At 57.6% G+C, this 57,671-nt stretch carries 42 protein-coding genes, 1 pseudogene and 1 CRISPR repeat array (1 of these 44 running past the window's edge); of the genes and pseudogenes, 25 read left to right on the top strand and 18 right to left on the bottom strand.

The window, feature by feature from the left end; genetic code table 11:
- Nucleotides 1–205: 205 nt before the first annotated feature.
- Nucleotides 206–1,834 carry a UDP-glucose--hexose-1-phosphate uridylyltransferase gene (locus tag ACKUUJ_RS02950; protein ID WP_409064609.1) on the bottom strand — a complete coding sequence of 543 codons (1,629 nt, stop codon included), beginning with the start codon at nt 1,832–1,834 and terminating at the stop codon, nt 206–208.
- Nucleotides 1,825–3,030 (bottom strand): galactokinase, encoded by a 1,206-nt coding sequence (locus ACKUUJ_RS02955; protein WP_409064610.1) that lies wholly within the window; start codon nt 3,028–3,030, stop codon nt 1,825–1,827. The genes ACKUUJ_RS02950 and ACKUUJ_RS02955 overlap by 10 nt, the downstream gene beginning before the upstream one ends.
- Nucleotides 3,031–3,413: 383 nt before the next feature.
- Between ACKUUJ_RS02955 and ACKUUJ_RS02960 the strand changes: the two genes are divergently transcribed.
- The gene (locus ACKUUJ_RS02960) at nt 3,414–4,400 is read left to right on the top strand and encodes a LacI family DNA-binding transcriptional regulator (protein WP_409064745.1); all 987 of its coding nucleotides are present in this window, start codon (nt 3,414–3,416) and stop codon (nt 4,398–4,400) included.
- A 129-nt stretch (nt 4,401–4,529) separates the two neighbouring features.
- A complete protein-coding gene (locus ACKUUJ_RS02965; protein ID WP_409064611.1) occupies nt 4,530–5,690 on the top strand; it encodes an FprA family A-type flavoprotein in 1,161 nt (386 codons plus the stop codon).
- A gap of 64 nt (nt 5,691–5,754) precedes the next feature.
- On the opposite strand, the gene ACKUUJ_RS02970 is transcribed toward ACKUUJ_RS02965, so the two are convergent.
- Nucleotides 5,755–6,558, bottom strand: a complete 804-nt coding sequence (locus ACKUUJ_RS02970) for a DeoR/GlpR family DNA-binding transcription regulator (protein ID WP_195444998.1) — start codon at nt 6,556–6,558, stop codon at nt 5,755–5,757.
- 334 nt (nt 6,559–6,892) lie between these two features.
- Between ACKUUJ_RS02970 and ACKUUJ_RS02975 the strand changes: the two genes are divergently transcribed.
- Nucleotides 6,893–7,750: a class II fructose-bisphosphate aldolase gene (locus ACKUUJ_RS02975; protein ID WP_022095149.1), complete on the top strand. Its 858-nt coding sequence runs from the start codon at nt 6,893–6,895 to the stop codon at nt 7,748–7,750.
- Nucleotides 7,751–8,071: 321 nt separating this feature from the next.
- Here ACKUUJ_RS02975 and ACKUUJ_RS02980 read toward each other — a convergent pair whose 3' ends face one another.
- The 3 genes from ACKUUJ_RS02980 to vsr form a co-directional block, all read right to left on the bottom strand.
- Nucleotides 8,072–8,695: an HAD family hydrolase gene (locus ACKUUJ_RS02980; RefSeq protein WP_409064612.1), complete on the bottom strand. Its 624-nt coding sequence runs from the start codon at nt 8,693–8,695 to the stop codon at nt 8,072–8,074.
- 56 nt (nt 8,696–8,751) lie between these two features.
- Complete coding sequence (locus ACKUUJ_RS02985; protein ID WP_409064613.1) at nt 8,752–9,681, bottom strand: helix-turn-helix domain-containing protein; 930 nt, start codon at nt 9,679–9,681, stop codon at nt 8,752–8,754.
- A 497-nt stretch (nt 9,682–10,178) separates the two neighbouring features.
- Nucleotides 10,179–11,165: a DNA mismatch endonuclease Vsr gene (gene vsr / locus ACKUUJ_RS02990; RefSeq protein WP_409064614.1), complete on the bottom strand. Its 987-nt coding sequence runs from the start codon at nt 11,163–11,165 to the stop codon at nt 10,179–10,181.
- 148 nt (nt 11,166–11,313) lie between these two features.
- Between vsr and ACKUUJ_RS02995 the strand changes: the two genes are divergently transcribed.
- Complete coding sequence (locus ACKUUJ_RS02995; RefSeq protein ID WP_006234847.1) at nt 11,314–12,099, top strand: ABC transporter ATP-binding protein; 786 nt, start codon at nt 11,314–11,316, stop codon at nt 12,097–12,099.
- Entirely contained in the window at nt 12,089–14,311 is a 2,223-nt protein-coding gene (locus ACKUUJ_RS03000) for an FtsX-like permease family protein (RefSeq protein ID WP_409064615.1), read from the top strand. The genes ACKUUJ_RS02995 and ACKUUJ_RS03000 overlap by 11 nt, the downstream gene beginning before the upstream one ends.
- Nucleotides 14,312–14,873: 562 nt before the next feature.
- On the opposite strand, the gene ACKUUJ_RS03005 is transcribed toward ACKUUJ_RS03000, so the two are convergent.
- The 4 genes from ACKUUJ_RS03005 to ACKUUJ_RS03020 form a co-directional block, all read right to left on the bottom strand.
- On the bottom strand, nt 14,874–15,905 hold the full coding sequence (locus ACKUUJ_RS03005) for a 3-deoxy-7-phosphoheptulonate synthase (RefSeq protein WP_117797480.1): 1,032 nt from the start codon (nt 15,903–15,905) through the stop codon (nt 14,874–14,876).
- Between the two features lie 579 nt (nt 15,906–16,484).
- A complete protein-coding gene (locus ACKUUJ_RS03010; RefSeq protein WP_409064616.1) occupies nt 16,485–18,341 on the bottom strand; it encodes an ABC transporter ATP-binding protein in 1,857 nt (618 codons plus the stop codon).
- Nucleotides 18,341–20,707, bottom strand: coding sequence for an ABC transporter ATP-binding protein (locus ACKUUJ_RS03015; RefSeq protein WP_409064617.1), 2,367 nt, complete (start codon nt 20,705–20,707; stop codon nt 18,341–18,343). The genes ACKUUJ_RS03010 and ACKUUJ_RS03015 overlap by 1 nt, the downstream gene beginning before the upstream one ends.
- Nucleotides 20,704–21,153, bottom strand: a complete 450-nt coding sequence (locus tag ACKUUJ_RS03020) for a MarR family winged helix-turn-helix transcriptional regulator (protein ID WP_409064618.1) — start codon at nt 21,151–21,153, stop codon at nt 20,704–20,706. Before ACKUUJ_RS03020 ends, ACKUUJ_RS03015 begins: the two co-directional genes overlap by 4 nt.
- A 549-nt stretch (nt 21,154–21,702) precedes the next feature.
- Here ACKUUJ_RS03020 and pflB point away from each other — a divergent pair.
- From pflB to ACKUUJ_RS03085, 13 genes are all read left to right on the top strand, one after another.
- Nucleotides 21,703–23,754, top strand: a complete 2,052-nt coding sequence (gene pflB / locus ACKUUJ_RS03025; protein WP_035137643.1) for a formate C-acetyltransferase — start codon at nt 21,703–21,705, stop codon at nt 23,752–23,754.
- Between the two features lie 85 nt (nt 23,755–23,839).
- Nucleotides 23,840–24,091, top strand: coding sequence for an autonomous glycyl radical cofactor GrcA3 (grcA3, locus tag ACKUUJ_RS03030; RefSeq protein ID WP_006234861.1), 252 nt, complete (start codon nt 23,840–23,842; stop codon nt 24,089–24,091).
- A 301-nt stretch (nt 24,092–24,392) separates the two neighbouring features.
- Nucleotides 24,393–25,403 carry a LacI family DNA-binding transcriptional regulator gene (locus ACKUUJ_RS03035; protein ID WP_229090598.1) on the top strand — a complete coding sequence of 337 codons (1,011 nt, stop codon included), beginning with the start codon at nt 24,393–24,395 and terminating at the stop codon, nt 25,401–25,403.
- Between the two features lie 183 nt (nt 25,404–25,586).
- Nucleotides 25,587–26,969: a family 43 glycosylhydrolase gene (locus ACKUUJ_RS03040; protein ID WP_409064619.1), complete on the top strand. Its 1,383-nt coding sequence runs from the start codon at nt 25,587–25,589 to the stop codon at nt 26,967–26,969.
- Nucleotides 26,970–27,014: 45 nt separating this feature from the next.
- A complete protein-coding gene (locus tag ACKUUJ_RS03045) occupies nt 27,015–28,466 on the top strand; it encodes a PTS transporter subunit EIIC (RefSeq protein WP_409064620.1) in 1,452 nt (483 codons plus the stop codon).
- A gap of 101 nt (nt 28,467–28,567) precedes the next feature.
- The gene (locus tag ACKUUJ_RS03050) at nt 28,568–30,010 is read left to right on the top strand and encodes a glycoside hydrolase family 32 protein (RefSeq protein ID WP_409064621.1); all 1,443 of its coding nucleotides are present in this window, start codon (nt 28,568–28,570) and stop codon (nt 30,008–30,010) included.
- 276 nt (nt 30,011–30,286) lie between these two features.
- Nucleotides 30,287–31,141 carry a DegV family protein gene (locus ACKUUJ_RS03055; RefSeq protein WP_409064622.1) on the top strand — a complete coding sequence of 285 codons (855 nt, stop codon included), beginning with the start codon at nt 30,287–30,289 and terminating at the stop codon, nt 31,139–31,141.
- Nucleotides 31,142–31,328: 187 nt separating this feature from the next.
- Nucleotides 31,329–32,147, top strand: a complete 819-nt coding sequence (gene pflA / locus ACKUUJ_RS03060; RefSeq protein WP_409064623.1) for a pyruvate formate-lyase-activating protein — start codon at nt 31,329–31,331, stop codon at nt 32,145–32,147.
- A gap of 264 nt (nt 32,148–32,411) precedes the next feature.
- Nucleotides 32,412–33,509 (top strand): serine hydrolase, encoded by a 1,098-nt coding sequence (locus ACKUUJ_RS03065; RefSeq protein ID WP_409064624.1) that lies wholly within the window; start codon nt 32,412–32,414, stop codon nt 33,507–33,509.
- Between the two features lie 78 nt (nt 33,510–33,587).
- Nucleotides 33,588–34,328, top strand: a complete 741-nt coding sequence (gene mtnN, locus ACKUUJ_RS03070) for a 5'-methylthioadenosine/S-adenosylhomocysteine nucleosidase (protein ID WP_409064625.1) — start codon at nt 33,588–33,590, stop codon at nt 34,326–34,328.
- A gap of 40 nt (nt 34,329–34,368) precedes the next feature.
- Entirely contained in the window at nt 34,369–34,959 is a 591-nt protein-coding gene (gene yihA, locus ACKUUJ_RS03075; protein ID WP_006234871.1) for a ribosome biogenesis GTP-binding protein YihA/YsxC, read from the top strand.
- Between the two features lie 96 nt (nt 34,960–35,055).
- Nucleotides 35,056–35,739: a DUF3990 domain-containing protein gene (locus ACKUUJ_RS03080; protein WP_250787811.1), complete on the top strand. Its 684-nt coding sequence runs from the start codon at nt 35,056–35,058 to the stop codon at nt 35,737–35,739.
- Between the two features lie 31 nt (nt 35,740–35,770).
- A complete protein-coding gene (locus ACKUUJ_RS03085) occupies nt 35,771–36,403 on the top strand; it encodes a helix-turn-helix transcriptional regulator (protein ID WP_409064626.1) in 633 nt (210 codons plus the stop codon).
- Nucleotides 36,404–36,734: 331 nt separating this feature from the next.
- On the opposite strand, the gene ACKUUJ_RS03090 is transcribed toward ACKUUJ_RS03085, so the two are convergent.
- The 3 genes from ACKUUJ_RS03090 to thrC form a co-directional block, all read right to left on the bottom strand.
- The gene (locus ACKUUJ_RS03090) at nt 36,735–37,265 is read right to left on the bottom strand and encodes a DUF5626 family protein (protein WP_195233986.1); all 531 of its coding nucleotides are present in this window, start codon (nt 37,263–37,265) and stop codon (nt 36,735–36,737) included.
- A gap of 382 nt (nt 37,266–37,647) precedes the next feature.
- The gene (thrB, locus tag ACKUUJ_RS03095; protein WP_118081148.1) at nt 37,648–38,529 is read right to left on the bottom strand and encodes a homoserine kinase; all 882 of its coding nucleotides are present in this window, start codon (nt 38,527–38,529) and stop codon (nt 37,648–37,650) included.
- 200 nt (nt 38,530–38,729) lie between these two features.
- Nucleotides 38,730–40,247, bottom strand: a complete 1,518-nt coding sequence (gene thrC, locus ACKUUJ_RS03100) for a threonine synthase (protein WP_409064627.1) — start codon at nt 40,245–40,247, stop codon at nt 38,730–38,732.
- Between the two features lie 103 nt (nt 40,248–40,350).
- On the opposite strand from thrC, the gene ACKUUJ_RS03105 reads away from it, so the two are divergent.
- From ACKUUJ_RS03105 to ACKUUJ_RS03115, 3 genes are all read left to right on the top strand, one after another.
- Nucleotides 40,351–41,739 carry an aspartate kinase gene (locus tag ACKUUJ_RS03105; RefSeq protein WP_409064628.1) on the top strand — a complete coding sequence of 463 codons (1,389 nt, stop codon included), beginning with the start codon at nt 40,351–40,353 and terminating at the stop codon, nt 41,737–41,739.
- 173 nt (nt 41,740–41,912) lie between these two features.
- A complete protein-coding gene (locus tag ACKUUJ_RS03110; RefSeq protein ID WP_409064629.1) occupies nt 41,913–42,938 on the top strand; it encodes an aspartate-semialdehyde dehydrogenase in 1,026 nt (341 codons plus the stop codon).
- A 403-nt stretch (nt 42,939–43,341) separates the two neighbouring features.
- Nucleotides 43,342–43,920, top strand: coding sequence for a methylated-DNA--[protein]-cysteine S-methyltransferase (locus ACKUUJ_RS03115; protein WP_238057754.1), 579 nt, complete (start codon nt 43,342–43,344; stop codon nt 43,918–43,920).
- Between the two features lie 144 nt (nt 43,921–44,064).
- Here ACKUUJ_RS03115 and ACKUUJ_RS03120 read toward each other — a convergent pair whose 3' ends face one another.
- From ACKUUJ_RS03120 to cas9, 4 genes are all read right to left on the bottom strand, one after another.
- On the bottom strand, nt 44,065–44,310 hold the full coding sequence (locus tag ACKUUJ_RS03120) for a hypothetical protein (RefSeq protein WP_409064630.1): 246 nt from the start codon (nt 44,308–44,310) through the stop codon (nt 44,065–44,067).
- Between the two features lie 69 nt (nt 44,311–44,379).
- A complete protein-coding gene (gene cas2 / locus ACKUUJ_RS03125; RefSeq protein ID WP_195445652.1) occupies nt 44,380–44,697 on the bottom strand; it encodes a CRISPR-associated endonuclease Cas2 in 318 nt (105 codons plus the stop codon).
- A gap of 9 nt (nt 44,698–44,706) precedes the next feature.
- Complete coding sequence (cas1, locus tag ACKUUJ_RS03130; RefSeq protein ID WP_409064631.1) at nt 44,707–45,597, bottom strand: type II CRISPR-associated endonuclease Cas1; 891 nt, start codon at nt 45,595–45,597, stop codon at nt 44,707–44,709.
- 440 nt (nt 45,598–46,037) lie between these two features.
- A CRISPR array of direct repeats spans nt 46,038–47,592; the repeat unit is 36 nt; unit sequence AGCGTATCACCTTGGGGAAGGGCGCGTGCTCAAGAC.
- A 181-nt stretch (nt 47,593–47,773) separates the two neighbouring features.
- A complete protein-coding gene (cas9, locus tag ACKUUJ_RS03135; protein WP_409064632.1) occupies nt 47,774–50,788 on the bottom strand; it encodes a type II CRISPR RNA-guided endonuclease Cas9 in 3,015 nt (1,004 codons plus the stop codon).
- A 535-nt stretch (nt 50,789–51,323) separates the two neighbouring features.
- Between cas9 and ACKUUJ_RS03140 the strand changes: the two genes are divergently transcribed.
- The 4 genes and pseudogenes from ACKUUJ_RS03140 (at nt 51,324) to ACKUUJ_RS03155 (ending at nt 57,133) form a co-directional block, all read left to right on the top strand.
- The gene (locus tag ACKUUJ_RS03140; protein WP_117635686.1) at nt 51,324–52,025 is read left to right on the top strand and encodes an ABC transporter ATP-binding protein; all 702 of its coding nucleotides are present in this window, start codon (nt 51,324–51,326) and stop codon (nt 52,023–52,025) included.
- A gap of 5 nt (nt 52,026–52,030) precedes the next feature.
- Nucleotides 52,031–54,796, top strand: a complete 2,766-nt coding sequence (locus ACKUUJ_RS03145) for an FtsX-like permease family protein (protein ID WP_409064633.1) — start codon at nt 52,031–52,033, stop codon at nt 54,794–54,796.
- Between the two features lie 681 nt (nt 54,797–55,477).
- Nucleotides 55,478–56,302 (top strand): annotated as a pseudogene (locus ACKUUJ_RS03150) (helix-turn-helix domain-containing protein); the annotation flags it as partial.
- 501 nt (nt 56,303–56,803) lie between these two features.
- The gene (locus tag ACKUUJ_RS03155; protein ID WP_118227329.1) at nt 56,804–57,133 is read left to right on the top strand and encodes a multidrug transporter; all 330 of its coding nucleotides are present in this window, start codon (nt 56,804–56,806) and stop codon (nt 57,131–57,133) included.
- Nucleotides 57,134–57,647: 514 nt separating this feature from the next.
- Here ACKUUJ_RS03155 and ACKUUJ_RS03160 read toward each other — a convergent pair.
- Nucleotides 57,648–57,671: the final stretch of a 6-phosphofructokinase gene (locus ACKUUJ_RS03160; RefSeq protein WP_409064634.1), read on the bottom strand. The gene runs 1,056 nt beyond the window's last position; 24 of the gene's 1,080 nt are visible here — the last part of the coding sequence; its start codon lies beyond the right edge, outside the window; the stop codon is at nt 57,648–57,650.

Raw genomic sequence — 57,671 nt, forward strand, 5'->3', positions numbered from 1 at the left:
TCGGATTGGGTCATAGTGTCTGTCGTTGCCAAAACATCGGCGTTGCCTTGTCGCAAGTAGTCATCGGGGACGTTCTTTAATGACCAGTCGTTTAAGAACATCCCCAATGACTACACTCAAAAACGGCGCCCGCTGGCGATGTTGCCGGCGGGCGCCGTTGTCTTGAAGACGAAGTGATCCGTTTTCCTCCGTCCCCAAGGGATCATTACAGTGAGTCGATAAAGCGCTGTTGGGCGGCGCGGCCGGCTTCGTCCCACTTAAAGACGCCGGCGTTGTCGAGCACGTGGCCAAACACCACGCCGACCTCCTCGTGCAGGATGTCGATGGCGTTGTCCGCCGTAAGCTCGTCGGCGCGGCGGGCAAAGATATCCTCGGCCCATGCGGCGTGGCTGCGGCAAAGGTCGTCGCCCTCGAGCGCGCTGGCAAGGTCGTAGCTGGTATCGGCTTTGGCTGCCAGCAGGTGCTCGCGGACAGCGCCGAGCTCGGGAACCAAGCGCGGCGGCAAAATGGCCAGGCCCATGACTTCGATCAGGCCGATGTTCTCCTTTTTAATATGGTGATACTCGGCATGCGGGTGGAATACGCCCAGCGGATGCTCGTCGGTCGTGATATTGCAGCGAAGCGCCAGGTAAGCCTCGTAGATCTCGCCGCCGGCATTGCCGCGGGAGTCGACGCGGCGGATGACGGGCGTCACGGTGTTGTGCGCCATGCCGTCGATTGTGTGCGCGATGACGCCAACCGAATCATCGGTCCACTCGCGCCAGGCGAGAATAATCTTCTCGGCGGCATCGAGCAGCTGAGCGCGGTCGTGCGAGCGCAGGCGCAGCACCGAAAGCGGCCACTGCAGCACGGTACCGCTGACCTGGTCAAATCCGGGCACGCTAAACTGTGAGACCTCGGCGGCATGCATCATGGGGAACTCGTGCGCGCCACCCTGGAAGTGGTCGTGCGACAGAATCGAGCCGCCCACGATGGGCAGGTCGGCATTGGAGCCGATGAAGTAGTGCGGGAACAGGTCCACAAAGTCGAGCAGGCACGTCAGCCCCTTGCGATCCACGTGCATCGGACGATGCTCGGAGCTCATGGCAATGCAGTGCTCGTTAAAGTACGCATACGGGCTGTACTGGAAGCCCCAGCGCTCGCCGTCGAGCTGGATGGGGATAACGCGCAGGTTCTGACGGGCGGGGTGGGCGCCGCCGTCGGCTGTTGCGGAACGTCCTGGATAGCCCTCGTTTTCGATACAGAGCTGGCAGGCGGGATACTTCTCGCCCGTGTTCTTGGCCGCACCGGCCGCGGCGATATCGCGCGGGTCCTTTTCGGGCTTGGACAGGTTGATGGTGATCTCAAGATCGCCCCAGTTGGTAGGGGTGCTCCATTTGATGTTGCGCGCGATGGCGGCACGGCGCACGTAGCCGGCGTCGCAGCACAGGCCGTAGAACCAGTCGGTCGCGGCGCGGGGCTCATTGACGCCCATACGTCCGTTGAACTCCTCGTTTACAACCGAAGGCCTCGGCATGAGCGCGCCCATGATGCGCATGGCGATGCGGTCGCGGCCCGACGCCGTGTCCTCGGCAGCACCGTTGGCAACGGCGGCCTCGGAAAGCACGGCAAGCGTGCCTTCAAGGTCAAAGTCGGGCAGGGTATCGGGGTGCAAAAGTGAGAGTTTCTCAACCTGGAGCGCCCAGGCCATGTCAAGCGCCGGGCCCGTAGCACCGATGCACTCGAGAATGGTGTTGTAGGCCCAGATGCGGTCATCCTGTCCGATCATCGATCGGTGGATGGCATATTCGATGAGGCCCTGCGCAGCCTCGCGCACGTCGGTCATTACAGCCATGCCGCATAAGCCCCCTTGTCAGAAATTGCGTAGTGGCGGGCAGAACCCTCGCCCAGCCAGCTGTTCATCTTGGTAATAAAGGTGTCTACCAGATCGAGCGGCACAAAGGCCTGGATGGTGCCGCCAAAGCCGCCGCCGTGGATGCGGACGGCGCCGCGGCCGTCGAGTACATGCTCGGCCAGTGCCAGGGCATACATCGAGGGCTGTTCGGAGCCCAGCTTGGCAACGACGTTTTGCAGGTACATGGCAGAGCTGGCGCCCGACTCGCGCGTCAGGACCAGGAACTGATCGATATCGCCGGCGTTAAGGGCTGCCCAGCGCTTATCGACCAGGCCGTTTTCGTACCAGTAGTGAACGGCGCGCAGGCAGGCGCGGTCGCCCAGCTTGGCGCGCAGCTCGGGGAGCTTGGCGTCAAAGTCCGCCACGTTTACCTCGCACAGGCGTGCCTTGCCAAACTCGGCAGCGACGTCCTGCATCTCGCGCGGAACGGCGGCGTAGTCGTCGGTAGCTGCCACATGGTCGGCGCCAACCTTAACGAGCACGAGCGCATAACCGTGATCCTCAAAATTGAGCTCGAGCTTCTGGGTTTTAGGCTGAGCCTGGTCCTCAAAGTCCATGTAGGCAAGGCCGCCCAGGCACACAGCGGCCTGGTCCATCAGACCGCAGGGCTTGCCGTAATAGTTGTTCTCGGTGCGCTGGCTCATCTGCGCGAGCGCGACGGGCTCAATAGCGGGCGCGCCCCAGAGCGTTTCCATGGCGCGGCCGTATGCCGCCTCGACAGCAGCAGAACTCGAAAGACCGCCGCCCGAAGGGACGGAGCAGGTAAAGGCAAAGTCGAAGCCCTTGGGCTCAACACCAAGCGCTGCGACCTCGTGGGCCATACCACGCACGAGGCTTGCGGACGTGCCCTTCTCGGACTCCTGAACATCCAGCGTGTCGAGCGTGATCTCAAACGTAGGATAGCCCTCGTCGGCGACACGGACCTTGTTGGAGTCGGTTGCCACGGCGATGCCGTCGACGGCGACATCGAGCGAGCCGGCGATAACGTGACCGCCCTCGTGATCGGTGTGATTGCCGCTGATCTCGGAACGCCCGGGCGCGTGTACGTAGAGCACCTGGCGGTCGCCGATGGGGCCAAACTCCTCCTCGAACAGCCTGGTGAGCGTGGTGAGTGTCTTTTCGTCGGGGGCGGTCATATGGGTCCTTTCCTTGACGCGGGAGAGATTGGTCCGTGTCATTATGAGTACGTTAACAATTTTGAGCACCACAAACCAGACGGTCGCAGCGCTGCACGTTAATAGGTATGTTAACGTACTCATAACACAACGCATATCTATTTCTGAGAATCTGGTAATCGGTAGATTTTCGGCCGTGAACGGTGTAGCCGTATGGACATATGGAGCAAAAGAACCGCTGATAGAAAAAGTAGAGTACGTTAACATGCGTCCGACGATAGCGGGCCTCGGCGCGGGGCGTGCTTCCGCTCGGGCCGACATTCACGCTATTCAGATCTTGCGAGAGCGAAGGTGATTTTGTGGCAAGGCGCCCTTCCAACGATACAGGTACGCGCCCGGTTTCCATGGCCGACGTTGCCCGCGCTGCCGGTGTTTCGCAGCAGACGGTTTCGCGCGTTGCCAACGGCCTTCCTAACGTCAACGAGCAGACGCGCCAGCGCGTGCAGGCCGCTATGCAAGAGCTCGGATTTCGTCCGAGTTATGCCGGTCGCTCGCTGCGCGACGGTCGCTACCATTCGGTCGGCCTGTGCGTCAACGATGTCACCAAGTTTGGCAACCTCTCAATGATCGACGGCATCGCCAGCGCTGCTCGCGAGCATAATTGCGCCATCACGCTGGTCGAGATGTCCAAGACCGAGGAGTTTTCGCTTGCCGAGGCCACGCGTCGTATGGCCGCATTGCCGGTGGACGGCATCATCATCGGCATGAGTCGCATGGCGCCCGATTTTGAGACGTTTAATCCACTGCCGGGCATTGGCACGGTCATCGTTACCATGTACGCGCATCCGCGCGTGACCACGGTCGATTCCGACCATTACGGCTGCTCGCTGCTGCTCATGGATCACCTGTTTGAGCTGGGGCACGAGCAGATTCGCTATATTGGCGGCCCGTCGTTCTCGGTCGACGAACAATTTCGCCGCGCCGGTTGGCAGGATGCGCTCGAGCGTAAGCACATCGAGCCGGTAGAACCGCTTGAGGGCGACTGGTCTGCCAACAGCGGTTACGAGGCCGGTAGGTACCTGGCCGAACACGATCGCACCATGACGGCGATCTATGCGGCAAACGATCAGATGGCAAATGGCGTCATTGCAGCGCTGCGCGATAGCGGCTTGCGCGTGCCCGAGGACGTGAGCGTGGTGGGCGTCGATGACTCGCTCGACGACTTTGTCGCGCATAACGAGCTCACGACCGTTCGATTCGATTTGCATCAGCGTGGGCGCGAGGTATTCGAGCACGCGGTTCCCAAGGCGGGGGCAACGGACAAAACCGTCGCCATTCGCATCCCCGGTCAGCTCATCGTTCGACATAGCACGGCAGAGCCTCGCGCATAGTTTGTGCAGGTAAACGGAGCTTTATCGCATTTCAATAACAATCGGTAAGGATGCCGGTAGATAGCTGTGGCTCTAAAGGCGAGTGTTATGATAGACGGGTTCTTTTGTCTATCTAGGAGGCTTTGCCTGATGGAGATCACCAAGGATATCCGCTACATCGGTGTCGACGATCACGACATTGACCTGTTCGAGGGCCAGTACGACGTGTCCGAGAACGGCATGGCATACAACAGCTATGTTATCTTGGGCGATAAAATCGCTGTCGCCGATTCGGTTGACGCTGGCTTTGTCGACGAATGGCTCGGCAACCTCGAGGCCGTGCTCGATGGACGTACGCCCGACTACCTGGTCGTCCATCACATGGAGCCCGATCACTCCGCCGGTATCGCCGCCTTTATGGAGCGCTATCCCCAGGCACAGATTGTGGCCAGCATGGGCGCCTTTCGCATGATGGTCAACTACTTTGGCACCGACTACCCCGAGCGCAAGATGGTCGTCAAAGAGGGCGACGTGCTCGATCTGGGCGGTCACAGCCTAACGTTTGTCGGCGCTCCCAACGTTCACTGGCCCGAGGTGATCTTCTCCTACGAGTCTACCGACAAGGTGCTCTTTAGTGCCGACGGCTTTGGCAAGTTCGGCGCCAACGACATCGAGGACCCGGAAGGCTGGGCTTGCGAAGCGCGCCGCTACTACTTTGGCATCGTCGGTAAGTTCGGCAAATTCGTGCAGACCGTGCTCAAGAAGGCCGCCGACCTGGACATCCAGATCATCTGTCCGCTCCACGGCCCTGTACTGACCGAGAACCTGGGCTATTACCTCGACACCTACAACACCTGGTCGAGCTATCAGCCCGAGGACGAGGGCGTCACGATTGCCTATGCGAGCGTGTACGGCCATCTGAAGGCCGCCGTTGAGGAGCTTGCATCTGCGCTCGAGGCCCGCGGCCAGAAGGTTTCCGTCTTTGACTTGGCTCGCGACGACATGGCCGAGGCCGTTGAGGATGCGTTCCGCTATGACCGTCTGGTGCTCGCCTCCATCACCTATCAGGGCGAGATCTTCCCGTTCATGAGCACCTTTATCCACACGCTTGCCGAGCACGCCTATCAGAACCGTACGGTGGCGCTCGTTGAGGCCGGCTCCTGGGCGCCCACCGCTGCCAAGGTTATGACCAAGGAGCTCGAGGGCATGAAGGACATCACCCTGGCGCAGAACAAGGTGACCGTGCTGGGCTCGCTCAACGACGCCTCGCGCGCTCAGATCGAGGCCCTCGCCGACGAGCTTTCCAAGTAGCGATATTTCGCTTTTAACGCTCAACCACCACAAAGGGGACAGGCACCTTTGTGGTGGTTTTTGTTTAAGCGCCAGCGATGAGGAGATTTGGGCGGGCGTCGTCGACGATCTCGGCGATTGAGGTGGCAACGGCATGATCGGGGTCACGGTCCATCACGATGGTGTCGACATCTGCCAGCTCGGCAAAGCGGTACATGCCGCGTCCGTTAACCTTGCTGGCGTCCATGAGGGCGACGCTTTGATGGGCTGCGGCGATCATAGCCGTTTTGGTCTCGGCCATTTGGGGAAAGTCGGTCGTAAAGCCGCAGCGGGGGACAAAAGCGCCGGGGCACATGACGGCAAGGTCGGCGTGGACCATTTGGAGCGCCTGCATGGTAAGTGGACCGTACAGATAGCGATGACCTTTGCGCAGTGCCCCACCCAGCATGACGACATCGACCGAGGGCATGCTCTCGTCGATGTAATCGGCGATGGTAATGTCGGCCGTGATGACGGTGATGCCGTCGCGCTGATCGAGGAGCCGGACGAACTCGAGCGCCGTGGTGCCCGAGTCGACAAGCAGCGTGTCGCCATTGCCGACGAGCTCGATGGCGCTTTGCGCGATGGCCTGCTTGGCGGCGACATTGACGTTGATGCGGCGATCCTGGGTGGATACGGTCAGTCGCTTCTGGAGAGACACAGCGCCACCATGCGTGCGGCGCAACTTGCCGGACTCGGCGAGCGCGTCCAGGTCGGCGCGGGCGGTAACGGAGGACACGCCAAAGGTCTGGGCGATTTCTGCCACTTGCACCGAGGCGTTATGCTCGAGCATCTCCATGATGGCGGAACGACGCTCATCGGCGAAAGCTCGGGTTGTTGCGTGGGCCATGTTTGCTCCATTCTCGGCTAAATTTGTAGGAATTGTGTTGAGCCTATTTTCGTTCATTTTCTTTTTGAGTAAGAAAACGCCTTTCGATTACTTATCTTTTCTATAAAAGAAAGACGCTGAACGCCCAAAATTCAATATCGAATACGCCCACTCGGCTCCAATTCCTTCCGTTTACTTTTCAAAAACGACTGTATTGACCTGCATGGGCTCAATATCTCGCACATGCAAAGCCGCTGAATTTCATACAATGGACGCAGCAAAACGCAAGGTAAAACGCCTTGCGGACACGTACGCCCGATGTCCAGATGCGGGCGAGGGAGAGGAGCAAACGCTCATGGCACTTGTTACCACCGAAAAGATGCTCAAGGACGCTCAGGCCGGCCATTACGCCGTTGGCGCGTTCAACGTCGAGAACCTCGAGTTTGTTATGGCCGTTCTGGCCGCTGCCGAGGAGACCAAGTCCCCCGTCATCATGCAGACCACCCCGGGCACCATCAAGACCGCTGGTCTGGACTACTTCTACGGCATGGTCAAGGCTGCCGCCGAGCGCGCTTCCGTGCCCGTCGCTCTGCACCTCGATCACGGCGATGGCTATGACCGCTGCATGCAGGCTTTCCGCACTGGCTACACCTCTGTCATGATCGACGGTTCGCACGAGTCCTTCGAGGACAACATCGCCCTGACCAAGTCCGTCGCCGACGCTGGCCGCGCCATGGGTGTGCCCGTCGAGGCCGAGCTTGGCAAGGTTGGCGGCAAGGAGGACGACGGTCCCGCGGTTGAGGGCGAGAGCCCCTACACCGATCCGGCCGAGGCCAAGGAGTTCGTCGAGCGCACCGGCTGCACCTCGCTGGCCATTGGCGTTGGCACCAGCCACGGCGTGTACACGAGCGATCCTCACATCGAGCAGTCCGTGGTCAAGGCCATCCGCGACGCCGTCGACGTGCCGCTGGTTCTGCACGGCACTTCCGGTGTGCCCGATGAGCAGGTCGCCGAGGCCGTGAAGAACGGCATCTGCAAGGTCAACTACGCCACTGAGCTGCGTCAGGCCTACACCAAGGGCTTCATGGCCTACATGGCCGAGAACCCCGCCTGCTTCGACCCCAAGAAGCCGGCCAAGGAGGGCATGCGTGAGATTACCGAGCTGGTTAAGATCCGCATGACCAACCTCAACTCTGTGGGCAAAGCAGAGTAACAGCAAGGGTACTCCGACTCGCTACATATCCCGGGGAGGGACGAGGGCTTAGTTCCCCATTCGTCCTCGGGCATGCAAAAAGCCTCGCTGCGCACTTCGTGCGGCGAGGCTTTTTGCCCCCTGCGGAAAGATTGGGGAACTAAGCCCTCGTCCCTCCCGGGTTGACCTACTCGAGGTCGTCGCCCTTGTGGCGTTGGGGCGGAAAATAATAAGAAGCCTTCGCGCTGCGGAATGATTTTGGAAACTATGTACGGGACCCGCCCAAACCGTCCTGCTCAATCGCCCTTGTGGTGTTGGGGCTGAAAGGGTGGGACGCGTGGGTTATTTGGTTGTTAGGGTTAACAGGTCGTTGGGGGTTTCGAGGTTGTAGGTGGCATTTGGGATGTCTTGGTGTGATCCCCATGCCGCTCTGGCAAAACTGACCCCTGCCGAAGTTGCGCATTGTTCGTCGTAGACGGTGTCGCCAACGTAGACGACGTTGCCAGGATTCGCGCCCGTACGCCGGAGATATTCGAGCATGGGAGCGGGTGCGGGTTTATGTTCGGTTGTGTCTTCGACAAGGATGATGTGCTCAAAATACTTATCGAAGCCAAGGGGTGCAATTTCTTCTGCGTATTCGTCGCGCGCACGTGAGGAGACGATGCCAAGTTTGCAGCCGTTGTCGGCGAGTGTTGCGATGACTTCAAGCAAACCTGGAAACACGCTGATGGTGCTTTTAAAGCTGGCGGCAACTTGGCACCAGCGATCCAACGTTGCCTGCGAGTAGATCCCAAGTTTCTCAAGGGCATCCTTGCCGGGTATGCCGAGGGCAAAATCAAGCTCGTGTCGGGGGAGCGTTTTGCCGGTCTCTTCTTGGACAATCTGGACAAGCGATGACAGAACGCTTTCTTCTGTATCTGCCAATGTCCCATCAACGTCAAATACGATATGGTCAAAGTGCTTCATATGATTGCTCCTCTCTGTTGTTTGCCTGCAAGTTTGATGCAGTGACAGAAGAAGGGCTAGCGGGATTTCTGCCTGGTGCTATCGAGATTCTGCCTCGCTGCTCGATAGCTCGAAGGAGTGCATCCCATTTGTTCTTTAAATACCTGGCCAAGATGGCTTGCTGTCGCAAAGCCGCATTGGCGCGCGACTGTCTGGACCGTTCGCGTGGTGTGTGCCAAAAGTTCGCAAGCACGGTTTACGCGGTATGCGCGTAGATATGCCGCCGGGGTCGTTCCTGCGCAAGCTTCGATAATGCGGTAACACTCTCTTTCGCTTACGCCGGCTGCAGATGCCATCTGGGGCACATCTATAGCGGCTGCATAGTTTGCGCGGATATAGTCCAGGATTGCCTTGAACTGTACGTCGCGGTTGGTCATCCAAGAGGCGTTGTCGGAGGAAAAGAGCGGTTCGGCCTTGGCGTTAATCTGAATCCAGAGCTCTGACAAACTATTTCGAAGCGCCATCTCGTTCTGCGGCCGTTGAAGGTCGTGGCTAAAGGAGCTCTTCAGCAAATCGATAAAGGGCATATCGTCGGGATTGGTGGGCGACCATTTGAGCACATCGACGCCTCGACATTGAAGCAATGGGTTGATGTAGCGCTTTTGGAGACGTCCCGCGGGATCGCCGAGCATCGACGGCTGAAAGATATGCAGCATTTGAATGGCTGGCGCCGAATTGGGTGATTGCAGCGTGCTGTGCAAAACGCCGCCGTTGATAAAGCCGGCGGACCCTTCCTCAAAGCGTACGTGCTCATGAGCCGCGCGCGTTCGATAGTCAATCGCTCCCTGCTTCATGTAGAAAAGCTCAACTTCGGAATGCCAGTGCCAGGGGACGGAATTGCCCGGATAGCGAGCGAATTCTGCGCGTTCGGCAATATAGGGCCAGTCTTCGGCGGTCTCGGGAAACGCTTCCTCGCGTCCTCCGCGGTGCAATTCTATGTGATCCATGTTTCGCATGGCATCAGTATAAAGCGCGATGGGCTTAGATTGCTCTTGCCTGTTCGGGGAACGCCTTGTCTAGGGATGCTTGGAGCTTTTCGAACGATGCTCGCAAGTTGTGGCTCTGGTTGGTTGAGCGTTTGGCTTTTGTGGTGGGGGAGTCGAGGAGGCCGTCTCTCTGTGTCGGGGGGAAGGAGAAAAGGTCTGCATGTTTTGGGGATGGCTGCCGTGCTACGGCATTGGAAGAATGCATGCTCATACGGCCTCCTCGATGTCCACCAAAAGATTGCGCTCGGGGTATGCTGCTAGGTCCCGTGCGTTGGCAGTATTATGCCGCGGCTGTTGCAAAGAATCGCTAAAGAAAAGCTTAATGAGGTTTGACGTTGCGATGAAACTGCAGGTCAAAGCTATCGAGTAACACTCTTGAAAGGTTTTGGACTTAAGGGCTTTCTAAGGTTTGTGACGTGGATGTGGCGCGGACGTGCGGAGCGTGTGAATGCTCGCTGTTAGCGCTGCGGCTCTGCGGCGCGCACCTGCTCGATGACCTTATCCATCGTGGCGTCGATGCGGTCTTTTTTGAGCTCGCATTCCCAGATGGTTATGGGTGTCCAGCCCATTTGAGTGAGTGCTGCCACGGCAGCGCGGTCACGCTCGACGTTGCGGCGAAACTTTGCCTCCCAAAATTCAACATTGCGCTTGGGCTGGCTCGGATTGCATTTGGGGCAGCGGTGCCAAAAGCAGCCGTTGACGAAGATGGCGATTTTGCGTCCGGGGAAGGCGATATCGGGTTTGCCGGGAACCTTCCATTCCAAGCGATAGCCCGTAAGGCCCGCGGCGCGCAGGCGCTGGCGAACGAGCAACTCGGGCTTGGTGTTGGCGCGCTTGTTGCCCTTCATGGACTTTTTGATGGCGGCGCGACGGCGTACCAGTTCACGCTCGTCGGCGGAAAGGTCCGAGGTATCGATGCCGTCCAGCAGGCCGGGCTTGGGGCGCTTTTTGCTGCGGCGCTTAGGTGCGCGCTTGGGTTTGGTGGCGGGGTGTTCGGTCGTGGTGACCTCGGCGTCATCGGCGGAGCTTGCCTCAAGCCGATCTTCCTTCAGCTCAATCAGGGCATCGATAAGCCCCTTGTCGGCGGGCATCCATTCCACCGTGGCAAGCGAGGCGCGCGGAATCCAGCGGATATCGAGCTGTCGGTCATGTTTCTGAGGCTCATCGGATTCATCGGCGAGCGAGCAGTAGTAGCACTCCATGGAGAGATGAAAATCGGGGTAGTCATACTCAACGGTATAGAAATCGCGCAGGTTGGTAACTTTTACCTGCAGCTCTTCCATGAGCTCGCGGCGCACGGCGTCTTCGGGTGTCTCGCCGCGCATGAGCTTGCCGCCCGGGAATTCCCAAAGTCCTTGCATGTCGCCGTAGCCGCGCTGCACGGCAAGCAGCTCATCGGATCCTTCTTTGCGAATGATCCCAGCGGCAACATGAACAGTCTTCAACAGGAGTCCTCTCTCAATATCATCACGTGGCAGGCTAGCTACCCCTACCTTACACAACGGTAAGGCAAGCGTAAGCCATATCGATGGTAGCTGACTCGTCTTCTTGCGACTATAGATGCCGTAGACTAATCGCAAGAAAGGACTCGGTATGCAAACCACGCACATGGCGACCCCGGTACTGGAGGTCGCGCATCTCGAAAAGGTATATGGAGCGCTGGGCAACGTGACCCGCGCGCTCAACGACGTCAGCTTTACGGTCAACCGCGGCGAATTTGTTGGCATCATGGGCGCTTCGGGCTCGGGCAAGTCGACGTTGCTCAACTGCGTGTCGACCATTGATAGCGCCACGAGCGGCACGATCCGCATCAACGGCCAGGACGTGACGCGCATGAAGCAGGCTAAGCTTTCGCAGTTCCGCCGCGAAGAGCTCGGCTTTATCTTCCAGGACTCCAACCTGCTCGATACGCTCACGGCACGCGAGAACATCGCCCTGCCGCTCACCATTGCCCGCACAAACTCGGCAGAGATCTCGACCCGCGTGCAGGATGTGGCCGCGCGTCTGTCTATCAGTCAGGTGCTCGACAAGTATCCCTACCAGATGTCCGGCGGTCAGCAGCAGCGCGTTGCCGCGGCCCGCGCGCTCGTCACTGACCCCACCATGATCATGGCCGACGAGCCCACCGGCGCCCTCGATTCCAAGAGTGCCCGCCTGCTGCTCGAGAGCCTGGAGGCACTGAATCGCCGCCTGCGCGCCACGGTGCTCATGGTCACGCACGACAGCTTTGCCGCCAGCTACACGAGCCGTGTGCTGTTTATCCGCGACGGCAAGATCTTCACCGAGCTGCGCCGCGGCGACACCGACCGCCGAGAGTTCTTCGACCGCATTATGGAGGTCGTTGCCATGATGGGCGGTGAGGGCTCCGATGCTCTGTAAACTCGCTTGGGGCAACGTCCGCCGTGCCGGCCGCGACTACCTCGTCTACCTTTTGACGCTCACCCTGGGCGTCACGGTCTTCTATGCCTTTAACACCATCTCGATGCAGGTCGACATCGCCGGAATTGATGAAGAGGGCTTGGCGCAGGTTATGGGCAGCATGCTCGGCGACCTGACGTACTTTTTGGCCGGTGTCATGGCCTTTTTGATGGTGTACGCCAATAACTTCATCATGAAACGCCGCAAGAAGGAGTTTGGCCTGTACCAGGTGCTCGGCATGGGGCGCGGGCGCGTCGCCACGATCATGGCGCTCGAGACCGTGATAGTGTCGGTCGTGGCCTTTGTCGCCGGCATTGTGCTGGGTGTGGGACTCTCCCAGCTCATGACGTTCTTTACGGCCTCGCTCTTTAAGACACAGATCGCCAATTTCCACTTCTTTTTCTCGATGCATGCGTTCAATCTGACCCTTGTCTGCATGCTCGTAATGTTTGTGCTCACGCTACTGCTGAACCTTCGCGCCGTGCGTCGTACCAAACTCATCGAGCTTATGGGTGCCGAGCGTCGCAACGAGAGCATCAAGACACGCAACCCCTGGATTGCGATTGCCATCTTTGCCGTGGGCGCGGTGCTTGTGGGCGTGGCCTATTACCGTCTGCTACGTGATGGGTTCCCGCTAACCGCGACGGACAGCAAGCTGCAAGATGCCATGAACCAGTTTGGCATTACGACCGCTATGGTTACCGTGGGCACCTTTGCCCTGTTCTGGGGACTCTCGGGCATGCTCATTAAGCTGCTGCAGAGCCTGCGCAGTGTGTATTGGCGCGGCCTCAACATGTTTACCGTGCGCCAGCTTGCGGCCAAGGTCAACACGGTGTGCTTTTCGATGGGCGTCATCGCGATGCTCCTGTTTTTGGCCATCACCTCGGTGACGTGCGGTATGTCGATTGCCAACGTGATGAACGAGAATCTGGAGCGCTATAATCCGGCCGACATGTCGCAGACGTATGTCTATTACACGCCCGATACGCTCGACTTCTACAAAGAGTCTTTCAATCCGTCTGAGGCCGATCGAATGGTGCTGGCCGATAGTACGGTCGATTTGTACTCCGCATGGCACGGCGATCCATGGCACGGCGATCGTAAGGGCAAGTCGGCGGACAACAACGACGAGACCGGCAAGAAGGTCGATATCGCCGATGTTGCCGGTGAGCATGTGCAGATCGATTCGTATCTGAGTTACCCATTTGGCGGCTCGAATCCTTCGGTGACCCCAAGTGAGATGTGCAAGATCATGGGCGAAAAGCTTCCCAAGGCGTTCGGGGGTAGCAATGCCGATACGATGGGTCTGTTTGTGACGCCGGCAAGCCAGTACAACAAACTGCGTCAGATGATGGGCGAGGAGCCGGTGCACATCGGTCACGACCAGTATCTGCTCACGTGTGATATGGGCGGCGAGCTGGTCGACCTGTACACCAAGTATATGGCTGGCGGCCATGCCCTTACCTTGGGCGGGCATACGCTCAAGCCCGCAACCGATAAGTCGGACGAAGATACGGCGGCCATCGCCAACTCGGCGATGGGCAGTAATCCGGGTACCGTCGTCGTTGCCGACGAGCTGTTGTCCCAACTTAATCTGCAGCCGTATTCCAGTAGCCTGCTCGTTAACTACAAACAGGGGATGGATACGACCGAGGCAGACGAGAGTATTAAATACACTGTGCTCGACAATCTGCTCGTTGACGGCAAGGAGCCGGGGTCGTGGGGAATCTTCATCACACGCTCCGAGATGTACACGCAAGCAGCGCAAATGAACGGTCTTATTAGCTACCTAGCCATCTACATCGGCTTTGTATTGGTCGTTGCATGCGCGGCAATTCTGTCGATCCAGCAACTCTCCAACGTGGCCGACGGCAGCCGCAGCTATCGCGTGCTGGCGCAGATCGGCTGCGACGACCGCCAGATTCGCCATTCGGTGATGGCGCAGCAAGCGGTGTTCTTCCTGTTCCCGCTGGCGGTGGGCTTGGCGCACTCCTTTGTGGCACTTAAGGTGATCATCGAGCTGGTGAGCATATTCGGAAATATGAGCATCGGCGGCACCGTGGGCCTCACCTGTGCAATCTTCCTGGCAGCATACGGTGGCTACTTCCTGGTGACCTACCTCATGAGCGCCGGCATGGTACGAGCCGCCATCGCTACCCGCTACAGCGAGTAACAAGCGGGCAAAACCGTCGCAAAATTAGAGGCGTATGACCGTCGCGAAGGGAGCCGGGTGCCTTTCGCGGCGGTTTTTTGCCTATCTGGTGTGTCTCGGATGCAAGTGAGTAGACTTTTTTGAACTTGCCGAGCACATCGCGACAAATGATCTATAAAACTGCAGGTCAGAGCTGTGGCGTTTTGGGGCGTGCTTGGCCTCCTGCAAAAAGCTTACTCACTTGGTTTTTCTGCTAAAAGACCGCCACGAGGGAAGGCAGCTCCCCCCGGGTGGTCGTTGGGGACGTTCTTAAACGACTAGTCAAACAAGAACGTCCCCAACGACTACCCCAAGGAATGTCCCTGACTGCCGGCAGAAAAGGAACGTCCCTAACTGCCGCATCCGGAGCAAGACAACGCCGCAGGTAGAGGACGGATAGCGAGCGGGTCGCATTTGAGACAAGGTGACGTGAAACGAAAGGGCGCTGACCTTCTGGTCGCGCCCTTGAGGTTGAACGTCAGATTGTACAGGTGCGGCCCGCGCAGCGTCGGCCGGTTACGGCGTTTGGTAAAACGCCGTAACTCTAAATACGTTCCGCGATCTCGTGGATGAGGTAGTCGGTCTTTTCCCAGCCCAGACACGGGTCGGTGATCGACTTGCCAAAGACGCCGCCGTCGACCGGCTGGTTGCCGTCCTCCAGGTAGGACTCGATCATAAAGCCCTTGACCAGCTTGGAGATGGACTCGTTGCGGCGGCAGCTGTCGAGCACCTCCTTGCAAATGCGATACTGCTCCAGCGGACGCTTGCCCGAGTTGTCGTGGTTGCAGTCGATGACCGCTGCGGGATTGGCATAGCCGGCGTGCTCGGTATAGCGCTCGGCCAGGCGCTCCAGATGCTCGTAGTGGTAATTGGGGTAGGTGCGCCCATCGAGGCCGATGTAGCCACGCATAACGGCGTGCGCGAGCGGATTGCCGTCGCACTCGACCTCCCAGTTGCGGAAGATGAAGCTCTGGTGCGCCTGCGCGGCGTAAATGGAGTTGAGCATAACGGTGGTAGAGCCGGCGGTGGGGTTCTTCATACCCACGGGTACCGAAATGCCGCTCGACACCAGGCGATGCTCCTGGTTCTCGACCGAGCGTGCGCCCACGGCAACATAGCTCAGCAAGTCGACGAGGTACTGGTAGTTGGACGGATAGAGCATCTCGTCGGCGGTGAAGAAGCCCGTTTCCTTAATAACGCGCAGGTGCATATGGCGGATGGCCTTGACGCCCTCGAGCAAGTCGTCGGGGGCCTCGGGGTTGGGGTTGTGCAGCAGGCCCTTGTAACCGGTGCCCTTGGTACGCGGCTTATTGGTGTAGACGCGCGGAATGATGATGAGCTTGTCCTTGACCTCCTCGGCGGTCTTGGCCAGTCGGTTCATGTATTCAAGTACCGAGTCCTCGCGGTCGGCAGAGCACGGGCCGATGATGAGCACCTTGCGTGCGTCCTCGCCGGTAAAGACTTTGGCGACCTCGGCGTCAAATGCCTGCTTTTTGGCGGTAAGCTCGGCAGAAAGCGGCATTTCCTCGCGGATCTCCATGGGGATCGGCAGCTTGCGTTTAAATTCCATGGCCATAGGGGCCTCCTCAATCTATAGAAAGAGCAATAAGCGTATTGTTGAGTGTTCGGCATTATCCGCTGTCGCACGCTAAAGTGCAAGTCCTTGTCACCCCGAAACCTGCCAAAAAGGGACAGGTTTATTTTGGCAGGTTTTATCTGGGCAAACGTCGGAGAATGTCGGGAGGGAGTGGCGCCACACGGGACCCTAAGGCTGTTGTCGGTTCCCCAGGAAACACTCCGTGGGCAAAAAATGCCAAATATGAGTACTGTTGCTCACCTAGTAACATATCCGTCTAGCGAGATAATAGACAAAGTGATAAATATGTTCATTAACGTTGGCAGACAGAAGCCTGCTAACGGGCGTTTTGATTAATTCAAAGGCGTATAGGGGCCGCAAAGAGGTCGTTTGAGGTGGTTTTGGCTGTTACTAAAAAGGTGACAGTACTCATATTTGCCCTTTTTTGCCCACGGGGTCTGGAAAGCGCCGTCAATGAGGTCTCAGGAAAAGCGTTTCGAGGCTCGAAGGACACAAAACGGGGGCGCAGGTTGTCCTGCGTCCCCGTTCGCGGGCGTTATTTGTTCCCTGAGGCAGAATTTACGCCGCCTCGTCGAACTGCGAGTTGTACAGGTCGGCGTAGAAGCCGCCTTGGGCGAGCAGCTCGTCGTGCGTGCCCTTCTCGACGATGTCGCCGTCGCGAATCACCAGGATCACGTCGGCGTTTCGGATCGTGGACAGGCGATGCGCGATAACAAAGCTCGTGCGGCCCTGCATCAGCGCATCCATGGCGCGCTGAATAAGCTCCTCGGTACGGGTATCGACGTTGGAAGTCGCCTCGTCCAAAATCAGCGCCGGACGGTCGGCCAAAATGGCGCGGGCGATGGTCACGAGCTGGCGCTGACCCTGCGACAGATTGGTGCCCTCTTCGTTGATCATAAAGTCGTAGCCGCCGGCGAGCGTATGAATAAAGTGGTCGCAGCGTGCGGCGCGCGCAGCGGCTTCGACCTCGGCATCGCTCGCGTCGGGGCGTCCGTAGCGGATGTTCTCGCGGATGGTGCCGTTAAACAGCCAGGTATCCTGCAGCACCATGGCAAACTCGCCGCGCAGCGCCGCGCGGTCCCAGTCGCGCACATCGACGCCCTCGACACGCAGCGAGCCGCCGTCCACGTCGTAGAAGCGCTGCAGCAGCTTAACGAGCGTGGTCTTGCCGGCGCCGGTGGGGCCGACGATGGCGATGGTCTGGCCGGGCTGCGCCTCGCAGCTAAAGTCGTGGATGATGGTCTTGTCGGGCGTATAGCCAAACTTGACATGGTCAAACACCACGTGGCCGGGGCGCTTCTCGGGAATCTGCGCGTCGGCCTTCTGCTCTTCCTCGGGCGCGGCCAGGAACTCAAAGACGCGCTCGGTGGCGGCAGCCATCGACTGCATCGTGTTGCTCACGTTGCCCAGCTGCTGCACGGGTTGCGTAAAGTTGCGCACATACTGGATAAAGCTCTGAATATCGCCAGGTGTGGCATTGCCGGTCAGCGCGAGCTGCGCACCCACCACGACGACGCCCACGTAGCCCATGTTACCCACCAAGCTCATAAGCGGCATCATCAGGCCCGACAGGAACTGCGAGCGCCAGCCACTAATAAAGAGGCGGTCGTTTTGGCGGTCGAACTCTTCGATTGAGGCCTCGGCGCGGTCGAACACCTGAATGACGTTCTGGCCGGCAAAGTCCTCCTCGATAATGCCGTTGACGGCACCCAGGACCTGCTGCTGCTCGCGGAAGTACGGCTGCGAGAAGTGAATCATTACGGTCAGGATAATCGCGGCGGCCGGCAGCGTGAGCACGGTGACGCCGGTAAGCGGCAGGCTGATCGACAGCATCATGACGAGCACGCCGATAATCTGCGTCACCGACGTGATGAGCTGCGTCACGCTCTGGTTGAGCGACTGGCCGAGCGTATCGACGTCGTTGGTGATGCGGCTGAGCACGTCGCCCTTGCTGTGGCCGTTGAAGTAGCTCATCGGCACGACAGCGATCTTGGCGGCGATCTCCTTGCGCATGCGGTAGCAGATCTTTTGCGTGACGCCGGTCATAAGCCAGCCTTGGATAAGGCTGCAAATAGAGCTTGCCAGATACAGGCAGAGCAAAAAGCCGAGCGTCTTGGCGATCCAGGCAAAGTCGACGTCGCCGGTGCCGTTGACCTTGGCAACCAGGCCTTCGAACAGTTTGGTGGTAACCTGGCCGAGCACCTTGGGCCCCACAATGTTAAAGATGACCGAGCACACGGCAAAGGCGACGGCAGCAAACACGGCAATCTTGTGCTGGCCGATATAGCCGAGCAGCTGCCTCATGGTGCCTTTAAAGTCCTTGGCCTTTTCGCCGCGGCCCATGCCACCCATACGGCCCATAGGACCGCGCCGGCGGGTGGGCTTGGGAATCTGAGTCTTGGTCTCGTCTGCCATTAGCGCTCGCCTCCTTCCATGACGGCTGCAATTTCTTCTTGGGTGAGCCCCAGCTCCTCGGCGGAAAGCTGCGATTGTGCGATCTCCAGGTATGCCGGGCAGTTGTGCAGCAGCTCCTCGTGCGTACCGGTGCCCACCACGTGGCCGTCATCGAGCACGATGATCTGGTCGGCGTGCATGATGGTCGCGATGCGCTGGGCCACGACCACGAGTGCGGCGTCGGTAACGTTTTTGGCCAGCTCTTCGCGCAGGCGAGCGTCGGTCTTGTAGTCGAGGGCGCTAAACGAGTCATCGAACACCACGACCTCGGGCTTTTTGGCCAACGCGCGGGCGATGGCCAGGCGCTGGCGCTGGCCGCCCGAGACATTGGATCCGCCCTGGCTGATGGGGGAGTCGTAGCCGCCCTCGCGCTCGGCGATAAAGTCCTCCGCCTGGGCGACGCGTGCCGCCTGGCGCATATCCTCGTCACTCACCATATCGCCGGCAAACTTGAGGTTGCTCTCGACGGTGCCCGAGAACAGGCGACCCTGCTGCGGGATATAACCAATACGGCGGCGTAGCTCGGAAAGGGTCATGTCACGCACGTCGATGCCGTCGAGCGAAATGCTGCCGCCTGTGACGTCGTACAGGCGCGGAATCAGCTGCACGAGCGTGGACTTGCCCGAGCCCGTGGAGCCAATGATGCCGAGCATCTGACCGGCATGCGTGGTGAAGTTCACGCCGCTGATGACATCGGCGCGGGCATCGGGATATTGGAAGCTCACGTCGCGGAAGGTGAGTTCACCGCGTGACGCGCTGGTCGCGGGCAGTTTGGGCGAGGAGGGGTCGTTGATGCTCGTGGGGCAGGTGATGACCTCTTCCACGCGCTCGGCTGCGACCTCGGCGCGGGGCAGGATGACCGAAACCATGGTGAGGATCATAAACGCCATGACGATCTGCATGGTGTAGGAGATAAACGCCATCATGTTGCCGACCTGCATCACGCCGTCGGACACGCCCTGCGCGCCAAACCAGACGATAAGCACGGTGATGCAATTCATGACCAGCATCATGAGCGGCATCATAAAGCTCATGGCGCGGTTGGTGTAGAGCTGCGTGGTCATCAGGTCGAGCGAAGCCTTGTCAAAACGCTCGAGCTCATGCTCCTCGCGGTTGAACGAGCGGATGGGCATAAGGCCGTCGAGCAGCTCGCGGGCGGTAAGGTTCACGCGGTCCACGAAGCTCTGCATCTTTTTGAACTTGGGCATGGTGAGGCCCATAAGCACGCCGACGACAGCCGAAACCGCGATGATGGCCACGGCGATGGTCCACTCCAGGCCGGTGTGGTTGGCCAGGACGCGCATGATGGCGACGATGCCCATGACGGGGGCCATAAGACACATGCGGATAAACAGGGTTGCGGCCATCTGAATCTGCTGAATGTCGTTGGTGCAGCGGGTGATGAGCGAGGCTTGGCTAAACTTGCCCACCTCGGCCGGCGAGAAGTGCATAACCTTGTTGAAGGTCTCGCGGCGCAGGTCGCGGGCGATGGAGCAGGCGGTGCGCGAAGCCACGGCGCCGGTCAGGATGGTGGCGACGAGCGACACCAGACACAGACCAAACATCGTGGTCGCCATGCGGCCCAGGTAGGCGTTCTGCACGTCGGCGGGGTCGATGCCCTGCGCCTTGTACTCGTCCTGTGCATAGCTCACGGCGCGCTGAGTGACGATGGAGCCCGACATGGAGCCCATTTTATCCGCCATTTCGTTGGCGCCCTCGACGAGCTTGCTTTGGTCTACCAGACCGCCCTCGACACCCAGGCGCAGGCTCTTCATGGTGATCTTACCGCCGTCGGCATCAATCTGCTTTTGCATGTTCTGCGCCGCTGCGGCCTTCTGCTGCATCTCGGCGAGCTGCTCGGGCGTCATCGCTGCCATTTGCTCGGGCGTGGGCATGGCCTGAGCGGCGTCGCTGTCTTTCTCGCTGGACGTGCCGGTCATGTCGCCCATGGAGTCGGCGTCGATCCCTTGGTTGAGCGAAAGGACGACGGTCTCGGGCAGGCTCATAATGTCGGCGAGCTTGCTGCCGTCGGCGCGCTCATCCTCGGTTCCCTTGTACGTGCGAATCCCGTTTTTGTCTGCCTTGCCAAACGCAGCTTCTACCGTCTTGGCGTCCTTGGTGCTCATAAAGAGTTCGAGGTCGTCGAGCGATTCGGCGCGAATGGTGTCGGGCACGGGCGAGGCGATGCCGCCTTGCTGCACGCCCACGTCGACGATGTCGCTCATATAGGTAGGCAGCGCCAGATCGGCGTTGCAGCTGATTACGATAAGTACGATAGCTGTGAACAGTGCCAGGACGTGCTTTTTAAAGAGCTTGAGAATCCTCACTCGGCATCTCTCCTTTCTTGATTGCGGTCGATAATTTCGTTGGCACGTCTTAGAAGGCGCACCATCTCTTGGGTATCTGTTTCGCCGAGCTGCTCGAGGAAGGCCGCGCTGCGCTCCTCGAATTCCCGTCGTTTGATTTCGAGATCCTGGAATCCCTTGTCGGTCACCGTGACGTGTACGCGACGACGGTCGGTCTTTGAGTGCTCGCGCTCGACCCAGCCCTTGGCTTCGAGAGCGCGTAGGATATTGGCGATGCGGGCGCTCGAGACCCAGGCGCGATCGGCGAGTTCGCTCGGCGTGAGCGAACCGCCAGCGAGCATGAGGGCGCGCATGACGGCCATCTCGCCGCCGAGGGCTTTGTCCGCAAAGCGCGAAATGCGCTGATGCATGCTGCCGAACTCGGTAAGGAGCTGACGCCCAAGTTCACGGAAATCGGTATCTTCCACCGAAAACCCCTAACACTAGAAACTATTTTCGGTGAAAGATGATACCCCCGCACGCGCACCCTATACGGTAGATTTTGGGACATGCCTAGAAAACAACCTTTAGGCGACCTCCGTACACCGTCGGTATCAGCAAAGTTAGGGGTAGATCTCTGAGCACGTCCTAAAGCCCACTCAGAGGCACTTTACCCTGCTAAAGCTGGCATAACAGCTAGAGTGAACGTCGTACAAAGGCAAGGAAAAAACTAAACAAATCGGTGAACGGTAGTTGTTCACGCTCGCATTTCCTGCGGGTTTGTAAAAAACGCCCTTATGATATAAAAAAAGAAACATATAACAGCCCAGATGGAGAGGGTCGCTATGTTATCCTTCTCAAACGGGTGAAATCTTGGGTTTTGGGTTGCAGTTCCAAGGTGGACAAACGTTTTTCCCTGCACCAACATGTGGTGAAGAACGGAAGAAGCCGGTAGTGCAAGCCGAAAATTCAAGAATTCAATAAGCAGCGGTGTGAGAGAGCGCCGCATTACACGTAACTAGGAGCGTGGTTACACAATGCAGGAGGCATGGGAAGGCTTCAAGGAAGGCATTTGGACGGGAGAGGTTGACGTCCGAGACTTCATCCAGAAGAACTACACCCCTTACGAGGGCGACGAGTCGTTCCTCGTAGGTCCGACCGAGCGTACCAAGGAGCTGTGGGGCGAGGTTCTCGACCTGCTGCTTAAGGAGCGCGAGCAGGGTGGTGTCCTCGATATGGACACCAAGACCGTCACGGGTATCGTGAGCCACCCCGCTGGCTACATCGATAACGCCCACCGCGAGAAGGAGACCATCGTCGGCCTCCAGACCGACAAGCCGCTCAAGCGCGCGCTGCACGTCAACGGCGGTATCCGCATCGCTTGCCAGGCCGCCAGCCAGCACGGCTACAAGGTCGACGAGAACGTTGTCGAGCGCTACACCTTCGAGCGCAAGACCCACAACGCCGGCGTCTTCGATGTTTACACCCCCGAGATGCGTGCTTGCCGCTCGGCTCACATCATCACCGGTCTGCCCGATGGCTATGGCCGCGGCCGCATCATCGGCGACTACCGTCGTGTCGCCCTGTACGGTGTCGACTACCTGATTAAGGACAAGGAGGCCCAGAAGGCTTCCACCCCGACGGTCATGACCGCCGACAACATCCGCGATCGTGAGGAGCTGCAGGAGCAGATCCGCGCCCTCGGCGAGCTCAAGATGATGGCCGAGACCTATGGTTTCGACATTTCCAACCCTGCTACCAACACGCAGGAGGCCATCCAGTGGATGTACTTCGCCTACCTTGCTGCCGTCAAGGAGCAGAACGGCGCCGCTATGTCCATCGGCCGTACCTCTACGTTCATCGACATCTATGCTGAGCGCGACCTTGCCAACGGTACCTTCACCGAGGAGCAGATCCAGGAGTTCGTGGATCACTTCATCATGAAGCTCCGCATGGTCAAGTTTGCCCGTACCCCCGAGTATCAGGCCCTGTTTACGGGCGATCCGCAGTGGGTCACCGAGTCCATCGGCGGCATGGGCGTTGACGGCCGTACGCTCGTTACCAAGATGAGCTACCGCTACCTGCACACGCTCGAGAACATGGGTACCAGCCCCGAGCCCAACATGACCGTTCTGTGGTCGACCCGTCTGCCCGAGAACTTCAAGAAGTTCTGCGCCAAGACTTCTGTCGCCAGCTCCTCGATCCAGTACGAGAACGACGACCTTATGCGCGTTTACCACGGCGACGACTACGGTATCGCCTGCTGCGTGTCCTCCATGCGCATTGGCAAGGAGATGCAGTTCTTCGGCGCTCGCGCCAACCTTGCCAAGTGCCTGCTGTATGCACTCAACGGCGGTGTTGACGAGGTCTCCAAGAAGCAGGTCGGCCCCAAGTATCGCGCCGTCGAGGGCGATACGCTCGATTACGACGACGTTGTGGCCAAGTACAACGACATGATGAAGTGGCTCGCTGGCGTGTACGTCAACTCGCTGAACATCATTCACTACATGCACGACAAGTATTGCTACGAGCGCATCCAGATGGCTCTGCACGACAAGCACGTGCACCGCTGGTTCGCTACGGGCATCGCTGGCCTTTCCGTCGTGGCTGACTCCCTGTCCGCCATCAAGTACGCCAAGGTCCACCCCGTCCGTGATGAGAACGGCATCATCGTCGACTTCGAGACCGAGGGCGAGTTCCCCAAGTACGGTAACGACGACGACCGCGTCGACCAGATCGCTCACGACGTTGTGCACCAGTTCATGGAGTACATCCGCATGAACGACACCTACCGCAACTCCGTGCCCACGACCTCGGTTCTGACCATTACCTCCAACGTCGTGTACGGTAAGAAGACCGGCTCCACGCCCGACGGCCGCAAGGCTGGCCAGCCGTTCGCCCCGGGTGCTAACCCCATGCACAAGCGCGATAGCCACGGCGCCATCGCTTCGCTGTCTTCGGTTTCCAAGCTCCCGTTCCGCGATGCTCAGGACGGCATCTCCAACACCTTCTCCATCATCCCGAGTGCGCTCGGCAAGGAGGACCAGGTGTTCTTTGGCGATATCGACCTTGATCAGCTGGGCGAGTAACTATTGTTAGTGCTATACTAACAATAACGATTACTGATTAGTGCGCCGGTTTCGGCCGGCGCCTATCGATCGAAGGAGACACATTATGAAGGTTTCTGAAGTTTCCGAGACTCAGGCCGATAACCTGGTCCACATGCTCGACGCTTACGCCGAGAAGGGTGGCCACCACCTGAACATCAACGTCTTCAACCGTGAGACGCTGCTCGACGCTCAGGCTCACCCCGAGAAGTACCCGCAGCTGACCATCCGCGTTTCCGGCTATGCCGTGAACTTCCACACGCTCACCAAGGAGCAGCAGGACGAGGTCATTGCGCGTACCTTCCACGACAAGTTCTAAAGGGACTCAACTCCCGCAGGATCGCCGGGCCGCTTTGGGTTACTTTCCAAAACGTCCTCGGACATGCAAAGGGCTCCGCTGCGCGCTTCGCGCGGCGGAGCCCTTTGCGTCCTGCGGAAATGTTTTGGAAAGTAACCCAAAGCGGCCCGGCGGAGGTCCTGTGAAGTCACCCTTTAGGCGGAACTCTCCTAATTATTTGGATGAGTCGTTTACTTACTTGTGCTGTTACCGTCTTCCCGCTGTTGTTGGGGTATGCTTTGTTCGTATGTAAACGTATGACATGTTGATGGGGGAGGGTGCTATGGCTCGCGAGAGTGCTCGTTCTAAAGATACGGCTAAGCCTGGCATCAAGGAAGTTGCAGCGGTGGCGGGGGTTTCGCCTACTACGGTATCTCGCGTGCTTAATAATCGCGGCTACATTAGCCAGGAAACCCGCGATAAAGTCCATGCGGCGATGGAGCGCATCAATTACACGCCCAACGATATCGCCCGTGCCATGCTCAACGGTCGCCTGAACCTTATCGGCATGATTGTTCCCTTTGTGAGCAGCCCGTTCCATGCTCAGGTTGTGCAGGCGGTCGAGCGCACGTTAGCGGAAAACGGCTTTAAGATGTTGCTGTGCAACAGCGCTAATCGACCCGATCTTGAGCGTTCCTATATTGACATGCTCCGCCGCAATATGGTCGACGGCGTCATCGTCAACTCCCTCAATATCGGTGCCGAGGCATATGCCGAGATGGGCTTGAGCCTGGTTGGCATCGACTGCGATCTTGGCGAGGGCTCTGTCCAGATTGCAAGTGACAGCTATGGCATTGGCGAGCTCGCCACGCGCCGTCTGATTGATGACGGCTGCAGGCGTATCCTGTGCCTGCGCAGCAATAGCCGCATGCGCATGCCTGCCAATAAGCGTACCGATGCCTACCTCGATGTTGTTGAGCAGGCCGGTTTGTCCGCGCTTGTCCGTGAGGTTGAGTTCGTTAAGCCCGACGACGAAAAGGGCGCGGTCGTTGCGAAGATCCTCGATGAGAACCCCGATATTGACGGCATCTTTGCGGGAGACGATACGATGGCGGCCATCTGTCTCAACGTGATGAAGCAGCGCGGCTTGAGCGCTCCAGACGATATTAAGGTCGTGGGCGCGGATGGTGCCCGTCGAACTATGACGTTTATGCCTGACTTAACAACCGTACGTCAAGATATCGATCGCATCGGAGAGCTCGCGGCGCAATCCATCATCGCTCTTATTAACGGCGATAATCCCGAATCGAATATCAAGCTTCCCGTTGAACTCATTGAGGGCAAAACCGCGTAGTTCATCCCGTGCCAAAAGAATTCCTCAAATGCCTCTGATGACCGTTCACCGGCATATGCCAACCGTTTGCCGACGACTGGAACTGCGAAAAGACGTATTGCTATGAAAACGTTTGACATATGAAAACGATTGACATATCTTGCCATTGTACCGAGTTAGTATGTCGTGGAAAGGGAGTCTCGGATGCACAAGGTGTATTACCAGCCTGAGGGAATTTGGGTAGGCGACATCATGCCGTACGGCGAGGACGGCACGTTCTATCTCTATCATCAGCGTGACACGCGTAACCCCGAACCTTTCGGAGAGCCGTTTGGCTGGGCACTCGCTACGACCAAGGATTTCGTCAACTACAAGGACTATGGGGAGAGCCTTGAGCGCGGCGGCGACGAGGAAGTCGACCAGTACATTTATGCCGGCACGGTGTTTAAGGTGGGCGACAAGTACCATGCGCTCTACACTGGTTGCAATCGCGATAAGGTCCGCGCACGTTTGATGAAGCAGGTTCTTCTTCACGCAACGAGCGACGACGCCGTCAAGTGGGAGAAGAACATCGCCGAGACGCTGCTTCCGCCCCAGGAGGGTTACGATGACCGCAACTGGCGCGATCCCTTTGTTCTTTGGGATGAGGAGAACGAAGAGTACATGCTCATCCTCGGCACGCGTGTGGGCGAGGACAAGCGTCTGATGACCGGTCGTCTGGTCAAGTTCACCTCCAAGGACCTGGATACCTGGGAGTTCCAGGGCGACTGGTGGAATCCGGGCCTGTACACCATGTTCGAGATGCCTGATCTCTTTAAGATGGGCGACTGGTGGTATCTGGTGTTCTCTGAGTACAGTGATGGCAACAAGACCCGTTACCGCATGTCTCGCTCTATCAACGGTCCTTGGATCACTCCTGCGGACGATTCCTTCGATGGCCGCGCGTACTATGCTGCACGTACCGCATTTGACGGCGAGCGCCGCGTTCTCTTTGGTTGGGTTCCTACGCGCGACGAGGGCGGCGACCCCAGCTCTTACCTGTGGGGTGGCACTTTTATGCCTCTCGAGATCGTTCAGCGTGCCGACGGAACGCTCGGCACCAAGCTTCCCGACAGCATGCTTGGCGCCTTTGGCGAGGCTAAGGCAGTCGAGGCCTTTGAGCTTTCGTGCGAGTCGGGCAAGGTCGAGCAGGTGCTCGCCGCGGATGCCGGTTCTACCTATATGCTCGACGCCGACATCGAGCTCGCCGGTGACGCTGCCGGCTTCTCGGTGAAGCTTGCCGAGGACGCCGAGTCCGGTCTTGCCTATGAGTTCCGCGCCAACCTGCGTGAGGGCAAACTCGAGTTTACGGCGGCCCCCCAGTATCCGTGGTTCCAGGTCAACAACATGGGCCTCGAGCGTCCGTTGTTCTTTAAGGGCGAGGGCACTCACCATGTGCGTCTGGTCGTCGACGACGACATCGCGACCATCTTTGTCGATGATGTTGCGCTCAACGCTCGCTTCTGCAACAAGCAGGGCCAGGGTGTGGCGCTGACGGTCACCGACGGTGCGCTCAAGTGCGCAAACGCAACGATCGCGTCTCTGTAGCGGCAACGAACCGTTTTATGATTTAGAAAAGGAATGGAGAGGAACATGGACTACAAGGCAGTGTCCCAGCAAGTCGTCGACAACGTCGGCGGACTGGAGAACATCGAGGGCGCCACGCATTGCGTGACCCGTCTGCGTCTGGTGCTCAAGGATACGAGCAAATACAACAAGGCCGAGCTCGAGAACATCGATGGCGTCAAGGGCGTGCTGTACAACAGCGGCCAGCTCATGATCATCTTCGGTACCGGTACCGTCAACAAGGTTTACGATGAGTTTATGGCTCTGACGGGCGTTAAGGAGATCAGTGCTTCCGAGGTCAAGGGCGCCGAGGCGGACAAGAAGGGCAAGTTCTTCTCGGTCCTCAAGGTATTCTCGGATATCTTTATCCCCATCATTCCTGCCTTCGTCGGCGCTGCAATCATCATCGGCCTTAAGTCGCTGATCGTTGCCAACGGCCTCTTTGGCATGGAAGGCAGCCTCGCCGATCACAGCGAGTTCCTCAAGAACCTCGCAAGCTTCTTTGCCATTATCGCCACCACGTTCGACTACCTGCCTGTCCTGGTTATGTACAGCGCGGTCAAGCGTTTTGGCGGTAACCCGATCCTGGGCATCCTCGTCGGTATCGTCATGGTTCACCCGAGCCTTATGAACCGCAACACGTTCGTTATGGACCCGACGGGTGCTGAGTACTGGAACTTTGGTCCGCTATCCATTCCCATGGTTGCTTTCCAGGGCGGCGTGTTCCCTGCAATCCTGACTGCCTGGTTTATGGCCAAGGTCGAAAAGATTGCCCAGAAGTACATCCCCGAGGTCGTTTCGTTCGTCTTTGTCCCGACCGTTACCCTGATTCTTGCTAACGTCGCCCTGTTCACCGTGTTCGGCCCGCTCGGCAACCTGATCGGCGACGTCCTCGGCGGCGTAATCGATATCCTGTACAACAGGATGGGCGTCTTTGGTGCCTTTGTCTTCGCCGCGTTCCTGCAGCCGCTTGTCGTTACCGGTACGCATCAGTTCATCCAGGGTATCGAGGCAAACCTCGTCGCCACGACTGGCTTCAACTACATCCAGGCCATCTGGTCGGTTTCCATTATCGCCCAGGGCGGCGGCGCCATCGGCATGTACCTCATTCATAAGAAGCATTCCAAAGAGCGCAACATCTGCATGTCGTCCTTTATCCCGACGCTGGTCGGAATCTCCGAGCCCGCTATCTTTGCTGCAAACATGCGCTATTCGATCATTCCGTTCATCTGCGCATGCATCGGTGCAGGCTGCGGCGGTGCCTTCGTGAAGTTCTTTGAGGTGCGCGCTATCGGTCAGGGTCTGACCGGTGTGCTTGGCCTGCTCATCGTTACGCCCGAGACGCTCGTGTGGTATGTGGCTGGCAATCTCATCGCCTTTATCGTGCCGATCGTCTTGATCTTTGCCTACAACAAGGCAAAGGGCGTTCCGACCACCGATGAAGAGGGCGCTGGCGCTGGCTTCGATGTCAGCTTCTAGTTGATCCTTTCAGCGTAACGTGCGGATAAGTCCATTTGAGGAAGGGCGTTCGGCTCATGTGAGTCGAGCGTCCTTCCCTATAGACGAGAAGGCCAATGGCGATGTTTAATCAAAAAAATAAGGTGACACGCGCGGACTATGAGCAGTGGCGCGCCGGACAGGATGAGACGGCGGCTCGCATCGCGTCCGACCCCGATAGGCTCCTGTTCCATGTGGAGCCTGAGCTTGGCTGGCTTAACGACCCCAACGGTTTGGTGCAGATTGGTGATACGTATCACATCTATCACCAATACGATCCGTTCGATGCTGCGCATGGCGGTCCAGTGCTTTGGAACCATCTGACGACAAAGGATTTTGTGACGTACGAGAATCACGGCCCCGTGCTGTTCCCCGATTCCGATTTGGATTCGAGTGGAGCGTATTCTGGTTCTGCCTTTGTACGTGATGGCAAGATTCACTACTTCTATACCGGCAACGTCAAGCATTTTGACCGCGATGATTACGACTACGTGTTGACGGGCCGTGAGCAAAACCAGATTCATATGGTTGCCGAGAATCCCGACGAATTGGGCGAGAAGCGCATAGCTGTTGGGCCGATCGATTACCCCGACGATATCGGTACGCACGTGCGCGACCCCAAAATCCTTGAACACGATGGTATCTACTACATGGTTCTCGGCGCTCGTACGAAAGACGACCGTGGCTGCGTGCTTGTCTATACCTCGAGCGATCTAGAGGACTGGAGCTATGCGACGCGCATTGAGCTAGGCGAGAAGTTTGGTTTTATGTGGGAGTGTCCTGATCTGTTTGAGCTCGATGGTGAGCTTATTCTCGTTTGCTGTCCGCAGGGTGTGCCTGCCGATGGTTGGCGTTACCGCAATCCACATCAGTGCGTGTGGTTCTCCATCGAGGCCGATTGGGAGGCGCCGAGCTTTAAAATCGTCAGGCAGGGCATGCCCCCGATGGTCGATGCCGGTTTTGATTTCTATGCTCCGCAGTCCTTTGAGGATGCTGCAGGCCGGCGTTTGATGATCGGATGGTCGGGTTGCCCCGACGCGACGGCAGAAAACCCGACGGTGGCGCGCGGGTGGCAGTGCGCGTTGACGGTGCCGCGAGAGCTGAGCATACGCGATGGTAAGCTCTGCCAGCAGCCGGCGTACGAGATTGAGAGGATGCGCGGCGGCTGCGTTCGTACTGTAGGCGGAGAGACCGTCGAGGAGCCGGGCCGCCTGTTTGATCTTGTGGTTTCCTGCGAGGGCGCCAAGATGGTCGAGCTCGAAATCCGCAAGGGTGTCTTTGTACGTTATGCGGACGGGATGCTTACCCTCGACATGGGTGACGAAGGCTATGGGCGCGACCAAAGGTCGATCGAGCTCAGCGAGCTTCGCGACCTGCGCGTGCTTTCGGACACTACGATGGTCGAGATTTTTGCAAATGGCGGCGAGGCGGCACTTACGAGCCGTACCTATTCGCCGGCGGTTCCGGCGATGGGGTTGCATGCCGAAGGTGCGGCGTCGATGGAGTTCTACCGCCTCGCGCATTAACCGTGCGTGGAGCACGATTGGACTTGCTGGGCGAAATGTGTTGCAGTTGCCGCAGCGAACTACCGTTTATCGCGTATAGCTACCGTTTGCGGAGTAAGTAACACCTATTAATAAACCGTGTAGAATCTCAGATAAGCACGGAGTTTTCCAGGGAGACGCTGTCCTTTGTTGTGTGCAAGGGGCGGCGTCTCTTTGGCGCTCTGCCGCCGTTGTGCAACAGTGCGGCGGCGCGTGCCATGTATTGAAAAGCCAATGTCGAGATGGGTCGTGATAATAATGGGCAAGTACGTAATCGTGGTTGAATCTGGTTCGGATGTGACGCCAGAGCTCTGCGAACGCTACGGCATCGTGCGCGTGCCTATGCATGTCACGATTGGTGACGAGACCGTCGAGGACGGCTCCATCGATCCGCTCGAGATTTACTCGCGCTGCAACGAGTTTGGCGTAATGCCCAAGACCAGTGGCTGCGCGCCTGCGGATTTTGCTCACGTGTATGACCGTATCCATGCCGAGCAGCCCGATGCGACCATTCTGCATCTTGCGTACTCCGAGGCCACGACCTGCTCGCATCAGTCCTCCAAGATTGCGGCCCAGGGGCGCGACTACGTGTTCTCCATGGACACGCGTTTTGTCTCGGTGGGCCAGTCGCTCGTTGTCGTCGAGACCGCTAAATACATCGAGGCTCACCCCGATGCCACCGTCGACGAGATCTTTGCATATACGAATTCCGTCATGGACCGTGTGCTGCTGGGCTTTGTTCCTACCGACCTAGCCTTCCTTAAGGCGGGCGGTCGTCTGTCCAACGTGGCATTCCTTGGCGCCCACCTGCTCAAGATTAAGCCCTGCATTGAGGTGACGGGCGGCAAGTTCGTGGCAACCAAGAAGTTCCGCGGCTCTATGCTCAAGTGCGCCCGCGCCTTTATTGACCACATGGTTGCGAAGGGCGAGATTGACTACTCGCACATTGGCCTGGCGTATTCGGTAGGCCTTTCCCAGGAGCTGCGCGACGACATGGAAGTCTATGCGCACGACCTGGGCTTTAAGGACATTACCTGGACTCAGGTCGGCGGCGTCATCTCGAGCCATTGCGGCCCGACCGCCTTCGGCGCGGTGCTCACGCTCAAGGCGTAAAGCCTGGCGTCTATCGATTTCTATTGCCACGGCGGCGGGCGGGTTGCGATAACCCTCCCGCCGCTCTTGCGTTGGGTCAAATAGAACAGCCCAATTGACCGCTAAACCATTTCACCATCATGCGTATGGGCTAGAATGGCTCTGGCATTTTAATTGGTTGCATCCAAGGAGAGGCAAGGTAGCGCGAATGGCAGAAATGACGCTTGAGGGTGTGGACGCTCGTCCCGAGGACTCTGCGTTTGCCCTTGGCCGCGTGCATTCAATCGAGACGATGGGAACGGTCGACGGACCCGGCATCCGCTTTGTGGTGTTTGTTCAGGGCTGTCCCATGCGCTGCGCGTATTGCCACAATCCCGATACCTGGTCGGTCAACGGCGGCACGATGGTGACCGTCGAGCACCTCATGGATGAGTTCCAGAGTAACCACGAGTTCTATCGCAGCGGCGGAATTACGGTTTCGGGCGGCGAGCCGCTTCTGCAGCCCGAGTTTTTGGCCGACCTGTTCCGTGCAATGCACAACAACCCCGATGGTCGTGTGCATACCTGCCTGGATAGCTGTGGCTACGCCTTCGACCCTCAGCATCCCGAGAAGTTCGATGCCGTGCTCAACGAGACCGACATGGTACTGCTCGATATTAAGCATGCCGACCCGGTCGAGCATAAAAAGCTGACCGGTTGTGATCCCGCACGCATCCTGGCGTTTGGCGATGAGCTTGCACGTCGCAATATCAAGGTCGTTATCCGCCACGTGGTTGTGCCGGGCATTACCGACACGGTGGAGGAGTGCGAGAAGCTCGGTCGCCTCATCGCTCCATGGCACAACGTGGTGGGCCTGGAAATGCTGCCGTATCACACGATGGGTGTCGTCAAGTACGAGCAACTGGGCATTCCCTATAAGCTTGAGGGCGTACCTCAGATGGATACCGCGCGCATGCCCGAGCTGCGCAATGCCGTTATGGCCGGTATGAAAAAGCGCCGTGCGGAGCTCAAAAACGCAATCGGATAGCCTGCCATTTTCGTTCCCCAAGGGCACTCATTGGGGACAGACTTAAATGAGTGCCCCTGGGCACCTAGTTGATTGCTAAAGAGCCCCGTCCTAAAAAGACTGCTCTCTGGGTTGCGGTGAGATGCGCAACAGAATCGTGCCATTTGGATAAATACGCTTGTGGTTTCTTTAAAGACACCTTAAACGCCGCTGAATATCTTTGGAAAGAATTGCCTGCTCGGTATCATGCTGCTCGTATATAAACGGTGGCAGTCAGGAGACCACGTGCGAAACATCGCATCGCGGGACGAGTATGTGCCGCAGCATGGCAGCAGATATAAGACGAAGGGCACGTCTTCGCGTGGCCTTGCCGGCGCTCGCATCCGCGTGAGGAAGATTGCCGCCATTGGGATGCTAACGACGGCGGTTATTATCCTCGGAATTACCGTTAAAACCTACGCCTCGGAGCGAACGGGGCGCCCAGATGCGTCAACGGTACAGCTGCAAAATGAGAAGGTTTCAAAGTCCAAAGCGTCGGCAGATCTCAAGACGAGACTTTCGAAGGCTGACTTCAACGATATCCCTTCAGGTGATACCGTGCAGACCTTCTCACTGGTTGATGACCAGATTTCCGCCCTGGAGGATGAGAGTCTTGCCTCGCTCCAGGATGCCCTGTGTCGGGCGCAGGAGCTGGGCGACGTGGGTGTAGTGTTCTACGACCTATCGAGCGGTAGGGGCGTGACGTATAACGCCGATGTCGAGGTGTATGGAGCGAGCAGCTACAAAGCGCTGTATGCGCTCTATATTTGCGAGACGTTGGTCGAATCGGGGCAGGTGTCGCTCGATGGGCCTTTAGCCACGTATGCTGGTTACAGCATGGGCTGGCAGACGGTGCGCGACCTTATCGAGAATGCCGTCGTCAACTCAGACAACGATTCGTTTATCGCGTTACGCGCGGCGTTTGACCATGATGGCTATGAGGATTGGATTGCCAATCTGGGCGTTGATGACGAAACGGCACTGAATCCGATGAGTGATTTTCCGACCTACTGCCCGCGCACTTCTGCGAGGTTATGGCGCGAGATGAGCGAGTATCTGAGCATGGATGCCGAGATTTCACAGTGGTTGTCGGGCCTTCTGGCATCAACATCGCGTTCGTTTATTCGCGATGGCATTGCGGACGAGCAGGTTTTGGTGCGCAACAAGGCAGGCTGGATTAGCGAGGATGGTTACTATTCGACATGCGATGCGGGCCTCATCGACATCGATGGCCGTACCTATGTCATGAGCGTCATGACATCGATGCCATGGAGTGACCGTTCGAGCGAGGTTACGGCCGCGATTGCAAAGGCTCTGTTTGATACGCGAGCTGCACTGGCTTAGCGTGTTCGTTTGGCGAGGTCAAACAAAATGCTGGTACCATACCTTGGTTGAGAATTTCGTATAGGTTTGGGGAATGGTATGGCTACCATCGCGATTATCGGTGCGCTCGAAAAAGAGATCATGCAGATTAAGAAAGAGTTGAGCGGCATTTGCGAGGCACGGGAGGCAGGCTTGACCGTTGTGAGCGGTGAGCTCGACGGCCTGACAGTTGTTGCCACAATTGCGGGCATGGGCACGGTGAACGCTGCCGCTGCAACACAGCACCTCATTAGCAAGTATGCTCCGCAAGCTGTTGTGTTTTCGGGCATTGCGGGCGGTTTGAACCCCAAGCTCCATATCGACGACGTGGTCATTGGCAAACGCCTGCGCTATCTGGATACCGATACCGCGCTTATCGCCGAGTCCGCACCGGGGCTCGAGGAGTTTGGCTCGACGCCCGCGTTGGTCGATATTGCCGTCGACGTGCTTGCTGAGCGTGGGTTTGTTGACGCTTCGACAAATGCAGTCGCTTCGAACGAGGGCACCAAGCAGTTCCTGGTCGGCACGATTGCCACGGGTAACCGCTTTGTGACGGGCGCCGCCATGCGCAACGACGCTATCGAGGCGACACATGCCGATTGTGTCGGCATGGAGGGCGCGGCAATTGCCCATGTCGCAACCAAAAATGGTGTCGATTGCCTGGTGTTGCGCGCTATCAGCGATAATTGTGACGAGGCGTACGATGCAATTTGCGACCGAGAGTTCGATCTGTTCGAGTACGCGCGTGTCGCAAGTGACATCACGCTCGATATCGTCCGCCGCATTGCCGCTGCGCAATAGTGCACCCCATTTTGTAAGAACCTACGACCAAGGAGTGTCCATGGCCGATTCCATTAACTACCAGCTTGCCAAGTTCGTTGCCAGCTATGGCAAGGTTTCGCAGATTCCCGAGTCCACTTGCCCCGAGGTGAGCTTCGTCGGCCGCTCCAACGTGGGCAAGTCGTCGATCATGAACAAGCTTTTTGGCCGCAAAAACCTCGTCAAGGTTTCGAGCACACCGGGCAAGACGAGCAACATCAACTTCTTTGAGGCTGACGACGTGCACTTCGTCGACCTGCCGGGTTATGGTTTCGCCCGTCGTTCCAAGGCCGAGCGTGACCGCTGGGCCGAGCTCATCGGCGACTTCTTCGACTCCGAGCGCAGCTTTAACCTGGTTGTATCGCTGGTGGACATTCGCCACGATCCCAGTAAGCTCGACCATGACATGATCGACTACCTGCAGGGCAACGAGTTCAACTTTATCGTCTGCCTCACCAAGGCCGACAAGCTCAGCCGCACTCAGCAGGCCCGCCAGGCAGCAGCCATCAAAAAGCAGCTCAACGTCCCGGCCGAGAACGTGATCATCACAAGCTCCCAAACCGGTACCGGCATCGACGAACTCAAAAAGCGCATCGCCGAGGCTTGCCTCTAATCGGGCCGCAACCCTTCAAAAGCTCCCACCTATATCACCCCAGTGATAGTTATTGGTAAACTATCACTGGGGTGATATTTTTGTTTGGAGGTCGATATGGAGCTTTGGCACGGGTCGGAGGTTGTTGTCGAGCATCCGTCGTTGGATAAATGCAGACAATTCAATGACTATGGGTGTGGGTTTTATTGCACGCCGCATGAGGAAATGGCAATGGAGTGGGCATGTCGGACCGAGTCCGATGGTATCGCGAATCGATATGAGCTCGATATGGATGGTCTTGCGGTCTTGGACTTGGAGTCCGGGGAGTTTTCAATTCTCAATTGGCTTGCGATTTTGGCTAACAATAGGGAGTTCAATGTTTCGACACCGCTGGCGCGCGAAGGACTTCGCTATCTGCTGGATAACTGCCTAATTGATATTTCTCCCTATGACGTAATTCGAGGTTATCGCGCCGACGATTCTTACTTTTCGTTTGCAAGACAGTTCGTTAACGGCATGATCTCGCTTAGGCAACTGCAACTCATTATGCGTTTGGGCGATTTGGGCATCCAATACGCTCTTATGAGTGAGCGTGCGTTTTCAGTAATCAGATTCCGCGAATGGAGGCAGGCGTTGGGATCTGAGTATTATCCCAAGCGCTTTAAGCGAGAACAGAACGCGCGGCGCAAGTACCTGGATACTGTGAATGGATTCGACTCTGAGGGTGTCTACATTAGGGATTTAATGACAGGGAGGGTTGATTTAGATGATCCAAGAGTTGACGAATTGTGGACCGAGTAGAACATATCCCATCTATTACCTCGAGGATGCAATGAACAACCTCGGCGACTGCTTTGATTATGCCGTTAACGATTATGGAGCCGAAGGATCGGAAGTTGCTGAACTCTTTTGCCTGAGCGGCGTAGCTCGCGAGTTCGAACGCGGCAACGCATGGGTCGTATCGGGAAAATCGGGCGTTGAGCTGTTCGCGCTTATCGCTGAAAGGTCCGGCTATCAGAGCGGGTTTATACCGGATCGCACCTATCGTTTTGAGAAGACGCCAGAGTATTGGACAGGCTGGATACTGGCATATCTGCAGTGGCGTTTAGGGGAGTCTTTCGAAGACCTGCTGCATGTCGTTCCGTTTGACGCACTGCGCAGTCTGTACTATCCCTGGCACGAAGCCTCGGAGGAACGCGTGGCTCGCCTCGTCTGCGATATGGCGAAAAAAGCGTCCAGGCAAACCAAACTTGCGTTAGCAAGAAAGAAGCTTAAGAAAACCCAACAAGATCTAGCATACGAATCGGGTGTGTCACTCCGCTCAATCCAAATGTACGAGCAGCGCCAGAGAAACATCAATGAAGCTTCGGTAACAAGCGTAAGAGCCATAGCAAAAGCCCTCCACTGCAACATCGAAGATCTCCTAGAGCCAGTCTTCGAATACAAAGAAACCAGCGCCGCCTAAACCAATATATTGCCAAGGTTTGTATCTAGTAAGCGCTCCTTACCAGCAAGAGTCCCTACCAATAGATAGCGGCTTAAAGGGCCGAAATCGTATGAATGGCATTGCGACTTCCAAATGGGTGACTGCTGCTTGAAAAGCTATAGAAATAGGGGCCGATTTAACGGCCCCAAGCATCGCATAAATGGCATATACGTTTTATCAACTATTTCTTGTTTTTAACCCATTTGCAGATACGCCAAATAAGCACTCCGACGAGAATCCAAACGAGAGCGATCATAATGTCTGAGCGTGCAGGAATTGGGATCATTGAACTTCCTCAATTGATGTGAGTCTAGTTTGCATAGGTGTGGAGCGTGCTGCCTTCCATGGTCGCTTGCAACACGGCGATACCGGACGTCATCCCCATCGATTCATAGTTGAGTCGATATGTCGCCTGTTTCGAGTTCCATATAAAGGACTCGTTAGTTACCGTACAGCCGATAGTCGTATAGTTTTGTCCCCAAGCGCTGGTAATGAGCGAGTTCGCTATCTTGATCTTGAATTCGCGATAAATAAAAGGACTGTTGTAATAGATAGTCCAAGTTCCAGATGCGTTGTTGTAGTAACTGTCCCATATCAGGCTGGGTTCATTGGTTTTTTTAATTCCTATTACTGCAACGGTCCCATCCTTAAGCTTGATTTGATGAGACTGCTCGGGACCTTTCGTTAAATCAAAATCTTGGGTTGCGCCAGAAATTGCGACAGCATCGCTTTCTGCAGCATAAGCAGTCGAAGGGCTAAACGAGAAACATATCGGTAATATCAAAAGTATCGAGAGGAAAAACGAAGCTTTGAGTGTGCGTAACACTTTGACCACCTCCATACTGCGATGCCTAGTTAAATAGTAGCATAGATAAACAGTTTATTATGTAACCTAAAAAGCCCCTATCTGCCCGGCGCCCCTTCAAAGCGTGGGTCCCTGTAGACATCCTCAGCAAGGTAAACGCAGGGATGGTCGGGTTGTTCCCCTCAAAATTATTCCGCAGCGCGAAGGCCTCTCGTCTGTGGCTCCGTTGGAGCACAAGATTAAATCAGCGAATGCGATTATCCTGTCGAGGCTGCGCAGGTCCCCTTGGGGCTTCCCCTGAAAACAATCCGCAGATCGAATTGCCCCGTCGCGCGAAGCGCACGACGGGGCAATTCATGATCGAGGACGTTTTCAGGGGAAGCCCCAAGGGGACCGGTGAGAGCAATGAGGCAGGGCGCTACAGGTACTCGATTTGAGCGCCCTCGGTGTCGCACGTCAGAATATGCGTATCACACTTAGGGAACTGCTCGCGCAGCTTGACCTGCAGGAACTTTGCCACGATGGTGTCGTCGGTCACAGCCATAAGGGTCGAGCCCGATCCGCTGATCCAGATGGTCTTGGCGCCGCCGTTAAGGCAGGTGTCGCGCACGGCGTTGTAGTCGGGAATCAGACGGCGACGATAGGGTTCCTGGATGCGGTCGTCATTGGCGGCGGCAATCAGGTCGAGGTTGCCGGACTCAAGACCGCGCGTCATGCCGGCGATGCGGCCCATCTGCCATACGGCGGTGGAGAGCGGAACCTCCTGCGGCACGACCTTGCGCGCCTCGCTCGTATGCACCTCGTAGGGAGGAATCACGGTAATAAAACGCAGGCGATCGCTCACCTCGTAGCGCAGGCACTGGGGGAGCGAATCGGTCGGCGTAAAGGAGCAGACGGCGCCGCCCAGGATAGCGGGGGCGACGTTATCGGGATGGCCCTCGACCTCGGTGGCAATGCGGACGAGCTCGGCACGGTCGACGGTGTGGCCTGTCAGCGCGGCGGCGGCCATAATGCCGGCGACGACACAGGTGGAGCTGGAGCCCAGGCCGCGGGCGACGGGAACGTCAGTCTGAATGTCGATGGCGACGGGGAAGGCCGGCTCGCCCCATGCGGCCAGTGCATCGACAAAGCTAACGTAGACCAGGTTGTTCTCGTTTTGGAATTCCTCGGGGCAGCCCGTGATGGTGAGCTTGTCGGCGCGCTCGAAGGTGAAGTGCGAGTAGAGGCTGACGGCCATGCCGAGGGTGTCGTAGCCAATGCCTAGGTTCGCGCTGGTGGCGGGGACGGTGATTTTGATCATGGGAATCTCCTGGGCGGTCTGCCTGTTTAGTTCGCTGCTCGGGCAGTCCTGGCTCGCTCGGAAAGCACATTAAGTGCTTTCCGGCTCGTGCGGAACTCGCGACGAACTAAACAGGCAGACCCGCATGTCAGCTCGTCATTATCCCGGTGAGTATCTGATAAAAGAAGGTGCGCCGGCTTTCGCCGGCGCCTAGTAAGGGTTTAGTTGGTAGCCATCTTTTTTGCAGCCTGCTCTACGTAGTTGGCCATGTCGGCTACGTCGCAGACGTCTTCGAAGCGGACGGGCTTGGACTCGAGCTCGGCGAGCTGGACCGGGGCAACCGTGTTGGTTGCCTGCTCGAGCACGCGCATGGCCTCAAAGTCGTCCTCGGGAACGTCGAGGCCCAGGGCGCCGCAGCAGGCGCGCGGGAACTTGTAGGGGCTGGCGGTCGAAAGCAGCACGCGGGCCTTGGCGCCCTCGGCGGGAGCGACCTGCTCAAAGACGTGATAGCCGCAGGCGGTGTGCGGGTCGATCACGTAGCCGTTCGCGTCCCAGCAGCTCTTGATGGCAGTGCGTACCTCGTCCTCGCTGGCCCAACCGCAGCCAAAGACGCTCTGAATCTTTGCCAGCAGGTCGGCGGGAACTTCGTAGCGACCAGTCCGCGCCAGCTGCTCCATAAGGCCGGCAACGAGCTCACAGTCGCCATCGGACAGGAAGTAGAGCATGCGCTCCAGGTTAGAGCTGATGAGGATGTCCATCGAAGGCGAGATGGTCGTGAAGAACGGGCGGTTGCGGTCGTAGACGCCGGTGCTCAGGAAGTCAGCCAGCACGTTGTTCTTGTCGCTCGCGACGATGAGCTTGGCGACGGGCAGACCCATGCGCTTGGCATAGTAACCGGCCAGGATATCGCCAAAGTTGCCGGTCGGTACGCAGAACTCCACGGCATCGCCAGCCTTGATGGCGCCGGCGCGCAACAGCTGCGCATAGGCGGCAAAGTAGTAGACGACCTGCGGTACCAGACGGCCGACGTTGATGGAGTTGGCGCTCGAAAGCACCGTGCCTGCGGCCTCCAGACGCTCGGCAAGCTCCTTATCGGCAAAGATGCGCTTGACGGCGCTCTGGGCGTCGTCAAAGTTGCCGCGGATGCCGCAGACGGCGACGTTATCGCCCTCCTGAGTGGACATCTGCAGATTCTGTACGCGGCTGACTTTGCCCTCGGGATAAAAGACGGTGATGCCCGTGCCCGGGGCGTCGGCAAAGCCGGCGAGTGCTGCCTTGCCCGTGTCGCCCGACGTGGCGGTGACGATCATGATGCGCTCGGCGCCGCCGTCCTGGGCGGAGGTGCGGGCCATGAGGCGGGGGAGCATCTGCAGGGCGACGTCCTTGAAGGCGCTCGTGGGGCCGCCAAAGAGCTCCATCACATAGGTCTGAGGGGCGTCGGTGCCCGGTGCTGCGTCGAGCTTGACGAGAGGCGTGACCTCTTCACTCGCGAACGTGCCGCGGTATGCCTCGTCGACACACGCCGAAATTTCTTCGTCCGTGTAATCGTTCAGTAACATTCCCAACACATTTTGAGCGATTTCAAAGTACGATTTATCAGCAAGCGAGCTGATATCGACCTGCTGGGTGCCAAGCTCGTCCGAGACAAACAAACCCCCGTCGGGAGCGATGCCGGTACGGATTGCCACCTTACTTGAGCATGATAAAGTGCTTCCTCGTGTACTATGATAAGTTCCCATATAACAGTGCTCCTCGGATACCTTGGTCCCAATCGGTGAAACCATGGTATCAGAGCGCGCAAAACAGGTTTGCAGAGGCTTTTAGAAAGGTAACCTCCACGCCATGATTAAGATTGCCAAGTTTGGCGGCTCGTCGGTCGCCGACGCCGAACACTTCAAGAAGATCAAGGCCATCGTCGATGCCGACCCTGCCCGCCGTTTTGTGGTGGTTTCCGCCTGCGGTCGCCGCTTTAAGGGCGACACCAAGGTGACCGACCTGCTCTACCTGGTTAACGCGCACGTTAAGTATCACGTGTCGTGCGAGGAGCTGCTCGAGGACATCGGTCAGCGCTATTTTGATATCGCTGACGAGCTGGAGCTCACCTATCCCATCCGCGAGGAGTTCGCAGCCTTTGCCGAGCGCGCCCGCTCGGGCGGCTACTCCACCGAGGAGCTTGTGAGCCGCGGCGAGTACTTCACCGCTCGCCTGATGTCCGAGTACCTGGGCCTGCCGTTCCTGGACGCCGCGACGGTTGTGGCGTTCCATCACGATGGTACGCTCAGCATGAACCGCACCTCCGAGCTGGTGCAGGAGTACGGCCAGCAGGGTGGCTTTGTTATGCCCGGTTTCTACGGCGCGACGCGTGAGGGCCAGATCAAGCTGCTCGATCGAGGCGGTGGCGATATTTCGGGCTCGATTCTGGCCAAGTGCCTTGGCGCCGATCTGTACGAGAACTGGACCGACGTTTCGGGCTTCTATTCTGCCGATCCGCGTATTGTTCCCGAGGCTCAGCCCATTGCGCGCGTTACCTACGAGGAGCTGCGCGAGCTTTCGTACATGGGCGCAAGCGTCCTGCACGAGGAGGCCGTGTTCCCCGTGCGCGAGGCAGGCATTCCGCTGGTCATCAAGAACACCAATGCGCCGCAGGACCCCGGCACCATCATTAGCGAGACGGCTGACGAGGGCGAGGCGGAGCCCATCATTACCGGCGTGACCGGCAAACGCGGCTTTGTCGCCATCAATGTGGCCCGCGACCGCACCAAGCCCCGTGTCGGCTTTATGCGCCGCGCGCTTTCGGTCTTCGAGCGCTATGACGTTTCCGTTGAGCACATGCCCACCGGTGTCGACCGCTTTGGCGCCGTGGTGCAGGAGCAGGACGTTCACGATTCGCTGTACTCGCTTGTGAGCGACATTCAGCAGGAGGTCGAGCCGCTCGAGATCGAGGTTGTCGAGGGCTTGGCGCTCATCGCTACCGTCGGTCGTAACCTGCGCGGCCGCGCGGGTATCTCGGGCCACCTGTTTGGCATGCTTGGCCAGGCCGGCGTGAGCGTGCGCATGATTTCGCAGAGCTGCGACGAGATCAACATCATTATCGGTGTTGAGGAGAAAGACTTCGACCTGGCGATTCAGACCATTTACCGTGCCTTCTCCGACGAGAACGGCATTGTGAAGGTCTCCGACTTGGAGGCTCCCACGCCGGTCGATCCCACCCTGGCTGCGCTCGAAAAGTAGCGACTGCTCGGTAGATTTTTTGGTCATGTCTCAAAAATCTACGGCGGGGCGTTTCGTTTCGGTTTCGTTTCGACGGGGCGGGTTTCGTGTCCGCCCCGTTCTTGTATACACTGGCAACAACAATCGGCCTGCTCGGCGTGCAGGCAAAAGCCATAACCTTTAAAGGGGGAAGCATGAAACAGTACACGGTTGCTATTTTGGGCGCGACGGGAGCCGTGGGCACCCAAATGCTCGAGTGCCTCAACGAGCAGGAGTTCCCGGTTGGCAAGCTCAAGCTGCTGGCGAGCGCGCGCTCTGCGGGCAAGACCGTCGAGTTCCGCGGCGAGCAGATCGTGATTGAGGAGGCTTGCCCCGAGGCCTTTGAGGGCTGTGACATCGTACTTGGCGCCGCCGGCGACGACATCGCGAAGGAGCTGCTGCCCGAGGCCGTCAAGTGCGGCGCCGTCGTGGTCGACAACAGCCACGCCTTCCGCATGGACCCCGAGGTGCCGCTGGTCGTGCCCGAGATCAATGCCGACGACATCAAGTGGCATCACGGCCTTATCGCCAATCCCAACTGCGCGACCATTATCGGCCTGGTTCCCACCTGGCCGCTGCATCAGCTCGCCGGCGTGAAGCGCATGATCGTCTCCACGTATCAGGCGGCTTCGGGTGCCGGCGCTCCCGGTATGGCCGAGCTCGAGGCTCAGCTGGCCGCCCTGGGCCGCGGCGAGGAGATTCCCGAGCCGCGCGCATTTGCCGCCCAGCTGGCGAGCAACCTGATTCCGCAGATTGGCGGCGTCAAGGAGGAGGGCTTTACCTCCGAGGAGATGAAGCTGCAAAACGAGGGCCGCAAGATCATGCACCTGCCCGAGCTGCGCGTGAACTGCACCTGCGTGCGCGTGCCCGTGCTGCGCTCGCACTCCGAGAGCATTACGCTTGAGTTTGAGCGCGACATTACGGTTGACGAGGCCCGTGCTGCGCTGGCTGCCGCTCCCGGCGTCAAGCTGGTTGACGATATGGCTGCCGAGGATGCGCACGATCGCTTCCCCATGCCGATGGATACGTCCGACCAGGATTTGATTTGGGTCGGTCGCGTGCGCCGCGACATCTCGAACCCCGAGGCCGCGCGTGGCATCACCTTCTGGTGCTGCGGCGACCAAATCCGTAAGGGCGCGGCAACCAACGCCGTCCAGATCGCTAAGCTGCTCTGCGAGTAGTGTGACCTGTCCGGCGGGGGCCGGGCTTAGTTTTCAGAACGTCCTCGACCATGTGTGGCGCCTTGTCCTGCTCCTTCGGAGCTGCGGACAAGGCGCCACACTGGTCTGCGGAGTGTTCTGAAAACTAAGCCCAGCCCCCGCCTGCGGCGACGCTGCTGCAAGCGATCTGCGATGGGGTCGTTGTCGGTTGGGGCCGCTGGGCTGATGTGGGGGCACGTGGCTGTTGCGGGCCCTAGTCCCGGCGGCGACCCCGGCGCTTCGCGCCTGCCGCCTTTTGGGACTGTGGAGCGCCGCCGGCAGCTGCGGCGCTGTTGCGCCTGCTGCCTTGGGTGACTTTGGGGTCGATTGGGGTTGTCTGCACAATTCGCGGTATTATGGTGCGGAGTTTTGAAAGGAGCCGCTGGTGGTCACGACGACGTTTGCTTCGCCTTTGGGCGAGATTCTGCTTGCCGCTGATGGCCGCGGTCTGACGGGGCTTTGGTTTGAGGGGCAGGAGCACTTTGGCTCCACGCTTCTCAAAGAAGATGCGGAGTACGTTGAAGGTGCCGATGCGGTTTCTGGTGCTGGCGGCATGTCGTCGGTGAGTCCCGCAAATGGTGTAGCCTCTTCGGTGCTTGAACGTTCCTGGGCTTGGCTGAATGCTTATTTTGCAGGGCAGGAACCTCGGTTTACGCCGCCGTTACATATGATCGGCACGGCGTTTCAGCGCGAGGTTTGGTTTGAGCTGCTTTCCATTCCGCGTGGCGAGGTTGCCACGTATGGCGAGATCGCCCGGCGTGTTGCGGCTCGACATCGTGTACCGGGAAACGAGGCGCCCGTTGTATCTCCCCGTGCTGTGGGGGCTGCGGTCGCGCGTAATCCCATTTCGATTATCGTGCCGTGCCATCGCGTGGTGGCGGCCGACGGATCGCTCAACGGATATGCCGGCGGGCTTGACCGCAAGGAATGGCTGCTCCGGCTTGAGGGCGCGTACGAGGAGTAACGCCAGGGCACTTTGCATGGCCAAGACGCCGTGAAAGAACGGGACGCGCTTTCCGAATGGCGTTCCAAGCGGAAACCGTGTCCCGGAATACAGCCTCAGAGTGGGACGCCGTTTCCGGTTGAGACCACTTGCTTGGACATCTATCTACGCCCGCTCCTGCAGGGCGTAGATAGATTTGTCCATGTTGAACAGATAAGCCACGACGCAGGCAATAAAGAACATCGGCAAGTTGCCAAAGCCGAAGACTTCGCAGCCAATAAGGATGGGTGCGAGCAGAATCGCTGACAGCATAAGACCCATAACGGCGATGCGCACATAGGGGTTGGGGAACAGTCGCGCCGCAAGGGTCTTGGCGTGGGCAAGACACCAGGCAAAAGCTCCACCTACCATACCAAACGCGATGTCCAGCACCGCAAGCCGGCCAGACCGGGAAGGTCAAGCGCGCAGGAGGCGGCAACGTCAAAACACAAGCGTTAACTGCGCGCCCTGCTCAACGGGCTGCTCCTTGTGCTCGCTCAGAAGGACCATTCGGTCTTCGTATTGCTTTTCGGTCATTTCGATAACGGTGACCTCTCCAGCGCTTGGAAGATTCAGCTTAAGGCGAGCGATATGCGCCGCTGCGGATTCGCGAGTCACCAACAGGCGCGAATACACCGAAAACTGCTCCATATGGTATCCGTCGTTAATCAGAAACTTTCGAAAGTCGCTATACTGCCGACGCTCGGCTTTGCTTCCCGTTGGAAGATCGAACAGAACCAATAACCTCATAACCCTCATGGCTCCTCCCTATTCAACAGTTACCATCTCGAGCCCTTTTAGCTCGGGCAACAACAGCCTCTTAGGATCCTTTTCGAGAACGGCAGTTCTGAGTGAAGAGAGCGTTGTCTCTATGCACTGCTGACAGCCGCAACGTTTTCCGTCGATAGTCATGACGTGCTCAAACACGCGGGCGAGCAACGCTTTGTCGCGCTGGCTCAAAGGCTCTGCAACGCCGTAGCTCATAACAATTAGATCGACGAGAGGGCGGAACGGTTCAATAAGATCGTCGACAAGATTAAACGCGTTGTAAACGCTGTGATGGTGAAGCCCCTGGGATACGAGCCATCCACCGCCAACGGCTGCTCTTCCGATGCCCGCGCGCAAGACGCTGTACCCGTAGTCGAGAGCGGAGCTTTGCATACTGTTGCGTCTTGTTCCATCGGTAATGAGGGCTTTAAAGTACGCGGAGGCAGCTGCGCCTTCTCGATTGTCCGTGTCGCCCGAAAGAACGGTTTTGGCATAAGAGGGGAGAGGGCCTGTAGACAACCCCATTTCTGTGAGAACCGCCGCTTGGTTGAGTATCTTTGCCTGAACGATTCGTTTCCAAAGCTGTTTTTTAAACGGAAGGCTCATGGCAAGCTGATCCTCGACGATGCGCGCATGGCGCGAATGGGCGCCCATTGGGAGCATGAGACCATTGGGCATATGATCGCGCCCGCAGATCATGACGCCTATTCCCGCGTCGTTAAGCTGCGACATGCAGGCGACCGTCATCGTGGTTTGATGGGATTCGACGATGACGACCCAAATGTCCTCGAGGGGAATGGTGGAGCTGCGGTCGTCCACGGTGATCATCAATAGGCCGTTCTTGATGCAGAGGTGGGCCTTGCTCTGGATAAGTATTGTCCGTTGGGCCATTTTGTCGACGACCTTCCCCGCATTAGCGCTACAATACAGCTAAGTCGAAAGCAGCTCACCTTGGGGAAGGGCGCGGCTCCAGACAAGGGGAGCCACTTAAGTGGCTTACCCGTAAAGTAACCCCCGTTCAATCTTCGGATTGGGCGGGGCGAACTTTTTTGGGCGAGTGTTAGCCAGTATTCCGTAAACGGTAGCGATGAATAGCATTTAGGCGGGTCCTTTTGAGCGTTTTTTCGCCTAAGGATTGATTCGGTTGTGAAGAAAAGTACATAAATCGCTGTGCCGAATACGGCTCTTTTCTTGCGTGAAGCGCGACGTGCCGACGCTTTTTGTCTCGAAAAAAATGAATCGCAGATGTAGATCTGAGGCCGAATCAGTCTTCTTTTTTTGAGGTCTGAAACAGAAAAGCCCCTGTTAAAGGGGCTTTTCTGTGCGCACATAGCGTATCACCTTGGGGAAGGGCGCGTGCTCAAGACCTAAACGGCGATATCGTAGCCGTGGGCTTCAGCGTATCACCTTGGGGAAGGGCGCGTGCTCAAGACTGGGTGAGCTCGCATGGTATTTCACAGGCCAGCGTATCACCTTGGGGAAGGGCGCGTGCTCAAGACCAAAACCTTCCATGGCATGCGGCTTGGTCAAGCGTATCACCTTGGGGAAGGGCGCGTGCTCAAGACTCGACACTCTCTTTGGCGGTGGCGTGGGATAGCGTATCACCTTGGGGAAGGGCGCGTGCTCAAGACTCTTACTGCTGGGCCAGCAATTTCTGAACGAGCGTATCACCTTGGGGAAGGGCGCGTGCTCAAGACATATTGGCCCAGATCCAGACAGCGTGCTCGAGCGTATCACCTTGGGGAAGGGCGCGTGCTCAAGACTTGCGCGTCTTCTCGTTGGTGATGGTGAGCAGCGTATCACCTTGGGGAAGGGCGCGTGCTCAAGACACCTGTGCAAGAAGAACGACCGGCTGTTCCAGCGTATCACCTTGGGGAAGGGCGCGTGCTCAAGACTTGACCTGGTTCACATTCCACCAGTCGTAGAGCGTATCACCTTGGGGAAGGGCGCGTGCTCAAGACTGCGAGACAATACCCGAGTTCATCCATCTCAGCGTATCACCTTGGGGAAGGGCGCGTGCTCAAGACACTCAGGCGTCATTGCTGAAGGGTTTCAACAGCGTATCACCTTGGGGAAGGGCGCGTGCTCAAGACTTATAGCGCGAGATTTTGGCCTTCAGTTCTAGCGTATCACCTTGGGGAAGGGCGCGTGCTCAAGACTTGTAGCAGATGTAGGACGCCGTGTCGGTCAGCGTATCACCTTGGGGAAGGGCGCGTGCTCAAGACTACTTCTGCAAAGGCTGGGAGGACGCACGCAGCGTATCACCTTGGGGAAGGGCGCGTGCTCAAGACATCCTTGTCAACATCCTTAAGGCTTGCAGAAGCGTATCACCTTGGGGAAGGGCGCGTGCTCAAGACTGAGAATAGGTGACTGTTACATCATTGGTAAGCGTATCACCTTGGGGAAGGGCGCGTGCTCAAGACCACGCAGATACAGACGATGGACTGTTAGACAGCGTATCACCTTGGGGAAGGGCGCGTGCTCAAGACTGACAAAAACGGCGCACGCATCCCGCCCGCAGCGTATCACCTTGGGGAAGGGCGCGTGCTCAAGACGAAAGCGTCGAAGAAAATCGCCCGCCTGCTAGCGTATCACCTTGGGGAAGGGCGCGTGCTCAAGACATATAGGAACACGAGACGGAACGACACGGCAAGCGTATCACCTTGGGGAAGGGCGCGTGCTCAAGACATGGCGGCACTCGCCATCAAAACACTCTAGAGCGTATCACCTTGGGGAAGGGCGCGTGCTCAAGACTGCCGGCTTGGCTTTGAGCTCCTCGAGCTCAGCGTATCACCTTGGGGAAGGGCGCGTGCTCAAGACACTTGGTGTGGATGGTACGTCAATGAGATAAGCGTATCACCTTGGGGAAGGGTGCGTGCTCAAGGTCAGGCAATCAGGGGACATTTTGCTAAGCTAAGTCTATTGCCTTCGGAAGGATGTATGTGTAAGGCGATTCGCTACAGCCAGAAGACCCCGTCATAAACATTGCTGTAATGTGGAAATTGGAAATAGGTAAACGCATATCGGGAAGGGGCGATTTTTGGAAGTTAAATCGCCCCTATTGGCCTTAATTATCGAGAATGCTCTCGCGAATAATTATCGGTTGCAATTCGTTTGAGAGCATTCCAACCGAGGGGAATGCAATCTCCTTTTTCGTGAGAGCGTCAACAAAGGACCAATTGGCCGTTGCAATGTTGTAGCCATTGTAGCGACCGAGCTTATCCCCGACTTTAATGAGGTCACCCAGATATATTTCGAGTGGTTTTTGAGTTAAAGCGCTATTGGGAACGGCTTTCCAGACCTTCCGCCCATATTTTTGCTTCGCAATCCTGGGCACATACGTCCCATCCTTAAGTGCAGGAATATCCGCCTTATAGACGGGGTCTGCGTACCAAGCGCCCTGCCCCTTCTTGGCCTCCGGGTCATGCCAGAGCCTCAGACACAGCATTTCGCTCACCTTGATGACCGACTTCTCGTCTGCCGACACAACGGCGTTGCCCATGACGATGTCCTTATCGGAGCTCGCCTTGCGAGCAATGTCTTTGCCCTGTGCATTAACGCCGGCATAGCGATAGACCGTCTGCTCGAACAACTCGCCCTTTCCCTTACGCGGAACAAAGCGGGTGGGTACGACGAAATCGTGCGCCGCGCGTACTTCGTTCGCAAAGGTTTCCCAGGGCATAACACTTTCGAGAGCCTTCATGATGGCATCGCGGCGTTGGGTCTCGTTCATACCTCTGGTTATGCTCCAGTGTGTCTCTTGGTTGATTCGAGCGGTTTTAATCACGAGGCTTCGACTACATGCTGCAATCACACAAGCATCGGTGGCATGGTGACGATCGTCCGAGCGGTCTTTTTCGCCATTCGAACCAAAGTTAAGCCCCCACCTGCGACGCAGCCATGCGGTCGCTCTGCCAGTGGTAGGAACAACATGTGCCTTTGCGCCATCATCGGGGAACAGCAGGCAGTCGGCGAGGTAAGCGCATACTTCTCGCGACATATAGGCGGTGTCGGTGAAGCTGCGTGCTAAGAATTCGCCTTCCTTGGTATCAAGGTCTTTTTCCAGCAGGAAGTTCTTTTTGCGACGGCTGAGTTTCTGGTTTTCCTGAACGCGACGCTCAAAAGCATCCCATGAAGGCGCACCGTCGTGGGACATCCATTCGTAAGGTGTCTGTTCGCGTTTATCCTGATTGCTTTTGGCGAGGACCAGGACTTTATTGTTGCGCGAGTTTTCTCCCGTGCGAGAGAACGGCAGGATGTGGTCAATCTGCGTGTAGGTGTCGTCGCTAATTAGGCGATCGACTTCGATTTTAGCGCCCGTGTAAAGGTCGAAGCATTCCTGCTCTTCCCACAGGCGGTACTTCTCTATCTGTTTGCCCGTGACCTCATCTGCCGTGCAGCCACGCAGCTCAGCGATTTGCCCGGCAATGCGCTCGCGATTTTTCTCGTTCTTCTTATTGGCCTTGGCAATCTCGTCTTTTGCGCGCTGAGGCAACCTGAGCTCTCGATCAAGCTCAACGTGGATTTCGTTTGGCACGCCCCACTTGCGGCAGATGGCGTTGACCACTTTTCGCATTTGCGACATGGCGCGAATGACGACGGGATTGTTATTTGTTCGACCGGTACGTTCGATCCAGGTCTCATAGGGCATCAGGCGATCGGAGCGCTCGAGCTGGGCGCCAGCGATGCGAAGTCCCAGCAGGCCACAGTCATTTTCGGCCTGCGTAAGGTTGAGGACCTCGGGCTCCTCGAGGCAATCGAGCAGCATGTCGAGTGCTTTTTTGGAACGGTTGCCATAGCCGTTAAGAGCTTTGGATGAATAGGGAAGCCTACAAAGCGCCTCGATCTCCGCTTCCGAAAGCGGTAGCCCCTGAAGCTGCTCTTGGAGTACGGGGAGGGCTGAAGAGTATGCCACCGCCTCCATAACGGCATCGGCGAGATTGCGGTCATCGCGCAAACGCTGCAGGAGAATGGGGTTGGCTGCATTGAGGGTATTGCGGAGCACGCGCCATCCCTTGGGCTTGTACACCTCGCGCGTTTTTTCGTCGGCAGCTGGAACTCCCTTAAAGTAATCGCCGGAACTAAGGTCGAGCGCTTTTCGGAGGGCGCCGAATTTAACAGCACAATCTTTGTTGCCTCGAATTGGCTCGCACGAGAACAGGATTGCAATGCATTCATCGCGCTCCGTTGCGCTCAGGGCGCGAGAGGTCCCGTTTTCGTGGATGATGGTGATGTTGCCGAGTGCGCCATAGGCTGAAACGAGTTCGCTCGTAAGCGTGCAGCGTGCAGCTCGTTTTTCTGTTGGGAAATATGAGCAGTGTCCGACGAGGTCGTACGTGCGGCGGTCGAAGTCTTTGCGCGAACGCTCCCAATCGCAAACCTCGATATATGCGGCCTCAAATTCCGGCGAAGCGTATTTGGAGCCAAAGGAGCGTTGAGCATCAAATAGGATATGAGTTTCTTCGATAAGCTGGGCGTGCGTTACACACTTGTCGTAATTGCCGCCACGATTGCGACTTTGAGGCTGCTGAGCGAGCCATTCGCCAACGGTGCGGCACGAGGTCTCCGCAATTGCTTCCTTGTTGGCCGCAAGGGCAGATAGAACCTTGCCGCCTTCGCTTGATTTATCCTGATTGCCTTCTCCGTGGGGGATGTATCCACGGCGCTTGCAGAGGGAGTAAAGGACTAGTGCCCACTCGCGATCGTTGAGCAGGCGGTCAAGTCCATCAACGCGAAGCTTGAGCGGCTGCTTGTCGCCTTTTGTGGTGTGGAAGTACTCTTTGGTGGCGTCTTGGGGAATGAGGCCATAAGCCTTGAGGACTTGGAGACAGTGCTTCAGGCGCGCCTGGGTACGGTCAATGTTTCGACGGGTAGAGCGGAAGCCCCTGCGAATAACCGCAAGACTTTGGCCCGTTTTAGGATGAGTTGGAGAGTCAAATAATCTGACGCCCAAATCCAGGATTTCATGATTGGCTGTGTCGATAAGTGCGAATCCGCAGCTTGCAATTCCTGGATCCATGCCAAGCACAAGATGCCTGGGAAGTCCGAGCTTCCCAATTTCGAGATTGATGGTGATCTCCATGGAGCACCCCTCTCTAATAAGAACTCTAGAGAACAGTACCATCGCGTGAGGACATGGGCCGAGCTTGTTAGCCGAGCGGTCATTTTGTTAGGCAAATGGAAATGATTTATACAGCCTTACATATCGGTTACCGGATGATGCCGTTTGTTGAAACTGAATCCCGACTGAATCCCGCCCTGAGATTGAATGGCGGGACAGTTACGATGCTCGGCTTGCTTGCAGGTTTGTAGAGCTCCTTGCATTCCTTCTTAAAGTCGAACGCCATGTTGGCGCCTTTCTGCGTATTGGCCTGCTTAGATAGCGGAATCATATCATAGAAACGAACAGCTGTTCGAATGATTTGGCTGACAGATAGAGATGCGTGCGTTGTGTTTGGCGGTCGGCCTGACCCCGTCGATGATGTCTCTGCCTCCCCGTAGCCTCATCTATAGCTGCCGTTTCCCCATATAAAACCTGCCAAAATAAACCTGTCCCTTTTTGGTCGGTGGGAAATGGGTAATACTAAAGAGTTATCCGACCAGATGGGAATTAATCGATGGCCTATATCGAATTCAAAGACGTCATCAAAGCATACGGCGAGGGCGACGCCCGCATTCATGCGCTCGACGGCGCGAGCTTTACGGTCGAGCGCGGCGAGCTCGCCATCATTCTGGGTGCTTCGGGTGCCGGCAAGACCACGGCGCTCAACATTCTGGGCGGCATGGATACGGCGACCTCCGGCACCGTGACGGTGGACGGGCGCGACGTGAGCTCTGCCAACGAGGCGCAGCTTGTGGAATACCGCCGCGCAGACGTCGGTTTTGTCTTCCAGTTCTACAATCTGGTTCCCAACCTGACGGCCCTCGAAAACGTTGAGCTCGCAGCTCAGATCTGCCCCGATTCGCTTGATGCCGAACAGACGCTTCGCCAGGTTGGCCTGGGCGAGCGCCTCGCCAACTTCCCCGCGCAGCTTTCGGGCGGCGAGCAGCAGCGCGTGTCCATCGCCCGCGCACTGGCAAAGAACCCCAAGCTGCTCCTGTGCGACGAGCCCACGGGCGCGCTCGACTATAAAACCGGCAAGCAGATCCTGCAGCTGCTGCAGGATACCTGCCGCAAGCAGGGCATTACGGTCATCATCATCACGCACAACTCCGCGCTGGCGCCCATGGCCGATCGCCTGATCCGCTTTAAGAGCGGCCGCGTGGAGAGCGAGACGGTCCAGCAAAATCCCGTGCCTATCGAGACGATCGAGTGGTAGCGCCCATGGACCAAGATTGCCAAAACAGCCAAAACCACGATACGGAGCACGCGGGCCGCGACCGGGAGTTCGCGACCTACCGTACCGCTCAAAGCTCAAACGATATGGTGCCGACGGTTTTTCGCCGTGGCATCTACCGCACGATTCGGGGCAGTCTTAAGCGCTTCCTATCTATCGTGGTCATCACTGCGCTTGGCGTGAGCGTGATGTGCGGCCTTAAGGCGGGCTGCGAGGATTTGTGCGATTCGGTCGACGCCTATTTTGACCAGCAGAATGTCTATGACATTAACGTGCAGTCGACCTATGGCCTTACGCGTGACGATCTTGCGGCTATCCAAGAGGTCGACGGCGTCGAGACGGCCGAGGGCATCTACACCGAGACCGCCTACACCGCCGTGGGCACAACGCGCGAGCGCGTGGTCGTGCAAAGTCTCTCCAAGGAGAACATCGATCAGCCAGTGCTCGTGAACGGCGATTTGCCCGAGAGCGCCGATGAGGTCGCGGTGACTTCGAAGTTCCTGAAGGCTTCGGGCAAAAAGCTCGGCGATACGGTGAGTTTTGCCGCCAATGACGCGAGCTCGTCCAACCAAAGTGCCAAGGATCAGTTTGCCGCGGGCGATTACACCATTACGGCCGAGGTCCTCGATCCTACCGACGTGAGCTCCGACTCGACAGTCAACGCCTTTCGCGCTGCTTCGGCTGCGGACTATAAGTTTTATGTGAGCGAAGATGCCGCGACATCTTCTTCCTACTCCGCAGTCCACGTGATCGTCGAGGGAGCCAAGAGTCTTAACTCCTATTCAGATGCCTACACGACAAAGATCAACGAGGTCAAAGGCAACATCGAGAAGATCCGCGAGGAGCGTGAGAAGGCGCGCGTCCAGGAGTTGACGGTTGACACGCCGACAAGCTTGGATACGGCCGAGCGTCAGGCCGCCATGCTCTTTGGGATCGAGCAGGATAACATCAACCGTATGGCCGAGGGCAGCGAGGAGCGCGTCCAGGCTCAGGCCGAGTTGGACCAGCGCCGCGCCGCCGCCGACCAGCATTTTGCCGATGCCCGCGCCGAGCTTTCCGATCTGGGCGAATGCACCTGGTACATTCAGGACCGCGGTAACATCGCAAGCTACTCGAGCGTCGAGAGCGACAGTTCTTCGATCGAGGCCATCGCCACGGTTTTCCCATTTATCTTCTTTGTCGTCGCTGTGCTCATCAGTCTTACCACCGCCACGCGCATGGTCGAGGAGGAGCGCACGCTTATTGGCCTGTACAAGGCGCTTGGCTATTCACGCGAGCGCATCCTGTCCAAATACGTGGACTATGCGCTGTGGGCATGTCTGATCGGCGGCGTGCTCGGCAACATCATCGGATTTGTGGGCCTGCCGCTGTTCCTGTTTACGGTGTTCGACGACATGTACTCGCTGCCCCAGATGCTGCTCTCGTACGACATCGTGTCCTCAATCGTCTCGGTGGCGCTGTTTGCCGTGGGCGTGGTGGGCGCTACGATTATCGCCTGCCGCCACGAGATGGCCGAGACCCCGGCCTCGCTCATGCGTCCCAAGGCCCCACGCGCCGGCTCTCGCATCTTGCTTGAGCGCATCGGCTTTATCTGGCGCCGCATGGGCTTTTTGAACAAGGTGGCAGCACGTAACCTGTTCCGCTACAAAAAGCGCGCCTTTATGACCATCTTCGGTATCGCCGGCTGCACGGCGCTTGTGATCTGCGGTATGGGCATTCGCGACACGTCGGTGGCGCTTTCGCCCAAACAGTACGGGCATATCACGCGCTACGACCTGCTGGCGGTCGCCAATCCCGACGATTTTTCGCAGACGTGCGCGGCATTGGATGAGCGCAGCGTGGCCAATGATTTCAACGTGACCGTGACCTCGACCCTGCCGATTATGACCGACAACGTCACCTTTACGTTTGGCGGCAAGAGCGAGACCGTGCAGCTGATCGTGGTGCCCGATAACCGCACGAGTGACTTGGGCGATTACGTGCGTCTGGAGGATGAGTCCAAAGAACCGCTGCCTTTGCGTGACGGAGACGTGTATCTGAGCAAAAGTTCACAGCTGGTGCTGGGGATTCAGCCGGGCGATACGGCTCACGTCCAGGATTCGTCGCTCAATGTTGCCAAGGTCAAAGTCAGCGACATTTCGCTTAACTATCTGGGCAACACGCTTTACATGACGCAGGGCACCTATGAGCGTGCGTTCGGTCGAAGCGCACGTCTTAACGGCGTCTTTGTGCTGCTTAAGGGCTCGTCGGCCGACCAGATTGCGTTTAGCAAGAATCTTAAGAGTGACGGTTGGCTTACGATTTCGAGTACGGCCGAGCATTGGGAAAACTATGAGGCGAACTTTACGATTATCAATTCGGTCGTGGTGCTCGTGACCTTCATGGCGGCGTGCCTATCGTTTGTGGTGGTGTTTACGCTGTCCAACACGAATATCTCCGAGCGCGAGCGCGAGCTGGCGACCATTAAGGTGTTGGGCTTCCGTCGCGGTGAGGTGCACCATTACGTCAACAAGGAGACGTTGATCCTCACGGCGATTGGCGCTGCGCTGGGCGTGCCGCTGGGCGGCTTGCTGGCCGAGAGTTTTACGTACATTTTGCAGATGCCGTCGCTGTACTTTGACGTCGAGGTCGAGCCGCTAAGCTACGTGCTATCTGTGCTGCTGGCCTTTGGCTTTACGTTTATCGTCAACCTCGCCACCAATCGTACCCTCAACAAGATCGACATGGTCGGGGCCCTCAAGAGCGCTGAGTAGCCTGTTCTGGGATTCAAGTTCTAGCGAGCCGTTGACGCGTCCACAACCGCCTTTTTGTATAAACCGCCCCGCCGATTGCATATTTCGGCGGGGCGGTTGCTTTTTGCCTGCAGGTACCCCAGGGGGCGGCGTGCAAATTCTGGAGTTTTCAGCATCCCGGAGTCCGCGGGCGCGGGATCGGACGCACAAAACAGCGCTGGAAGCCCTGATTCTGAGCCCCAACGCCTCAAGAGCTGGCCATTTTTTACAGAACGCGACCCATAGCGCCCGCCTTTCGCCCAAAATCCAGTATGCAGGCACCCTCGGCTGCTGAAAACTCCCAAAAATGCACGCCGCATCCTACCCTAGGCACCCGTAGCTACTCTGCGGGTGCGTGGCCTGATAGTAAGTTGCGGTGGAATAGTTCCTGTTTGGCATAGCAGAGCCATGAAACAGGAACTATTCCACCGCAACGTATTGAGAGGGCTCTTGGCTGTTATGCGTACTAACATTTGTCATGAAATGGCAGGCCATTAGGGGGTTGCTACTCGTAGTTGCGGTAGGGTTGGGGCAGATTCTAACTAGAAATGGTGGTCGCTACCGGTTATTCTCGGCATACTCGGCTCATTCGATTACGGTCGCCACATGAAAGGAACCACTATGGATCTTGCGATGGCATAGCGCCTCGTCGATCGCCGCAGAGCTGCCGGTCTTTCCCAGGAGGCTCTTGCTGCCCAGTTGGGCGTAAGCCGCCAAGCTGTCAGCAAATGGGAACGCAGCGAATCCTCGCCCGATACCGATAACCTTATTGCACTCGCCGCGCTGTATGGCGTGTCACTGGATGAGTTGCTATATGGGGAAGCGGCTAGCGATGTCGACACCTCGGCCGACGATGACGTTGACGCCAATAATTCAGGCGAGTCTGAAGGCGCCGAGTCTTCTACCGAGCACGTGGATCCTGACGGCAAGCCACTTGTCGACATTTCCCTTGCACGCGGCATTCACGTTGTCGACCCCAACAAAGGTGAAGAGGTTCATGTTGGTTGGAGCGGCATCCACGTGGCTAACGAGCGCAAGGGTGAAGAGGTCCATGTGGGGCCGGGCGGATTGCATATCGATACGCTAGAGGACGATGGACACAGCGTACATACCAATGCCGACGGCACCGTCACCATCGACGGCGAGACGTTTTCCAGCTGGAAAGAGGCACACGACAAGCTCGACCATCATGGCAAGCATTTCCACACCAAGATCGGTCGCGCATGGAACGAGTTTCCCTTTCCTGCACTTGTCGTCCTCGCCTATCTCGCGCTCGGCATCATCTGCGGCACGTGGGGTATGGGGCTCTTTCTGGTCTTTCTGATTCCCGTCTACGAGGCGATGGGCGACTTTATCGACCGACATCATCTCTCCAAGCTGATCGGCGTCGTCTATGCAACAGCCGCCATTGCCGGTTCCTCTATATGTGGCTTTGTTTGGCACAGCCCCATCCCGCATGGGTCATCCTCATCACGATTCCCTTCATAGAGGCACTCATGTGCTGGTGCCGAAAGCAATGGAAGCGCCGCAAACAAGCCTAAGCCGTTCCAACCCGTCAGCAATGCTTGGCCAACGCCGCTCGCCCCTTCCAAGTTGCGGTGAAATACGGACCGTTGAGGACCTTGGAGCGTCTAACAGTCCCGATTTCACCGCAACTCACGAATGGACAGGGCAATTCCAACACGGGAACTGGCATTTAACTCGCCGCATGCCAAGAAAAAGGCCGATTTACTACGATGAACTCGATGAGGCCGACCACACCCATCTTTTTCAAAAATCGGCAAGCTTTCTACCTGCGGTTTTACTTTCACCCTTTTCGGCATGGTCGAAGGCATTCGAATCATCGTAGTAATTAGGCGCATTTTGTAGCAAACGGTTCATTCAAGCTCGAACTCGAAGACCGATGGTCCCCTCATCCACGGCTGTGAGCGAAAATACCAAATAGAATAAAAATCGAATGGCTAAGTCTGTTTGGTGAACGGAGGCAATATGGGCGAGGTAACTGAAAGCGACTGGAAGCTGTTTAAAGAGCTGCTCCCAAAATGGCAAGAAAGCTATATGGAAATGCTCATCGGCCAGTACATCGAGATACTGAACGGTGGCAGTGAAGCGTCCAGTAGATTTTGGGCGTTAGAAGAGCGTATCAATAGGGACAAGCTGTCCTCAGGAGTGCTTGTGAACGATATTCGCCGCAGCACCATGCGTTATGAGATAGCCAACTTGCTTTCCGATAACGTTATCACGCTCGACGACCTTGACGGTTTCACCGAAGACATTAAGGGCTACGCACGACGTTGCATCGGTCGGCAAGAACGCTGAGCGACATGCGCATCCACAGCCGCTGTACTGCATAAACCGCCCCGCCAGATGCATATTTCGGCTGGGTGGTTGCTTTTTGCCCACGGGTACCCCAGGGGGCGGCGTGCAAATCCCGGAGTATTCAGCATCCCGGAGTCCGCGGGCGCGGGAATGGGTGCACAAAACCGCGTTGAAAGCCTTGATTATGAGCCCTCGGCACCTCAAGGATCGCTCATTTTTACAGTATGCGGCTCATGGCGCCTGCTTTTCGCCCAAAATCCAGTATGCAGGCACCCACGGCTGCTGAAAACTCCAAAAAATGCACGCTGCACCCCACTCTAGGCACCCGCAGCAAGAAGACGAATAGCCTCGGCCTCCCTAGTTACCGCAGGAGCCCCCCAGGGCTTACCTCCCAAATCTTTCCGCAGGACGGAAGGACCCCGCCGCGCGAAGCGCACGGCGGGGTCCTGACATGTCCGAGGACGATTTGGGAGGTAAGCCCTGGGGGCTCCGATGGGGGCGGTTCCAGCCGAGGCTATTCGTCGCCGAAGCTGATGCC

This window comes from Collinsella sp. wc0583 (assembly GCF_046116915.1).
In the GTDB taxonomy this organism is placed as follows: domain Bacteria; phylum Actinomycetota; class Coriobacteriia; order Coriobacteriales; family Coriobacteriaceae; genus Collinsella.

What these genes read in the sequence shown, in the direction of transcription:
- ACKUUJ_RS03010 (WP_409064616.1), bottom strand. Translation starts at nt 18,341, where the DNA reads ATGGCAGACGAGACCAAGACTCAGATTCCCAAGCCCACCCGCCGGCGC.
- ACKUUJ_RS03080 (WP_250787811.1), top strand. Translation starts at nt 35,056, where the DNA reads ATGGAGCTTTGGCACGGGTCGGAGGTTGTTGTCGAGCATCCGTCGTTG.
- ACKUUJ_RS03000 (WP_409064615.1), top strand. Translation starts at nt 12,089, where the DNA reads ATGCTCTGTAAACTCGCTTGGGGCAACGTCCGCCGTGCCGGCCGCGAC.
- mtnN (WP_409064625.1), top strand. Translation starts at nt 33,588, where the DNA reads ATGGCTACCATCGCGATTATCGGTGCGCTCGAAAAAGAGATCATGCAG.
- cas9 (WP_409064632.1), bottom strand. Translation starts at nt 50,788, where the DNA reads ATGGAGATCACCATCAATCTCGAAATTGGGAAGCTCGGACTTCCCAGG.
- ACKUUJ_RS02955 (WP_409064610.1), bottom strand. Translation starts at nt 3,030, where the DNA reads ATGACCGCCCCCGACGAAAAGACACTCACCACGCTCACCAGGCTGTTC.
- ACKUUJ_RS03050 (WP_409064621.1), top strand. Translation starts at nt 28,568, where the DNA reads ATGTTTAATCAAAAAAATAAGGTGACACGCGCGGACTATGAGCAGTGG.
- ACKUUJ_RS02980 (WP_409064612.1), bottom strand. Translation starts at nt 8,695, where the DNA reads ATGAAGCACTTTGACCATATCGTATTTGACGTTGATGGGACATTGGCA.
- grcA3 (WP_006234861.1), top strand. Translation starts at nt 23,840, where the DNA reads ATGAAGGTTTCTGAAGTTTCCGAGACTCAGGCCGATAACCTGGTCCAC.
- ACKUUJ_RS03155 (WP_118227329.1), top strand. Translation starts at nt 56,804, where the DNA reads ATGGGCGAGGTAACTGAAAGCGACTGGAAGCTGTTTAAAGAGCTGCTC.
- ACKUUJ_RS03140 (WP_117635686.1), top strand. Translation starts at nt 51,324, where the DNA reads ATGGCCTATATCGAATTCAAAGACGTCATCAAAGCATACGGCGAGGGC.
- cas1 (WP_409064631.1), bottom strand. Translation starts at nt 45,597, where the DNA reads ATGGCCCAACGGACAATACTTATCCAGAGCAAGGCCCACCTCTGCATC.
- ACKUUJ_RS03090 (WP_195233986.1), bottom strand. Translation starts at nt 37,265, where the DNA reads ATGGAGGTGGTCAAAGTGTTACGCACACTCAAAGCTTCGTTTTTCCTC.
- ACKUUJ_RS02970 (WP_195444998.1), bottom strand. Translation starts at nt 6,558, where the DNA reads ATGGCCCACGCAACAACCCGAGCTTTCGCCGATGAGCGTCGTTCCGCC.
- ACKUUJ_RS02965 (WP_409064611.1), top strand. Translation starts at nt 4,530, where the DNA reads ATGGAGATCACCAAGGATATCCGCTACATCGGTGTCGACGATCACGAC.
- ACKUUJ_RS02960 (WP_409064745.1), top strand. Translation starts at nt 3,414, where the DNA reads ATGGCCGACGTTGCCCGCGCTGCCGGTGTTTCGCAGCAGACGGTTTCG.
- pflA (WP_409064623.1), top strand. Translation starts at nt 31,329, where the DNA reads ATGGCAGAAATGACGCTTGAGGGTGTGGACGCTCGTCCCGAGGACTCT.
- ACKUUJ_RS03110 (WP_409064629.1), top strand. Translation starts at nt 41,913, where the DNA reads ATGAAACAGTACACGGTTGCTATTTTGGGCGCGACGGGAGCCGTGGGC.
- cas2 (WP_195445652.1), bottom strand. Translation starts at nt 44,697, where the DNA reads ATGAGGGTTATGAGGTTATTGGTTCTGTTCGATCTTCCAACGGGAAGC.
- thrC (WP_409064627.1), bottom strand. Translation starts at nt 40,247, where the DNA reads ATGGGAACTTATCATAGTACACGAGGAAGCACTTTATCATGCTCAAGT.
- ACKUUJ_RS03040 (WP_409064619.1), top strand. Translation starts at nt 25,587, where the DNA reads ATGCACAAGGTGTATTACCAGCCTGAGGGAATTTGGGTAGGCGACATC.
- ACKUUJ_RS02950 (WP_409064609.1), bottom strand. Translation starts at nt 1,834, where the DNA reads ATGGCTGTAATGACCGACGTGCGCGAGGCTGCGCAGGGCCTCATCGAA.
- yihA (WP_006234871.1), top strand. Translation starts at nt 34,369, where the DNA reads ATGGCCGATTCCATTAACTACCAGCTTGCCAAGTTCGTTGCCAGCTAT.
- ACKUUJ_RS03045 (WP_409064620.1), top strand. Translation starts at nt 27,015, where the DNA reads ATGGACTACAAGGCAGTGTCCCAGCAAGTCGTCGACAACGTCGGCGGA.
- ACKUUJ_RS02995 (WP_006234847.1), top strand. Translation starts at nt 11,314, where the DNA reads ATGCAAACCACGCACATGGCGACCCCGGTACTGGAGGTCGCGCATCTC.
- ACKUUJ_RS02975 (WP_022095149.1), top strand. Translation starts at nt 6,893, where the DNA reads ATGGCACTTGTTACCACCGAAAAGATGCTCAAGGACGCTCAGGCCGGC.
- ACKUUJ_RS03120 (WP_409064630.1), bottom strand. Translation starts at nt 44,310, where the DNA reads ATGGTAGGTGGAGCTTTTGCCTGGTGTCTTGCCCACGCCAAGACCCTT.
- ACKUUJ_RS03105 (WP_409064628.1), top strand. Translation starts at nt 40,351, where the DNA reads ATGATTAAGATTGCCAAGTTTGGCGGCTCGTCGGTCGCCGACGCCGAA.
- ACKUUJ_RS03055 (WP_409064622.1), top strand. Translation starts at nt 30,287, where the DNA reads ATGGGCAAGTACGTAATCGTGGTTGAATCTGGTTCGGATGTGACGCCA.
- ACKUUJ_RS03005 (WP_117797480.1), bottom strand. Translation starts at nt 15,905, where the DNA reads ATGGCCATGGAATTTAAACGCAAGCTGCCGATCCCCATGGAGATCCGC.
- ACKUUJ_RS03145 (WP_409064633.1), top strand. Translation starts at nt 52,031, where the DNA reads ATGGACCAAGATTGCCAAAACAGCCAAAACCACGATACGGAGCACGCG.
- ACKUUJ_RS02985 (WP_409064613.1), bottom strand. Translation starts at nt 9,681, where the DNA reads ATGGATCACATAGAATTGCACCGCGGAGGACGCGAGGAAGCGTTTCCC.
- pflB (WP_035137643.1), top strand. Translation starts at nt 21,703, where the DNA reads ATGCAGGAGGCATGGGAAGGCTTCAAGGAAGGCATTTGGACGGGAGAG.
- ACKUUJ_RS03085 (WP_409064626.1), top strand. Translation starts at nt 35,771, where the DNA reads ATGAACAACCTCGGCGACTGCTTTGATTATGCCGTTAACGATTATGGA.
- ACKUUJ_RS03035 (WP_229090598.1), top strand. Translation starts at nt 24,393, where the DNA reads ATGGCTCGCGAGAGTGCTCGTTCTAAAGATACGGCTAAGCCTGGCATC.
- thrB (WP_118081148.1), bottom strand. Translation starts at nt 38,529, where the DNA reads ATGATCAAAATCACCGTCCCCGCCACCAGCGCGAACCTAGGCATTGGC.